Origin of the sequence: Nostoc sp. LEGE 12447 (genome assembly GCF_015206985.1) — a bacterium.
GTDB lineage: Bacteria > Cyanobacteriota > Cyanobacteriia > Cyanobacteriales > Nostocaceae > Nostoc.
On the sequence record NZ_JADEXT010000029.1, the window covers coordinates 1 to 57,671 of the forward strand.

Below are 57,671 nucleotides of genomic sequence, written 5' to 3' on the forward strand. Positions count from 1 at the left end.
CGACCACATTCCACACAAATGTAGTTTTGTTTACCTCTTTGTTTACCATTTTTGCGAATGTGGCTTGACGCACACCTTGGACATTTCATAGTGATCGCACTAATTCATATTTCTATTCTGCAACGCCATAATTTTGGATAATTTATTTTTTGTCAGTCTCTGAAAAGCGGGTATTAAAAAATTTATTAATCTAGAAGTTCTACTTAAGATCTGGGTGCAAACATGATAATGAGAACACTCACTAAAGCTAAACATGCTCCTATGAGGTCGTAGCGGTCTGGAATTACACCGTCTACCTTCCAACCCCAAAACATTGCTATTGCGATAAACACACCACCGTAAGCAGCATACACTCTGCCAAAATTTGCCGATTGAAGAGTTGCAATAATCCCATAGAAAGCTAAAGCAATTCCCCCCAATATGCCCCACCAGAACGGCTTACCTTCTCGCAACCACAACCAGATTAGGTAGCCTCCTCCAATTTCAAATAAACCAGCCCACAAAAAATACAGTAGAGACTTAATCATTTGACAAATTTATGCATCAGCTAGAACTCAGTGAAATTACGCTAACGCTTTTAACTAAACTATTGTCATTAATTGAAGTAAGTTTATTGACCTGGGCATTGGCATTGGATATTAGGTATTAAGTATCGGGGATGGTGGGCAATCTCCTTGTCTCCCCTTTAATCTCCCTCATTTCCCTGCTTCTTCCCCAGCCCCCAGAATGTAGATAAGGCTTAAGGATGAAAGCACCATTACCTAATAACGAAATACAGAGAATCGAGACACTTTTGGAGTATAAAATTCTCGACACACCATCTGAACCTGCCTTTGATGACCTCACCCGTTTAGCCTCGTATATTTGTCAGACTCCTATTGCCTTAATTAGCTTAATTGATACAAATCGCCAGTGGTTCAAATCAAAAGTCGGTTTAGATCCCCTAGAAACACATCGAGATTTTGCATTCTGTAGCCATGCTATTTTACAGCCTGACGTTTTTGTTGTGCCTGATGCAAGAGATGACGAAAGGTTTGCCACCAACCCACTGGTTACATCTGACCCAAATATTAGATTTTATGCTGGTGTACCTCTGACTAACCCTGAAGGATATGCTCTAGGAACTCTGTGTGTGATTGATTACGTACAACGAGAACTTACTCCAGATCAGATAGAGGCATTACGAGCATTAGGCCGTCAAGTCATCAAGCAACTGGAATTGCGCCGAAATTTAGCAAGTTTGGTACTTGTTACCAAGAAAAACAAACAGACACAGAAGGTAAGCAAACAATTTTTTAAAAAGATTGCAGCAGGTTTTGGTGTCGCATCGGTAATTTTAGTTTTGATTGGTGTAGTTTCCTATCAAAATACAACAGTATCTACTAATAATCGCAGTATATTAAAAAATACTTCTCAAAAAATCAACAGTTTAAAAGAACTACTGTCTCAAATAAAGGATGCGGAGACTAGGCAACGTAGTTACATTATTACTGGAAAACCAATTTATCTAAAACCCTATCAAAAATCACTTACCAATGTCGAGCAAGAAATTGCCAAACTCAAGAATTTAAGCACAGATCAACCAAACCAGATTGCAACACTTGAAGTTCTAATTGCAGATAAACTTACTGAACTAAAGCAGACTATCAACTTACGCCAAAAAAATGGAGCAGAGGCGGCATTGCAGGTAGTACTGACAAATAAAAGTCAAAATCTCATGGATGATATCGGCAAGGAGATCAATGAGATAGAGAACGAGGAAAGGGAGCGGCATCAGCAACTTTCACAAACAGCAAAAGCTTGGACTCGTAAAACAACTGTGACAATTGCGATCGCTATTTGCCTAAGTTTTATCGTTCTTGCTGTAGTCTACTACTTCATATATCGTGAGGTAACAGAGCGCAAAAGGACAGAAGAAACCTTAAATCAAGAACGCAATTTTATCTCAGCAGTTCTTGATACAGCCAGTGCATTAGTAATAGTTCTCGATTCTCAAGGGCAAATCATTCGTTTCAATCAAGCTTGTGAGCAAATAACAGGTTACTCCTTCGATGAGGTGAGGGGTAGGTATTTTTGGAACTTATTCTTACTTCCTGAAGAAGTAGAGTCAGTCAAAGCAGTTTTTGAGCAATTGCTAACTGGTAGAGGCTTTTTGGAGCATGAGAACCATTGGGTAATGAAGGATGGTAGTCGCCGACTGATTGCCTGGTCGAATACCTTCTTAAAAGACTATGAAGGATTGGTGGAATACATTGTTGGCACTGGCACTGACATCACCGATGTCTCCGACGAGCTTCGCTTACGCAAACGAGTACAACAGCATTTAACTGCACAATATGCTGCAACCCGCGTTTTAGCAGAGTCTACCACAATCAACGAGGCTAACCCCCGAATCTTACAAGGAATCTGCGAGAGTTTAGGATGGGATTTAGGTGAAATTTGGATGGTCGATCAGCAAGCAAATGTGCTGCGTTTTCTTTCCATCTGGCATAAAGCATCCCTTGAAGTGCAAGAATTTGAAGCACTGAAGCGGCAAACCACATTTATAGAAGGAATTGGACTACCTGGACGTGTTTGGGCTAGTTCTGAAGCTGTTTGGCTTACTGATGTCGTCACGGATCTGAATTTTCCTTATTTTAAAATCGCGGCTCAAGTAGGGTTACACGCAGCTTTCGGTTTTCCAATTCGGACTGGTAACAAAATTTTGGGCGTGATTACCTGCTTCAATCGTAAAATCAAACCTCATGACCAAGATTTAGTCAACACGATGAATTCTATTGGTGAGCAAGTGGGGCAATTTATTCAGCGTAAGCGGGCTGAAGAGGAATTACAACGCCAAAACTTGCGATCGCAACTTTTTACCGAAATCACCCTCAAAATTCGCCAGTCTTTGCAAATCGAAGAAATTCTCGAAATCACTGTCAAGGAAGTGCAAAAGATTCTCCAAACTGACCGAGTTTTAATCTATCAGCTTTTACCAGATGAGTCTGCAACCTCCGTTGTTGAAGCAGTAATTTCTGGCTTACCAGAAATCAAAGAGCAAAATATCACCGCCCCTTACTTACGAGCAGAATACCTGCAACAGTACTATCTACAAAAGTACCGTCAAGGAGAGATTTTAGGACTGGCTGAGTTAGATTTACTCGAAGTCCAACAAAGTGACCTGAAATTAATCCAACAGTTTGGGGTCAAAGTCAACTTTGTTGTACCTATTTTGGTCAAAGAAGAACTTCGCGGTTTGCTCATAGTCCATCAGTGTGATGATTCTCACCAATGGTCTAGTTTTGAAACTCATCTCTTGCGGCAAATAGCCGACCAAGTAGGCATTGCTTTAGCCCAAGCTCAACTTTTAAAAGCAGAAACTCGTCAGCGAGAAGAACTTGAAATTGCCCGTCACCAAGCGGAATTAGCTTCTCAGACTAAAAGTGCTTTTTTGGCAAATATGAGTCATGAAATTCGCACTCCCATGAATGCTGTCTTGGGGATGACCAGTTTGGTTTTAGATACTCCCTTAAATCCAGAACAACGAGATTTTATTGAAACAATTCGGATTAGTGGAGATGCCCTTTTAAGTTTAATCAATGAGATTTTGGATCTTTCCAAACTTGAGGCTGGAGAAATGGCTCTCGAAACTCTAGATTTTAACCTATCCACTTGTGTTGAAGAAGTGGTAGAGTTATTGGCTCCATCAGCCCATAGTAAGGGATTAGAAATTGCTGCACTACTTTATAGCAACGTCCCTACCCACCTCAAAGGCGATGTTAGTAGGTTACGGCAAATTCTGATGAACCTAATTAGTAACGCTATCAAGTTCACTAACGTTGGTGAAGTCGTAGTGCAAATAGAATTGCGATCGCCTTTGACAAAGCCATCCCTTTCCTCCACAACAGCCACCATCTATTTTGCCATTACAGATACAGGTCTTGGCATTAGCCCTGAAGACCAACACAAAATCTTTACGCCATTTACCCAAGTGGATGCTTCTACCACTCGCAAGTATGGTGGTACCGGTTTAGGATTAGCCATCTGCAAACAACTGGTGACTTTGATGGGAGGAGTCATTGGTGTGGAAAGTCAGAGAGGGAAAGGATCTAAGTTTTGGTTTGAGGTGCCTTTTGTCAAACAACTTGAACCTGTTTTGCCAAACTCCGATAGCTTCTTGCCTGCGACACGTTACACGAAGGTCAAGAGCGAAGGCAGATTTTTGAACAATCGCCGCTTGTTAGTGGTAGATAGTAATGCTACTAATTGCAAAATTATCTATCATCAAGCTACCAGTTGGGGAATGCAGGTAGATCAAGCTGACAGTATTGCTGCTGCACTCATTGCTATTCAGGAAGCTTGTGAGCGTGGTAATTCTTATGATGTCGTCTTGGTTGATATGCAAATGGCTCAAACTTCTGGCATAACTTTAGAAGAACAAATTAAAGCTAATTCTGCAATTGCTAAGATACCTTTGATTATACTCACCTCTATTAATCAACGCACCCAATTGCAACGAGCGCTCAAAATAAGATTTGCTGCTTATTTAATCAAACCTGTTAAGCCGTCTCGACTCCTTGATACCATTATGACTATTCTAAAAACTCAGCCTCAACCAGAAGAAGGGTCTAAAGGAAGAAGGCTAGAGGCTACCAAAAAAATCTCAAGTACAGAAACTTCCAGCATTCTTACTTCCTCTGCCCATAACTCCTCTACTCAATTCCAGTTAAGAATTCTCTTAGCTGAAGATAATTTGGTGAATCAAAAAGTTGCCCTGAAGCAACTTCAGAGTTTAGGCTACAAAGCCGATGTTGCTGCCAATGGAGAGGAAGTTTTGCAGCTATTAGAAAAAATTCCTTATGATTTGATTCTAATGGATTGCCAAATGCCAATTCTTGACGGTTTAGAAACCACAAAAGAAATTCATCGTTGGCAAGAAAACGCTTTTATTCTGCGTCGTCGTCCTGTGGTGATTGCGATGACGGCTAATGCCATGAAAGAAGACCAACAAATGTGTCTCAATGCAGGAATGGATGACTATCTGAGTAAGCCAGTGTTTAAAGAAAAATTGGCTGCCACTCTAGAGCATTGGACAGGCGTTATCCTCTCAAAACAAGAGCCAGTTGTTGAAGAACAGACAGTTTCCACCACAAACAACGACACAATTAACCTAGCAATTGATTGGGAACACTTGCATCGGATATCGGAAAATGATGGAGAATTTGAATTAAATCTATTGCAAATATACCTTAAAGATGTTGAACCCCGTTTAGAGACCATCATTGCAGCGATTGCATCTGATGACTTTAGGCAAATTGCGCGAGAAGCTCATCACCTTAAAGGTGCTAGTGCCAATGTTGGAGCCACAGCTATGTATCTAGCAGCTGACAAACTAGAAAAGTTAGCTTACGAGCAAGAGCTTAGAGATGCTACTAATTTAGTTTTAGAGTTAAAAGAATTTGTCAACTCTATGCAAGACTTTTTAACAAGAAAGAGTTCAGTCTGAATTCTGTACGAGTAGCCGATAAATATGTGAGTTTAAGTCCCACACTAATTAATTTTTAATTCTACATTCTTTTTAATTATAAATAAAGTAACAAATAACACTTAACTTACTTATCAAAAATAATGAGGTATCAATTCCAAATTAATATAGAAAAACAGCCTTAATACAACCGTACCAATAAAAAATTGTATAAAAAACTTTAGCATTTACAGAGAGAAAGCTAGCATAGAATCTTCCTACACCTCCAGCAACTTTAGCTGATATAGTAGCTGATACCGTCATTACTTGGCGACTTATCATTATTCAAGAGGTCTTATGAAACGCTTAATCTACATCATCCCTGTTACTGCAATTAGCTTACTGACATTGGTAGGATGCAACAGCGATCAAAAATCCACCACCCAAACTCCTACTACCACAGAAACCACTAAGGCAACAACAGGATCTAAAACCCCTAGTGCTACGCAGGGAGGTTTTAATACTTTGACCGGTGTCGTTACAAATACAAAAACTGCGGTGCAAGCCGGAAACTTTGAGAAAGCTCAACAGGAATTTAATAAGTTTGAAAATTCTTGGTCTAAAGTTGAGGATGGTGTCAAAACTAAATCTTCAAAAACCTATAATGTCATCGAAGATGCTGCGACCCAGGTGAAGGGTTCGCTAAAAGCAAAAGATAAAGCGAAATCTCTTAAAGGATTACAAACACTTGAGACAAACATCGCCACTGTTTCTAAGTGAGGTAAAACTAACATAGAGCAGGATTTAAAAGACAAGAGACACCAAAAAAAGTCTTTATATCTGGCTTTGAGACAAATAGTTCTGTAGCTTATCAAGTTGCGAACTGCTATAGTTTCCACTGGAGATTTTGGATAATGCGTTCATTTCGCAAATATCACCGGACTCTGGCGATTATTTTGGCTTTACCGCTTGCTGTAACATTGTTAACCGGTATTGCAGCTACCCTGGTAGGTGAGTGGTCAGCTAACATTGGAGTTCCACGTAGTTTACTACTTTCGATTCATCGTGGTGAAATCTTGGGTTTACAGGGAATTTACCCGATTTTGAACGGACTAGGGCTATTAGGGTTGTTGGTTACTGGATTAAGTATGACTAGTTTGTTTGGTAGAAAAAGGTCAAAATCTGAGTAAGGATTAATCAAAAGCGATCGCAGTCTTTTAAGATATCAAGTCAGTTACCCTGCGATCGCAAAAGTGAAATCAAGCCATAATCCATTGTCTCCAGTGTTGCAAAAGTCATTGTAGAAGCAGTTCCTAGAGGTATTGCTCTGCTTTAAAATGGACTAGAATTTGGACAGACATAACTTTTTCAATTCTTTGACAAGCTCCTGTAACATCAAGCTATTAACTTAAAAAATATTGCTTTTAACAAAATAACGACCCGTAGCAACAACTAAAAAATATTTCAAATTTCTTGACTTTTAAGTTACTCAGTACTGAGTGCTGAGTAAAAAGTAAAATTAGGACAAAAGCGAAGCAAGTAGCCTGGATTTAAGGGAATACAAAACGTTTTGCTACTGCCAAGAGGATTTTTAAAACATCCTCTAAACCAACAAATATTTTTGAAGGTTCAAATAACTATGAATAATCTATCTTACAAGTATCTAGAAGAAAGTAATAAACAGGAGAAACTTTTATATACTGCTGATACAGTGCGTACTTATCTTCGCGAGATTGGACGGATACCTTTATTAACTCATGAGCAAGAGATTAATTTCGCCAAGCAAGTTCAAAAAATGATGGCTTTACTAGCTACGAAAGAAAAATTAGCTATCCAATTAAAACGTCAACCAACACAAAAAGAGTGGGTTGACAATATAAATATGGGTGAAAATTCACTGCTACAACAGCTACATCAAGGGCAACAAGCCAAGCAGAAAATGATTCAGGCTAACCTGCGACTTGTAGTATCTATTGCTAAGAAGTATCAAAGACATAACCTAGATTTTCTTGATTTAATTCAAGAAGGAAGTTTAGGCTTAGAGCGAGGAGTTGAGAAATTTGACCCAACTAAAGGGTACAAGTTTTCAACTTATGGCTATTGGTGGATTCGCCAGGCAATTACACGAGCGATCGCCGAACAAGGACGTACTATCCGCTTGCCTATTCATATTACAGAAAAGCTGAACAAAATCAAGCGGATTCAACGTGAACTAACTCAAAAACTAGGTCGTACTCCTACCGCAGTTGATATCGCCGAAGAACTATCTTTAGATCCAAAACAAATTCGAGATTATTTACTTTTAGCACGTCAACCTGTCTCTCTAGAATTACGAGTTGGCTCAGACAAAGATATAGAATTACAAGATATGTTAGAGGATAATGGACTCTCCCCAGAATTATATGCTGAACAGAAGTTTCTTCAACAAAATATTCAAAATTTATTGTTAAAATTAAATCCCCAGCAACGAGAAATATTAACTTTACGTTTTGGTTTAACAGATGGAAATGAACTTTCTTTAGCAGAGATTGGTCAACGTATGGGTATTAGTCGAGAGCGAGTGCGACAGATAGAGCAACAAGCTTTGGGTAGTCTAAGAAGACATAAGAATAAGATACACAGCTATCTAGCTAGTTAATTCGTAATTCATGATGGGCTACCCTCCGCTAGGCTGACATAATTAAGGAGATTTATACCCTGCTACGAAACTTACTGCGACTTGACTGAGCGATCGCCGAACGTTTTATTAGTTGGTATGCAACTTAAATCCGCAGAGTTTGGTAAATCGTGATGGGCGATACCTGCGACAAGCGGCTAAGAGCGTCTAAGCAATCTACAAAAACAGAGATTGAACAGTCAGATCCTTCTGGGTGATGCTGAAGTTATGTTGTTCTGCTGTCGCAATGAATGAAACGATCGCTTCACACACCACTGCAACGGTTAACATCACCAGGTTTCGTGCCAACGGATAATCACAGACATCATCATTAACCTCAGAAGGAACGCGATAAACGTCATTCCAAATCACTTCTGCATAATCAGCCGATAGCCCAGCATGAAGACAAGGAATTTTTAATTGTTCAGCATAATTTTTCACTGCTTGACGTGCCACGCTGTTATCAAAAACATCGACAATTAGCTGGCTGTCTTTGAGTAGTTGGGTTGTATTTGCTGATGTCAACTCCTTTGTCTTCGCATCAACTTTAGTACCAATTGCTCGATATAAATTGTTCGCCAAAATCTTAGCCTTGAATGCTCCAACATCAGAACGGTAGTAAGGCTGAGTTGAAAGGTTACGCTCCTCAATGCGATCGCGATCAATCACTGTAAGTTTATCAAAACCAGAGCGTGCTAAGTTTTCCGCAATGTTAGCTCCTAATGCTCCAGCGCCACAAATAGTTACAGGATAGTTTTTCAACTTTGCCATCACAGCATTGGTGCGGTAAAGCTGTTCGTGAAAAAAGATACTCATAATAATTCGTAATTCGTAATTCGTAATTAATACTCTTGGTGTTCCATTACACCTACTAAGGATTGCAAGTCAAAATCGCGATCACGTCCACTCAGACAAATGCCAGAACTGACAACAGTCAAATCAGTTTTAGCGATCGCACTACTATGGCGAACACCATCAGCAGTTGTCCAATCGACTGTCCAATAATCGCTGCGATCGTGGAATTGATTTAAGGTACCGCCACCCATTTGCAATGCCTTTCTCAATCGCTTTTCATCCTGTTGGGGTTGAGTAAATCCCTCAATGCGCCGAGTTGCCAATTCATACACTGTGCGGATTTCTGGAGTGATGCCCTTAAACTGTAATTCCTCAGCAGGAGTGAGTTGCTTGACGGCAGATTGCAGAGTTTCAGAAATTGCCGGATCGGTACGGCGATCGACTTCCTCGAACCAGCAAGAATATCCATTCCATCGGGTAATGATTTGCTCAAAGGCGATACCCTCGGTTACTAAGTGGACTGTGATCGGCTTAACTACCTTCAATCGTTGACGCATATCTACTTCATTCACAGGGTATGCTAACCAAGTTTGTTTTTGCAGTTGGTGTGCTAATCGCAGCCGTATTTGGGGAAAGTGTTGTAGGTATTCCGCAATTTGGGGTAAGTCTGCTTCTTCTATAACCGTTGCTGTTTTTTCATCCACAGGCTGAAAGATGCCCCAACCTTCAAATTTACTAGGCTTTGGCGTGAAGGTGTAAACCATCCCGGCTACCCTTGTACGAACTCGTCCACCTTTGACACAGGGCGCAAGGAATGGGGTGGTATGTAATTGCGCTTCTGCGATCGCAATTTGGTTGATTAACTTACGAATATCAGACATAATTCTCACTATTTAAGCATAATTACCCAAGATTATTGTCAGTAAATAAGTATATAAAAAAACATACGTTTTTAGTCAAACCGCAATTAGACAACTATTTTCATTAGGTGAAACAATGTTTTTGCATTTTGCATATATTGGAATGTGCTTATTATCGATTGTGATATCTTTCTATGTGAAAGCTAAATTTGAGAATTTTATAGAAAAAAATACAACAATTGCAAATGAAAAATCATTAGAAGATTATAAAAACATTGTGCGTCTTAATATGTATGGAGCGCTGGCTCAAATAGTTTTATTTGTTGGTGCATTTATTAGTGGCATCGTTTATATTCTTAATCAAGGCTTTGCAGGGGTATTTTCATTCTTTCTATTATGGTTCGCTGCTAGTGTTATGAAACAGTTAGGTCAGGTTGAGGAAAAAGTACGTACACTCACTTGTGCAACTGCTGAACTAGAGCGTCAATACACAAAAATTTCCCATACTTGGAAGAAAAAAGCTTTTCCCGATTTCTAAATTTATGACTAGATAAATCCAGTAAGGACAGTAGGCTTGTATTTATTAAGTAAAAATTCAATTGACAAAATAAATTTTAAAATCATGACTAGCCAAACACAATAAATATCAGAGTACCGAAAAAAGTTGTCATCTGCCTACCGTGCAATTTATGCAGTTGGAGTTTTGAGTACTTTTATAGGAATCATAGTATTGATAGCTGTAAATCGAGTTCCTGAAGGTGTAATATTGGGAATTTCCTGTTTAGCTTCTGGTTTACTCTATCTAGTTCTAGGTTTTTTTGTACAACGTAAATCCCAAATTGCGTTGGGTATTGCAGTGGGATTTATGCTGCTAAATTTTTTAACTGGCATTTACAATATGTTTCAAACTGGTAAACCAGTCGGCTTAATTATTCCTATCGTATTCTTCAGTCAGACAATAGAAGGATTTAAAGCCATACAAGTATTAAAGTCTAAAACTTGACGTATTAGCTAAGTTCTCAGTTATACATCAGGATGCGTTACAAGTAATTATGACGCACCCTGATACACTCTACTTATCCTCTCTTACAGGCAACGGCATATCCAGAATCTCCATCAGCAAATCCAGACGAGAGGGGCGTGTTAAAAGTGGGACAAGATTCGGCAAACTGTAGTAGTCACCTGCAAAAGTGAACGTATCTACAGGTGCTTGCTGCTGCTTTAGTTGACTCTCCACCCAGTCGTAATGACCACCCACACGGACAATCACCACATTGGGCATTATCGCCAACTCCCGGCAGTAGTTCTTGTAGACTTCACCGAAGTAAGGAGCAGCATTTTCGCCCTCATCCGTCACCAAGATAATCTGGTCAACTACCTGCTTTTTCCGCCGCATTGCTTCCAATGCACAGCCGATGCTAGTACCACCGCCTGCATTGATGTGCTGGAAGGCACGCTCCCAGTCGCTCAACTCCTTGCCTTTTGCCGTAACAGCGTAAGGAATGGTATCGAAAGCGTAGACAAACAGTTCTGCCTGAGTGATACCAGAGATCAAGGCAGCGAGTTGTTTACCGATCGCGATCGCATTTTCCATTGAACCAGACTTGTCCACCAATAAAGCAGTTGGACGAGCGATCGCACCACGCCGCTTTACCTGTTCGTTTGTCACCTTTTCCAGTTGGGCAACGGTGTCTGCGTCAAAATCTCCTGCGTCTGCGGCAATCTGTGCTTTGAATGCTGAGACACGCCCACTCTTAGACGCTGCTTCTAGCTTGGAATCAATCAGCTTCTTAACTTGTGGGTGATCCATTGCACCTCTAGTCTGGAGAGACTTGAGGTTGTTGATCGCCTCTTGAGGAGTCATGCTGTTGATTAACGCTACCAAGACAACTGGTGTAAGTTGCTTGATTGCACCAATTGCGATCGTATATGGAATTTTGAACTCCACAATCAGCCGTGCCTGTTCTACGGCATTTGTTGCCTTAGCCAGCTGCTTCAGCACATTTGCTAAGGAACCCTCTGGAGGAGTATCGCCAAACAGAATCGCATTTGCCCGTTCATTTGGCTTGATGTGCAGCGAAGCATATAAGTGCTTCATTGCCTTACGACCTCGCAAAGCGGCGCGATCAAACAGAGCCGGATTGCTCTCCCGTGTCTTCAAGTAACGCCGTACCGCAGTCCGAGCCGAACGAGGCAGTTTATTCTGCTGCTGCTTCATGAAGTCCACCACACGAGCTACCTGATAAGGTGGAAACTCTTGCAACATCATAAATCCAGCATCTCGGTGTTCAGTCAAATTGCTGGTTAGTAAATAAGCTAGGAATACTTCTTTATGGTCACGGACATCACCATGACGCTGATACCAGACTGCCAAATGTCCGTAGAAAATGGGATCGAGTTCAACAATTAACTGATGAATTTCTGCGACTTGCTCAAGCTTGCGGTGAGGAGTTGTGAGCAAACTGTTGAGCATTTCCAAACGCAGGTCACGTTCTGCGGTATTCATTATGAACCTCCTCTAGTTGTGATGAATGAGGAGGCAGATGTTGCACGCGGGGCGATCAAGTCACCGCGCAAGTTGTAGAAGCATCATGTATAACTTGTGCAGAGTTATGTAAGCTTCTGCGATCGGGGCGCGGCAACAACTGCCAAGTAAAAGGGACTGGGGACTGGGGATTAGGGACTGGGTAATGAGCTGATTAGTAAGTGAAATTCTCTGTCTTTTCTCTTCACCTTCGCGTCCTACCCTGCGGGAAGCCGCTCCGCGTCTATGCGGTTCGTTTAAAAAAAATAGTTTTCGCAACTCAAAGGCACTAGAACTTACGCAAAAAGGCACTGAAAGCAAAGAGAAATTATCATCAAATAAGATCACCTCGTGCAAGTCGAAAAAACTGTTGATTCACACACGGGATTTGAACCCGTAGTTGCTTGATATTCATTCAAGTGCCTTACCATTCGGCTAGTATGTAAGCTTTTTCAGTTAGGGCACGAAGTGAAAAATTTAGATTTTAGAAAGTTGATTTAAAATAAATCGAATTTCTTTCTTATTACACTGCTGTTTCCTAACAGCGTAAATCATTTGACCTGTATATGCCACAGAACGGTGAATTACACCTTTGACAGCATCCTTCACATAATGAGTAGGTGGCCATGGCAAATCTTCAAAAGTAATTAAATACCAAATCTCGTTTAGCCTCTGGTATTGATGATAATTATCAATGATGAGAATATCAGTTTGTTCCTGCTTTTGCTTCTGCTTTCGAGGTATTTTCTCAGATGCACAAAGAATTCCGGTTTCAGGATGGATATAGAAGCGATCGCGATAGCTTACATCTAGCTGATTTCGATACCCTTGATAAGGCTTGCTATAGAAACCACCATCAATTATTTCTACATACCGTTCAACGTAGTCCCACACATGACCGATAACATGCTGTCCTGCCATTGTACTAGGATCTAATCGTTGACACAGTTGGCTGTAAACGTCATTCCAAGGCTGTCCAACTTGCGATCGCAAAAACCGACGCAGAGGGCCGAGATGGTCTGAAAGATACTTAGATTTATTTATTGGTTTAATCAGGTAGGGATTCAACAATCCATCCTGAATAGCATCCTGGGTGATTTTGTATAATTGCTTCTTAAAGCCAGTCACCTTTTTGAGGCTAATTCTCCTCCCACCGCGAGGACGCTCAATCACAATCTCGCTCAAACGATGTTCGCTCATATCTCACGTTGTTTAAATGCAGTTGTACTAATTGAGTTGTTATTAAACATGAGTTAGCTAACATCATTGAACTCACCTCCGTATTGAGTAAAGGTTATAGATAAATACAATTCAAATAATTAGAATTCCGCACAAGTTAGCAAAGCAGTTTTCACAATTGCCTATACCAATTTGGCTACGCTCCCATTAAAGGGAGCGACAGGAATCGAACCTGCATTCCGTTGCCGGAGTGTGTGTAGGCTTTACAAGTTAGGGCGCGGAATTAAGTCTTAATTCATTCCGTGCAAGTTCAAGAAGCTTTTTACAGCTACGGCCGCTCTTACCAAATATTGGCAGTGGGCACGCACGCTAAATCTGCGAGAGACTTAGAAATCATGCTTCGCTTAATCCGATCGCTCGAACTTTACTACCTTAGGGTCGTTATGAATGTGTATGTATGCTTCTTCTGTTAGGGCACGGATGACTAGGAAATTTAACCATAGACAGCTTCAGGGCGAATGATCAAATCGCCACTAGGACGGCGATCGATTACGTAAGCAGAAAGGCGATCGCTATTCACATCTAAATGCCGAGCAACGCGCTCCTTCACTGCCACATCATTCATCCCTGCTGCAATTCCCAATTGGGTTTTTGGCACATCAACAGAACGTCCTTCAAATCGAATATGAACCATTGCAATCACCTCTTGTTTTAATTACAAATTGATATTAGTGGATCTGATCGGGATTGAACCGATACCCTCCCTGTGAGAGTTACACTCACACCTCATGCGAGTTGAAAAAGCTGTGGTAACACCGCAGGAATTGAACCTGCACTTATCGTTTTAGAGACGATCGCTCTACCATTGAGCAAGTATGTAAGCTTTTTCTGTCAGGGCACAAGTGACATCCGGGATCTCTACCGTTAGAGCTACAGACCCAAGTTTCCATGATTGCGATGCTCTAATTGAGGTTATTGCAACCTTCAATAGAAGTCAAAGCAAATGGAGCCGTCGGGAATCGAACCCGAATCCTGCAACCGTCCGTTTGTTGGTTTCGGAGCAGTCGAACCCCAATCGCGGCCCCAAACAGTGGCATTTATGCAATTGCCAAGCTTCTGAGAGCTTTTAGTTTTGCCTTTGTTGTCGGCTTTCTTTTCATACTACAAATGTAATACAAGCTCTACATGATGTCAAGGGGATACTACAAATTTTGCAGTCCAATGCGTGTTATTTAGATTCTCTTTTCTAAAAGGCTTACTCCCCTTCCTTTGTAGGGAAGGGGCTGGGGGTTAGGTCTTTTTTAAAAGTCTACTCAACTGAAAATGGCTGTATTGCGAAATTAACTGCGGTTATCTATCTGAGCGCGTTGTAAACTTCCAGAAAAATCAACATAAACACTTTTCCATTCTGTGAAAACATCCATTGCGGTAGTTCCAGCTTCGCGGTGTCCGTTACCGGTTTGTTTCACACCACCAAAAGGCAAATGTACTTCTGCGCCGATAGTAGGGCCATTAATATAGGTGATACCAGCTTCGATGTCGCGCATGGCAGTAAAAGCCCGGTTGATGTCGCGGGTGTAAACTGAAGAAGAAAGACCGTAATTGCTATCGTTGAGAATTGCGATCGCTTCCTCAAAGGAACTAACCTCAATTAATGCCACCACTGGCCCAAATATCTCTTCACGGGCAACTCTCATATCAGGAGTTACATCATCCAAAATAGTTGGTTGAAAGAAGTAACCGTTTTTCAATGAGCCTTCATTGGCAATTTCTCCACCAATTAAAACCTTTGCTCCTTCCTCACGGGCGATATCTAAATACTTGCTTACCTGTTGGAGTTGCTTTTCATTGATAATCGGGCCAATATCTGTATTGGAGTCAGTGCCAGCACCCAAGCGTAACTTACTAGTACGCTCGTAAAGCATGGCGGTAAATTTTTCTTTGATATCACGATGCAAAATCAGGCGACTAGTAGCCGTACATCGTTGACCGGTTGTCCCAAATGCTCCCCACACTGCTCCATCAAGAGCAAGTTCTAAATCGGCATCTTCCATCACTATTTGGGCATTTTTACCACCCATTTCCAGACAGACACGCTTGTGAGTGCGTCCGCAAGTAGCGCCAACATAGGCACCCGTTTCTGAAGAACCAGTAAACGATACCAAATCTACATTGGGATGCTCAACTAAAGCTTTCCCGGCTTCTTCTCCTACACCATGCACCAAGTTAATTACTCCTGGTGGTAAACCTGCTTGTTGGAAAATTTCAATCAATTTAGTTGCACAGGCTGAGGTATCTTCGGCAGGTTTGAGAATAACTGTGTTGCCACACACCAAAGCTGGCATAGCTTTCCAGCAAGGAATTGCTACAGGAAAATTCCAGGGAGTGATTAAGGCACAAACTCCGATAGGCATTCGCACAGTCATAGCGAATTTATTAGACATTTCCGACGGTGTAGTTTGCCCAAATAGTCGCCGTCCTTCGCCAGCACTGTAAAAAGCACAGTCAATACCTTCTTGCACATCTCCCCTAGCTTCTGTCAGAGGTTTACCCATTTCCCGACTGATTAACTGGGCAAGTTCTTCTTTATGCTGGAGTAATATTTCCCCGACGCGAAAGATGTATTCTGCCCTCGCTGGGGCCGGGACTGTGCGCCAACTGCGGTAGGCTTTACGGGCTGCGGCTACTGCTGTATCTACATCATTAACTTGCGATCGCACAAATGTGGCAACGATTTCGGTTTTGTCCGCAGGGTTGCGACTTTCTAAAGTTCCTTCCCTTATAGCATTCAACCATTGACCGTCGATGTAATTGCGGCAAGATAGCGGAGTTGTCATCTTAAAAATCCCCGGCTGATGATCGAGTGAAACTTGTGTACTGATAACCACTTCTATATGAGAAACGAACCGCAAAGGACGCAAAGGACGCAAAGAAAGAAACAATAAGCCAAGAAAATTTGGCAAGACTCTGCGTACCTTTGCGTTGACTTTGCGTTCCTCTGCGTTAAAAAACGCTAAGATTTAGACACAAAGCTGTACTAAGTTTGCTTGCTTTCTAGGTTATCCTCAAGTTTAAAAAATTGGTGTGAGAAGCAAATATCGATATAAAAATTAAGGCACTAATGCCAAGACACCCACAGGAGAGCCAGAACCACCACGCAATCGAAGAATCCCGATCGCTAGAGTAGTACCTTTGGGTGGTAACTGATCCAAATTGGTGAGATTTTCCAAAACAATACGCGGTTTTTCCAATACCAAACGATTAGTAGCAAAAGTGTTATCCTGTCCTGGGTCTACACCATGAGTATCAATCCCTACCCCAGCAATTTGCCGTTCCTTCAGTAAGAATTGAGTTGCATCGCTACCAAACCCTGGAAAATGAGCAATACCTTGAGCATCATGATTTAGAAATGCACTTTTATCAAACCACTTTTTTTGCCAACCAGTATTCAGTATAACTACGCAGCCTTGAGAAATCTCACCGTATTCTTCTTCCCAAGCCACAACATCAGCAATAGTCAGGGCATAATCAGAATTCACGGCTGTGGCTTGACGAATATCTATGACCACCGCAGGTACAACCAGAGATTGGGCGGGATATTGGTCAATTCCCATACTATAGCTATGGAAGCTGTTAGGAGCGTTGATATGGGTAGCACTATGTTCCCCCAAGGCTAAACGTCGGAGGTAATAGCCATCATTATTTAGTTCAGCCACAGTTTCAAATTCTACTGTGGGATCTCCAGGCCACTGGGGAATATCTATGTCAATCACGTGACTTAGATGAATAACGCGTGTGTAGGTGATACTATTTTGACCTTGGGGTTGTATCATCCCAGCCTTCTACTTTACTTGTATTCAGGGATTTTTTTAAAGGTGCTATCGCCTGGGTTGGGCTATGCCGACGCAAAGATAGTACTACCATTACAGAGTAATTAAAGTGTAATATTTCTAGTCCTAACCCCCCATAATAGTACAAATAATCCCCCCAATTCCTGTAAATTTTAGGTTTTTTGGGGGGTCAAATGTTGCAGCAAAAAGTGAATTAATCTTAGTTAACAACCAATAGGTTAACTTTTTGGTTAAGAAAAGATTAAAGTTATATTTATGTTGAAGGTTGCTCATGTAGTGGAATCATGATAATAAACTCCGCACCTTCTCCTGGTGCTGAAATACACTGGATTTGTCCGCCGTGTTTTTGAACGACAATTTGGTAGCTAATTGACAAACCCATACCTGTGCCTTTACCCACGGGTTTTGTAGTAAAGAAGGGGTCAAATAAGCGTTTGCGTACTTCTTCAGTCATGCCTGGGCCATTGTCGGCAAAGCCAATGATTACACGGTCTTCTTTGATAAGGGTACGAATGCGAATCTGAGGAGAAGTCATTTGTCCTTGGTCGTTTGTCCTTTGTTTAGAGTTATTTACTAATGACAAATGACTAGTGACAAATGACTCTTCTAAAACATCGATCGCATTTGCCAGCAAATTCATAAATACCTGATTCATCTGTCCAGCGTGACAGACTACTGGTGGTAGGTTGCCATAGTCTCGGATTACTTGAATTTCGGGATATCCTGGTTTGGCTTTCAGACGATTTTGCAACAGCAGTAAGGTGCTATCAATACCTTCATGAAGATTTACTGCTTTCGTGCCGTCTTCATCAAGGCGAGAAAAATTGCGTAAAGATAGGACTATCTGCCGAATGCGTTCGGCTCCCATGTTCATGGAATCCAGAATTTTCGGCAAATCTTGCTTGAGAAAGTCTAAATCTATGTTGTAGATTTGTTCGTGAATTTCTGGTGTTGGTGGGCAGTAACTCTGTTGATAAAGTTCTACCAAGTGCAATAAATCTTTGGTATATTCACGGGCGTGGCTAATATTGCCGTAGATAAAATTGACGGGATTATTGATTTCGTGGGCAATACCTGCAACCAATTGTCCCAAACTGGACATTTTTTCGGTTTGAATGAGTTGCGCTTGAGTGTGTTGAAGTTCTAGTAATGCTGCTTCTAGTTGCTGGGCTTTGTCTTGGGCTGTTTGAGCAGCAATGCGACTTTGGGTGTAGAGTTTAGCTTGGTCAATAGCGATCGCTATTTGCACTGTAACTGCCTGTAGTAATTCTACTTCGTTGTCTAGCCAAGGCCGGAAGCCACCACAAGAACCACAGCTAAATGTGCCTATTTCGCCAGATTTGGTGTGTACAGGTAGCGACATAAAGGCAGTGAAACCAAAATCCCGCAAAAATAGCTGTGTAGTGAAATCGCCCACAGTCTCTACATCATTAATGCGAATAATTTCCCTATTCAATGTTTTGGCTGCAATGAGTTTGATTTCTGCACTAGTTGCTTCTTGCTCGTTAAGCAGACAGGGTAAAAAGGAACTTTTCGCTTCGTATACTTTCTCCCAGTAGGGAACCTCAGCGTCTTGCCGATACCAAAAGAAGGCGCAGCGATCGATCTGGAATAAGTCACGAATCTCCCGCACTGCGGTTTCCACAATGTAATTGAGATCCAAGGAAGCTCGAATCTGGTTAGAAAGACGATTGAGTAATGCTTCCCGTTGGGCACATTCTCTCAGTGCAACTTCTGCTTGTTTGCGATCGGTGGTGTCATAGCAAATACCAACGAAGTTTAAAATATTACCATTGGCATCTCTAATAGCAGATGAGTTGCTTGTATGCCATCGCCAACTGCCATTTTTGTGTTTTACCCGATATTCAATTGCGTCTTGCTTTTGGGTTGTTGTCGCAATTCTTTGGAAATAATCTGCACAAATAGACACATCGTCAGGATGCACAAAGGGAACAAAAGATTGACCTTCAACCTCTGCAATCTCATGCCCAAAAATTTCAGTCCAGTTTGGAGAAACGTAAGAAAATATCCCCTCAAGGGTCAGGGCAAAAATAACGTTATTGGCATTTTCAATAATGGTGCGAAACTTGGCATCGCTTTCTATTAATGCTGTTTGTGCTTTTTCGCTGGTGTCACGCACAAGAACTATGATTTGCTGGTCTGGTAATGGTAATAATCTAGCTTCAAAATTATTATTCCCTTGTGGGAGCGGCAAGGTATATTCAAAACTGACTGAAGATTGAGTTTCGAGTACTTGAGTTATTGCTTGCTGGAAGCGATCGCAGATAGCAGTCGGTAGGCATTCTCGCAAACTCTTGCCCTGAAAATCTCCTGTTAAAATATACGGGTTCTCCATCTTTCCTGGCTTGTAATCCAAAATACTTCCATCAGCATGGATACGAAAGTACAAATCAGGAAGCACTTGTAAAATCGCTGTAAATTCTGATATTTTTTGGCGTAACTGTGATTCAACTACTTGGCGTTTTGCAGTTTCGGTTTGTAGTTGCTTTTGTACTTTTTTTAATTCTGCCGCCTGTTTTTGTTCTGTTAGTTTACGGAGACGACGAGATGAATTTGTCGATGCCGAGCAGCCTTCTCTCAGGGTAGCTCGCACTTCTGTTACATCCACACAATAACCGATGTAACCCGCAAAGCTGCCATCTGCTGAAAATCGTGGCGCAGCTGTATCTAAAATCCAGCGATATTTGCCATCAGACCGACGCAGGCGATATTGCCTTTGGAAAGAATTATACGTTGCAAACGCTTTTAAGTATATATTTTTACATCGCTGTCGATCTTCTGGATGGACGCTACCAGCCCAGATATTGCTTATCTCTTCTCGTCGAGCAGATGCAGGCCCGCCTTTTCTTAGATGGGTTCCAGTAAATTCCAGCCAATTTGAATTTAAGTAGCAATAAAGTGCATTGCATCCAGCCATCCAAATCATCAAAGGAGCAGTGTCTACCTGCTGGTAAAATACTTTTTCATCCTGTTGTATTACTTCCTCTTGAACCATGATTTGGTTAATGTAGCTCTGCACCTTTTTAGAAAACACTTTTGCCTACCTGCTCTGCCTAAATTATTAAGGTAATATGTCTGATAATAGAATTTGTTAATAAAGGGATATCATCTTGATTGCGGTCTGTTATTTTATCTTAATACTTTATTTATTTTTATATCTGCGACAATTGCTTTTCTCTTGTAAATAAATTAAAAAAATGCTGAAGTTATCATTAAGATTAACTTCATGATTTTTGGTAAAGTTTAAATTATTCATCTATCAGGAAAATTATTTGACCATGTTTATTCTTAAAATCACCTTTAAGTTCATCTGAGCTATGTAATCACATCGCTCAAAACCTTATTTAACTTCACAAAAACTATATGAGTCGCTATGAAGCGATTACATCTTTATCAGAAATTCATAATAATCGGTAATTTCATATCAAATAAATATTGATTTTTTATCAAGAAGAATTCAGCATGAATTAAAGTCCTGGCGACTATAAGTCACGACTATACAGACTTGTGTTGAGCGAAGTCGAAATACAAAACCAACCTCAGTGGGTTTGAAATTTTTGATTTTTTATGTCTTCCGTGTAAGTAAACTTTGCTTGTGTAGTAACGAATTATATTCACCTAATGTTTTCCAGAAAATCTCTTAAAATCAATGCTCTAAAAGGATTTAATGCCCACATCTATACTAAGCATTTATAGTCGTATTGTGTATAAGTATTTACTTTATTTATTCTGAGTTTCTGAATTCTGACTTCTGAATTCCTTTTCAACTTTCCTTGAAAAACCCGATTTTTCAAAATTGTCTTGACTGTTCAAAATGCTTCATTCCAAAATCGCAAATTAAATGAGAGAGATGCTAAATGTGATATCAACACGTTATAACAATGGCTAGCGATCCTATTTTATATGTTATAAAGCTCACAGAAATTCATGTTAGGCGGGAACTACTTTATGGAACCAGATAAGCTGGGCCGTTTTAAGGAGTACGGCGAATTCATCCTCCGAAAGATAGATTCTGTGCCCCAGCACCCTTCAAAACAAGAAGATTGGGTTCCAGCTAGTCTTGATGACTGTCTCCTACGTTTACGGTCAGCGGCCCAGAAAACTGTAGACCTGGCAACTTCACCTGTCAAAATTGGGGTGATGGGGGAATTCAGTAGTGGGAAAACTTTACTTTTAGGCAGTCTAATTGGATATGCAGATGCTTTACCAGTCAGTGAAAACCCCACTACAGGTAATGTTACCGCAATACATATCATCCCGCAAGATGACTTTGCAACTACCCAATTAAGTAATTTTACTGTAGAGTATCTTTCTCACGAAGGGGTACATGAGTGTCTACGCTTCATGCTAGGGGAAGCCCATAAACGCACGACAGCAGCAGGACTTCCTCCGATACCAGTATCAAAACTCAACTCTGGCAAAGATATTATTAGCTGGTGTGAGGAGGCTTGGAATAGTAGCAACAATTTAGAGCTACGTTATTTACTCCGGGAGTTGGTATTATTCCTGCGGGCTTATCAAGCTTATGGAGAAGTGATGTGTGGTGGGCACTACCAGATTGATGCTACCACCGCCCGTGAGGGGCTACAACTGATCGAACAGCCAATGGCAATCCAAAATCTGAAATTTGAGGATTTACCGCCAGCGCATATCCGATTACCAAGTCCACCCCAGAGGCTACCAACAAAGTTATTGCAGAATAGCTTTCCACTCATCCGTCGCGTAGATATCGATGTGAAAATCTCACGGGAAATTTGGGATTTTACAGGTGCAGCTAAATTTATTCTCATCGACTTTCCAGGATTGGGGGCTGCTAATTCGGGGGCTAGGGATACCTTTTTGTCACTGCGGGAACTGGCAGAAGTACAAACAATTTTGGTATTGCTAAATGGTAAATCTCCCGGTAGCGATCGCGCCAATAAAATCTTTACCATGATGCAGCAGCAGCGACCAGGACAAGACCTAAAAGATTTAATTCTCGTAGGTGTGGGTCGCTTCGATCAACTCCCCCTAGACAGTGAAGGTGGCGAAAGAGAACTTGACCACCTAATTGAAGATAGCCATTTAAAAGAGGAAACCGTTTTCCAAAAACTCAAAGTTTTGCAAACTACCATCGATGGTGCAGAGGCATTTACAACCCAAAAAGACCGGATCGTTTTACTGTCGCCACTGTTGGGACTGGCTGAATTAGCAAAACGTTCTAGTACAGTCAAAGCAGGCTCACCAGATTTTTTGGCTAACTTGGACTATCCTGATTACCTAGATCGCTCTAAACGGCTACAAGATAAATGGGAGCTATTAAGTGAACGGCTGTTAGAGACCGATCCCCGCAGTAATTTAGGCAAACAGCTAGGTTACTTTGGTCAAGATGGGGGACTTAGTAAACTGCGGGAATTGATTCAAACCCACGTAGCGACTCATGGTTTGAAACAACTGTATGAAGATACTCGGAGATCGGCTGATGTTGTGAGCCAGCAACAAGATCACTTGAAGGACATCATAGATGAAATTCACGAGCAAGGAATCCCTACAGGAGACAGTCCCGCCTTTATCGAGTTGCGCTTTGTCGTCGAAAGCTTAGATAAAATCTACAGGAATTTTCAAAAAGATTTAGGGACAGAACCACTTAAAGATCGGCGCGGTGTTGTCGTCAGCGATGTAGTTAAAGACGAACTCACTTTTAGAATCCTCAATTGGAACCAGTGGACTTTACTCTTCAACAAAGCCAACAATGGAGCGATCGCTCTGGCAGAATCTAAAGGTGCAGCCGGGAAATTATTTGATCGAGGAAACCGTGTAAATACTTCCCTTCCAACTAAAAGCGATGATTTTTATCCAGTATTTGAGAAAACCGTTAAAGAAGTAGAAGATTTTGCCCGCGATCGCATTCATCAAGCCGTGGTAGATTTGTTGAACCAATTATCAAATTATGTCGCCCTAGAACGCGAACAATTGCAGGTATTTTTCCATCCAGATATGGAACAACAAATTGAAGAAAAATTTGGTTTTGAAGATGCCGATCTCTTTTACAAGTTATTACTAGGATGCGATCCTAACGAATGGAAAGAAGCAATTATTTCGGAAATTAGTAGTAAAGATAAAACAGTTGCACCTGAAACCATCTTTCCTCTAGCGCGTCAAGACGAGAAACACAACGTTGGTCAAATCTTTGACTGGGCACCAGAAAAAAGCCAAGGTTTATCTAGATCGAGCAATCACCAACTTTTAGTATTGCGGCTGCGAGATGAAATCACTGCTAGCGCTAGTCTCCATCTTGTACAGTATGTTAGCGAAGTTAATCAGCAAATTAATTCGGAAATAGCAGGCATTTTGGATCAAATTATTCCTAGTTTGCAAAACCTTTCAAAAAAAGAAACTTTGCTGAGATATTTGGCGGCTGGGGACTTACCAACTGAGATAGCAATTCCTACTTGGTTGCAGATTATTTCAGAACTTGCTGCTGTTTCTTACTTAGATGATTTGAGATAAGCTAACTCAGAAAGCGACTGATTGCGATCGGCTACGGTTATGAGGATGTATTTGTGAGACGTGATGCAATTTTTTATGCAATTTTTAAGCGTGTCCCAGGATTGTTTTTCGAGTTAGTAGAACAGCCACCAGCCGAAGCTAGTAGCTATCGCTTTGAATCAGTTGAAGTTAAAGAACCAACATTTCGGATTGATGGGGTATTTTTACCTCCACCTGATGCAACATCTCAAATGATCTTTTTTGCTGAGGTGCAATTCCAAAAGGATGAGTTACTGTACCATCGGTTTTTTTCAGAATCCATGCTGTATATGTATCGTAACCCATCGCTTTACGATGACTGGTACGGGGTAATTATTTTACAGTCTCGCAGCTTGGAACCGGAAAACACTACTATTCACAGATCGCTACTGAACAGTTCCCAAGTACAACGGATTTATTTAGATGAGTTAGGTAGCTCTGATGAGCAAAAAGTAGGTATCAGTTTGATGCAGTTGACTATTGCCTCAGATACTCAAATGGTGCAAGATGCGAAACGTTTAATAGAGCGGGTGCAACAAGAACAGATAACTGTTTTAGCTAAGGAGGAGATAATAGATGTAATCACAACGATTGCAGTTTATAAATTTGCCAACTTAAGTCGTGAAGAGGTAGAGGCTATGTTAGGAGTTAAGTTAGAAGAAACTAGAGTTTATCAAGAAGCGAAACAAGAGGGGATAGAACTAGGAGTACAACGAGGACGAGAACAAGTAAAACTTGAACTTGTACCTCAGTTTTTAGCTCTTGGTATGTCGATGGAAGAGGTTGCCCAATTACTTAATTTAACTATCGAACAAGTAAGACTTGCAACTGAGCAAGAATCTTCAACATCAACTTAATAACTGCCGTAATTTTCATAGCAATGCCTACTTTGGGCTACGCCTACGCCCTTTCATATAAAAGCGTAGCCCACATAGATATCGCGCCAAATAAAAAGCCAGTGCTAAAGAGAATTAGTGGTACAAGACCAAAGATTCTCTAAATTTGTAATTTTATGATACAACATTACAGTTTTTAGCCAGGTATAAAACAAACAACAGAAAGTGATACTATAATGAACCCTTTTCAACTCAATAAATATAGCGATCGCGAACCAAGCGAGAAACAACAAAAAAGATTTCCCGGATGGTTTGCTTTAGATTTTGGCACATCGAACTCTACAGTTACACTGTTCGATCCGATTGAAGTACCGATCGCAGAAATTCTACCAAAAGAACAAGAAATGCGGTTGCGCGATCGCTTATCACAATGGCTGAGTTCTCCCGCCTCAGTCGCTTTACCAGATGTCAGTGATGATGATTGGGCAAAGTTCATCACAGAAATTAGCAAAAACTTAGAGATAGATCCAAGAAAGTTGAGCGAAGTTTTTGAAAGTGACAATAAAGAGCGATTTTTGGAAGCAATTCGCCAAATTGAGCTTTCTTTAGGAAACAGCGAGAGGTTTCGCCGTGCTGTCAGCAAAAAACTTTACCAAATCTATCATGAGGTGTTCCGCGTCCCTACTCTAGAGTCGCAAAATCTGATCCCAGTTGTGCTGGATATCGATCGCCGCGATACGGAAATTCCCAGCGAGTTGGAAATTTCGCAGTTAGGGGACTTAAAACTGCGGATGGGTAGGGAAGCTAGAGATAACCGCAAAAAAGCGATCGCTCAAGGTACAAGCGGTTCTTTAAAGGAAATTATCAGCAGGTTTCACCATTCGCCCAAACGCTATTTTGGTCAGGAGCGATCGTTTTCAGTTATTTTGGATGGTGAAGAAAAAATAATTACTGCAAATCAACTGATTCAATCTGCTTGGGCACATTTAATCGAGTTAACTGAAGATTATCGCCAACGCGCCCAACGCAGATTTTCAGAAGGAACTTTTTTGACAGCAGTTGTCACCTACCCCACTGTCGCCCCACCAGTTGTTCGCAAAGAAGTTAAGGAATTTGTTGAGCAATTGGGGATCGATGATGTCCAAACTGCTTATGATGAAGCCGTTTCTGTGGCAATATTCTTTTTATGGCGAGAATTTGGCGGTAATCTGAATATTGGCATCGAGTCATTCAAAACTCGTTGCCGTCAAGTAGGAAATAAATGGTCACAAAATGTCCTCGTTTTGGATATCGGCGGCGGAACCACAGACTTAGCTTTAATTGAACTGACTTTAGAAGATAAAACCCCAACTTTTGCTGATTATGAAGACCGGGGTTTAGGAGGACGTTACTATAAACTCACCCCCAAATTATTAGGTTCATCTGGTCATTTACAGTTAGGTGGTGAGTTAATTACGCTGCGGATTTTTAGATTATTAAAAGTTGCGATCGCAGACTTCTTATTGACAGCAGTAACAACAGGTGATATCGAAAGCGAAAAGCTAGAAGATTTAATTAGCTCTGAATTAAACGAGCGATTTTTAGAACAAGGTAAATTCAAAAGTGGTAGTCTTTTAAAATGTCTAGATAAAGAAAATCCAGAAGGTGATATTGCTTACAAAGATGCCCTAGATACTGCCGAGAAAGTATTACCCACTCGTTGGCAACAAACACCCCAACGCCTGCAATCCTTTTATATCCTGTGGGATCATGCAGAAGCAGCTAAACTTAAACTTGGGCAAAAACCACCAGCAGATAATTCTCTATTAACTTTCACACTTTCTGAGCAGCAAATTTCCGAACTGCTCACTCAAAGCGCCGTTAAATTGCAAGTCAAAGATCCAAATAGCATCTGTGTCACCCTAGATAACCATCAATTTGAACGAGCCGCCGTTGCAGGAATTAAAGAAGCGATCGGTATTGCTAAAGGATTGATGGAAAGTCGCTTACGTCCCGATGAGATCGCCAAAGATTCTTGGAATTCCCAAAAAGTTGATTGGTTAATTCTGTCTGGAAAAACTTGTAATTTAGATATAGTGCAGCGCCAAATCTACCAAGAATTTAGTAAGTCTCCATATTTTGTTTGGAATCCAGAACGAATTACCTTTGTCTTGGAATTTACCAAATTAGCAACCTCTGCTGGTGCTTGCTATGCTGAGAAGTTACGAAGATTAAGATTCGATCCAGAAGAGTCCAAAAGCTTGCTGCGTAAGGGAGCTAACCAGCTAGAAATTGATGTTAAAAATCTGTTTTATTATTTGCCTTGTAACTTCAAACGCAAAACTCAAAGTAACGATTTACTCACCATATTTAAAGCTGGACAAGAACTCTATCAACTCGCACCTTGGGAAACTGTCGCCAAAGTTCGGACTGCATGGCAAGGGATACAATTAACTAATATTATTTACCGTCAAGACTACGAGGATGGAGATTTACGACTATGGGGTAGCTTCGACGGCAAAAACCTCATGAATAAACTGGGAATGCAAGAAGCAGAGTTTCTGAAAAAAATTAAAGTCCAGTTTGAAATTGACCAAACCCTTGAATTTAATGTGTTGCTTTGTCAGGGAAACCCCCATTATTTAATTGATATCCCTGGCATTGATTTGGAATCGGTTGTTTCAGAAACATCACCGCTATTTGCTGATGGTAAATTAAACTGGAATATTGCCGTTGAGCGTTTAAATAAAGATTTAAATGATGGTGATATTGCCGTCAATGTTATTGAGTCGGCAACTGTCGATCAACCAGATGCCTATCATCTTGTCTTTGAAGTAGGAAATGATGGTAATAAATTGTTCCAAAAATTTCACTATCTGCGCGATGGTGTGACAGAACCAGGAATTGGGTTAATTAGTAATCCTTTACCTCCCTTCCCACAAACAGGCCAACACACCTTCTATATTTATCAAACAGATTCAGAAACCAACAGCAAAAAATGGATACGAATTGGCGCACTCAGCAAACCAGATGTGACAACAGATTACCCTTGCCAATATCGTGTAACTCTAGACGATCAAGGTATCCTACGGATGCACGCCGGTGAAGTACCTTACTGGACATCAAACAGTCAGGAATGCCTAAAAGAAGAGGGATGTATTTATATTGCTGAATTAGAATTGCAGCCCAATGAAGTTGATAAAGAACGCGATCCATTTTGCGGTATACATTAACTCTTGCATTAAACCTTTGCGTTCCTCTGTGCTAACCTTCTCTGCGAGACGCTTCTCTTTCAGAGACGCTAAAGCGAACGCGTTCCTCTGCATTGAAAAAATTAAGATTTTTAAACGCAGAGGGGTGCGGAGGAAACGCTAAGGGGCGCAGAGGTTAGCCAAGTTTAACTCGCTATAGAAAATATTTGGAGGTGAGATTCATGCAGCACTTGCGTCAATTATTAGAGATAGAAAACTCAGAGTTAGCCCAGTTACTGCGGTTTAGTTTGTATGGACTAGAGGCTACTTTAAATCAGGCTCGCACAGAATTACCACTAGATCCAGGATCTAAAATATGCGATGAGGTGCTGCAAGAACTTCATAACCTGTTGGAACCTTCACCTCCACAGCAAAATACTGGTTGGGAAGATGCGCCAGATGATTTAAAACTAAGTCACCTGCGGGAAGCTTTTGATTCTGACTCCGAACTTAATTATTATCTGGGTAATTCCCAACTGCAAAGCACAACGGACTCAGATTTGTGGAATGAGATTCAACGCAAACTGCTGCGAGTACCAGAAGATTTAGCTGCAACTTGGCGATCGCGCACTTTAGATTTAGCTCAAGAAGTTGGTGCGATCGCAGATAATTCTAACCTCTATCAACTTCCCTTTATCCGCGACGAAATTATCTACCCCGGACTTAGTGGTACTGTTCAAGCTCAGGGACTGACCTTGTATCAACAGGCACTTTCAACATCTAAAATCCCCCAAGGTAATGTATCCGATTTACCAGCAGCATTCCTATTTTTATATATGAATTTTATCGAAATAGACCCAGATTTACATCATGCTTTAAAGAGCGTTTTTAGCTTCGATGTCATTTCCTTACACTCCAAAGCTGAACAGCGCGATCAATATATTGATGCTTTAAGCGATCGCTTCCAACGCACCCAAAAAGCAGAGAAAAACACTGATCCCCTGTCAATTCTCCGTGCTTGGATTGACATGGATGAAGCAATACATTCCTTAGTATTCGTACCACCAGCCGAACGCTATTCTTGGTGGGGAAAGCTACAACATGAATCACGGCGCATTTTGAAGAAAGTCGCTGACGAAGCTATTAATGCAGGTAATGAAGTGCGAATTCGCCAATTGTCGGGACTTTATGCGGATATCTGTGCTTCATCCAAAGATGATTTACAACTAGACTGTGGTGGTATTCCTGGCGAAGTATTAACTTGTCTGCGAGTATATGCGCGAATTAATCAGGAAGAATCCCCAGGCCGTGTAATATTTCGCTCATCACGGTAAGAGAATTTCCCCATAAAGGAAAGGCAGACGATTTTACGAATCGCTGCCTTACCCGATCATCTAATGAAGCTATAAAAACGTTTAAATCTATAGAATGCCCCAGAAGTGTAAAATCCCTTGACCAGAAAAGACTTCAAGCGCAACAGCAGATAAAAAACCAATCATTGCAAAACGACCGTTCCAGTTTTCGCTCTGAGGAGTGAAGCCCCAGCGCAAAGCATTGGGATCTTGTGAAACTGAAGGCGTAGTCTTTTTAACGTCTGCCATAAATAATACTCCGAGCTTTTATGTTGTAACAGTTATAACTGCCTGTAAAGTAATGTAACAGGTTTTTAAGAGAATGCAACATAAACTCTAAATAAAATTTATTAGCAAATATTACGGGTACGTAATTTTATCTTGGACGGTTTGCGATCACTTAACTTATTTCTCACCAATTTTCTGGGAATAATGTTTAAAAGGGCTAAAATTCAATTTCTGTAAAATTTTAGATAAATAAAAATGGCAATACCTGATTATCAAAAGATAATGCTTCCGTTGCTTCAATATGCACTTGATGGTCAAGAACACTCTATGAGAGAGGTCATTGGAGCTTTAGCCGACCAGTTTAATTTAAGTGAAGACGAACGAAGAGAATTATTACCTAGCGGTCAACAACCATTATTTGATAATCGGGTAGGATGGGCAAGAACATATTTAAAAAAAGCAGGTTTATTAGCAACCCCAAAAAGAGGATATTTTGAGATTACCGAAGAAGGTATAAACGTAGCTGGGCAATCTAAAAAAGATATAAATATTCAGTTTCTTAGCCAATTCCCTGATTTTGTTAACTTTAAGAATTCCAAAAAGCAAGATGACAAAGTTAGTTCTGAACTTGACGAAATCTCAGAAAAAACTCCACAAGAATCTATAGAATTAGGGTATCAAAAAATCCGTAAGGAATTGGAAATAGATTTGATTAACCGAATTAAAAATATTTCGCCAGATTTTTTTGAAAGACTTGTTATCGATTTACTTATCAAAATGGGATATGGAGGCTCAAGGCGTGATGCTGGTAAAGCAATTGGAAAGAGTGGTGATGGTGGTATTGATGGTATAATTAAAGAAGATAAATTAGGATTAGATGTTGTTTATATCCAAGCGAAGAGATGGGATACTAATGTTATAGGTAGACCAGAAATCCAAAAATTTGTTGGTGCATTATATGGACAAAGGGCAAAAAAAGGAGTGTTTATTACAACTTCTAATTTTACTCAAGATGCAAAAAATTATGTGTTGGGAATAGATACAAAGGTTGTCTTGATAGATGGTCAAGAATTAGCACAATTGATGATTGACAATAATGTAGGAGTATCAGCAGTATCAGTTTATGAAATAAAAAAGATAGATTCAGACTATTTTACAGATACTTAAATATTATTTTTTATTAACTTAAATGTAACATTTATACGAATTATGTTCAAAAGTCCTCTGCGATATCCTGGTGGAAAGTCAAAAGCAATAAATCAGATAGTTGAATACTTGCCAGAGAGCTTTTCGGAATTTCGAGAGCCTTTTGTAGGTGGTGGTTCTGTATTTATTTATTTAAGACAAAAGTTTCCTCATATTAAGATTTGGATTAATGATTTAAACTGCGAGCTTTTCTTATTCTGGAAATTTGCCCAATCTGATATAGCTCAGTTAGTTAAAGAAATTCGGCATATTAAAGTCAAATATAAAGATGGTAAATTACTCTTTACAGAATTAGCTAGTGTAGATGTCAAGAGTTTATCTGATTTAGAAAGAGCAGTTCGGTTTTTCGTACTCAATAGAATTACTTTTTCAGGAACTGTAGAATCAGGTGGTTTTTCCCAAGAAGCTTTTCATAAAAGATTTACTGATTCTTCAATAGAACGATTAGAAAAATTAGAAAATCTTTTATCAAAAAATGTCCAAATTACTAATTTGGATTACAGCCACCTATTAAAGCCAGAAGGGGAAGATGTATTTTTATTTTTAGACCCACCATATTTTAGTGCTACAAAATCAAAGCTATATGGTAAAGACGGTAACTTACACACTTCTTTTGAACATCAGAGATTTGCTGAACTTTTGCAACAATGTCATCATCGCTGGCTAATTACCTATGACAACTCAACGCAAATTCTAGAAAATTTCCAATGGGCTAATATCTCAGAATGGGAATTACAGTATGGCATGAATAACTATAAGCAGAGTGGTGCAGCTAAAGGAAAAGAATTATTTATTACTAACTATGAAGTTAAACTTTATTTGGATAAAAAAGCAAAAAATCAGAAACTTGTTAATCCAGATTTGCAGTTGAGCCTTGATATTTCAACCTAACTTTAATAGCAACCAATTTTCCGGTAGTATAGCTCCCATACCCTTCAACCTAGCTACACCTACCAAACTACAAACCTTAGCTATGACAACTTTTCCAATCTCTGCTCAAGAATCGTCTGTTAGCTGGTATATGTTACTGCAACAATTAATAGATGGCCAATCCTTATCTCGTACTCAAGCTGCTGAATTGATGCAAGGTTGGCTCAGTGAAGCGGTTCCCCCAGAGTTATCAGGGGCTATTTTAACAGCGCTGAACTTTAGAGGCATTTCTGCCGATGAGTTAACCGGCATGGCTGAAGTATTACAATCTCAATCAAAACTAGGGACTGGGCAAGAATCTACCCAATCCCTAATCCCTAATCCCCAATCCCCAATCTCCCTAATAGATACCTGTGGAACTGGTGGAGATGGTTCATCAACCTTTAATATTTCTACAGCCGTTGCATTTGTAGCCGCAGCATCTGGTGTACCAGTCGCTAAACACGGCAATCGTTCAGCTTCAAGTCTTACGGGGAGCGCAGATGTTTTAGAAGCCTTGGGTGTAAACTTAGGTGCATCCAGTGACAAGGTGCAAGCCGCACTACAAGAGGTGGGGATCACTTTCTTGTTTGCACCTGGTTGGCATCCAGCACTTAAAGCAGTTGCCCAATTGCGGCGGACTCTCAGGGTACGAACGGTGTTTAATTTGCTGGGGCCATTAGTAAATCCTTTACGTCCCACTGGGCAAGTGGTGGGGTTATTTACTCCTAAGCTTTTGGCAACAGTTGCTCAAGCATTAAACAATTTGGGTAAGGAAAAGGCGATTGTTTTGCACGGGCGAGAAAAACTTGATGAGGCTGGGTTAGGAGATGAAACTGACTTAGCGGTTTTATCAGATGGAGAAGTGCAGGTAACTACCATTAATCCCCTAGATTTGGATCTAACACCTGCCCCCATAGGTATGCTTCGGGGTGGCGATGTCCAAGAAAATGCAGTAATTCTCAAGGCGGTACTCCAAGGTAAGGGGACTCAGGCACAACAAGATGCTGTTGCCTTAAATGCATCGTTGGCGCTGCAAGTAGCAGGTACGATCGCACTCCTCGACCACGCCCAAGGGATTAAAATCGCTAAGGATATCCTACAAAGCGGGGCAGCTTGGACGAAGTTGGAGCAGTTAGTTGAGTTTCTGGGGAATTGATTTGCGATCGCGATTGCGGGCGAAATTCTACGACATTACGTTTGATGGTGACATCATAGTTGCCAAAAAAGTCATGGCCTAAAAGTCCAGTTTCTAGTTCCGCACCTGCGATCGCTACTGGTACTTTATTCACTATTACCCCACCAAGTGCCATCGAATTAACATAGCCCACAGGGAATTCTACAGCCCTAGAACTTGCGGTATTTGCCTTAGCTCTCCCTACTGTCACGATTCCCAAAGCATTGGCCATCTGTTGGGTGATGACAGTGCCACTGGCTCCCGTATCCACAATCATCTCAAATTGTCGGTGTCCATTGAAAGTGACTTCGACAATCGGCGTTCCACCAATCCGCCTTTTAATCGGGGCTGTAAATACCTGCTGATCTGGAATTACTACTGCTGATGAGGGCAAAGCTGGCTCTGTTGGTAATGGCTTTATTTCTTGTGGAGGCGAGGTATACTTTGGTGTAATTGTTGTTTGGGGAACCACAACCACTATCCTCTTCGGTTCGGCAAGACGCACAGGCCGAGGAGTAGCTTGTTGTTGGGCATATTTAATTTGGCGGCGATATTCAGTGATTTTGGTTTGAGCGATCGCAAATTCTGGGCTTTGTCGCCGGACTCTTTGCATCAGCGCGATCGCATCCTGGTACTGATTCGCCACCAAAATCCAATCACCTGGAGATTGAGCAGAACGGCTGATACTCCAAGCGCCAACCGCTTTATCTAGACCCTGTTCAAAAAGGCTTGGTTCGCTTTCAGACGGCTCTAGCGGCTGTACTTCTGGGGTAACTGCTGGTGTTGGTGATTCAACGGCAGGTTCTACTGATGCCAAATCCCCAATTGGCGCGAGTTGCTCATTGCCACCAGTCACAGTGTTCCGTTTGTCTTCACTACAGGCAACACACAAAACCGCAAGAGCGCTTGATACTAAAATTAGGGTTGCACGGGATAAAAAAGACTGAAGCATAATTAATTTTAACCGCCCAAGCTTTGTCAAATCCACTCCCGCCACTTTAAATTCCCAATTTAATTTTAATTAACTATCCAAAAAACTCCTAATTGCTCAACTCATGGGATAATTAACAATCGCAGTATTGAAGAATGGGAAATGGGGAATAGCCAATGGGGAAGAGTTTAGTACCAGCCCAATCCCCAATTCCCAATTCCCAATTCCCAATTCCCAATTCCCCAATTTACTATGCCCCTGACTGACGCAATACCTGCTTTACTTGTCTTGGCAGATGGAACTACTTATCGCGGTTGGTCTTTCGGTGCGACGGGAACCGCGATCGGAGAAGTGGTGTTTAACACTGGCATGACCGGCTATCAAGAAGTTCTGACTGACCCTAGTTACTGCGGTCAGATTGTCATTTTTACCTATCCTGAATTAGGCAATACTGGTATTAATCTTGAAGATGAGGAATCAGATGGCCCCCAGGTGCGGGGTGCGATCGCCCGGAATATTTGTCAACGACCAAGTAACTGGCGATCGACACAATCCTTACCAGACTACCTGAAACAAAATCAAGTACCAGGGATCTACGGCATCGATACCCGCGCCCTCACCCGCAAAATTCGGATGTTTGGAGCCATGAACGGTGGCATTTCCACAACCATTCTCGATGAGGCGGAATTGCTAGAACAGGTACAGGCGGCTCCCAACATGGCGGGATTGAATCTGGTTCGCGAAGTCACCACATCAACGGCTTATGAATGGTCAGATCCCACAATTCCAGCTTGGGAATTCAACTGTGAAGCTGCGGAAAATCTTGGAGAAGCCTTTACCGTTGTTGCCCTTGACTTTGGCGTAAAACGCAACATTTTGCGTCGCTTAGTAAGTTACGGTTGTCGGGTAATTGTTGTGCCTGCTGATACGCCACCAGAAGAAATCCTCAATTACAATCCAGATGGTGTGTTTCTTTCTAATGGGCCGGGCGACCCGGCTGCCGTCACTGGAGGGATTGCAACTGCCAAAGCGCTTTTGTTAAGTCAAAAACCCATTTTTGGTATTTGCATGGGGCATCAAATTTTAGGTCATGCATTAGGGGCAGAAACCTATAAACTAAAATTTGGTCATCGTGGTTTAAATCAGCCTGCGGGTTTACAACAACGGGTAGAAATTACCAGCCAAAACCATAGTTTTGCTATTGACCCAGATTCTTTACCTACGGCAGTTGTGGAAATTAGCCATCTGAACTTAAACGATCGCACCATTGCCGGGGTACGTCACAAATCTCTACCTGTATTCTCTGTACAGTATCACCCAGAAGCCAGTCCTGGCCCACACGATGCCGATTACTTGTTTGAGCAATTTGTTCAAGCCATGCAAGCAGCACGTCAAGCCGCAACAGCCGAGGTTAAGTAAAAATGGGGAATGGGTACTAGCTAGGGACTAAGAAAAAGTTTTTCAATGCCCAATACCCAATGCCCCAAAAGATTGTAGACAACTTGCTCAAAAACCATCTATACTTGAGCGTTCACTTTAACTCATGAGGAGGGAATTATTGCTGAGCCACTGAATCTAACCGTTAGCCTGAGGGGTACTCGTGAAGTCCGGGATAACTGCCAGCTATTCCGCCTCACAGGTTTGTTAGATGCCTTTTCTGAACCCACATTTCGCAAAGTGCTTGGTAGCAAGATTGAAGAGGGCCCTAAGCACATTATTTTGGATCTCTCACAAATCGACTTTATTGATAGCTCTGGCTTGGGCGCTCTGGTGCAGCTAGCCAAGCAGGCTCAAACTGCTGAAGGCACTTTGCAAATTGTCACGAATGCCCGCGTAACTCAAACAGTCAAGCTTGTTCGTCTAGAGAAGTTTCTCTCCCTGCAAAAATCAGTTGAAGAAGCTCTAGAAAACGTCAAGTAGTCTTGGTTGCTTGAACCGAGAGACTAATTCAGCTATCCAGATTCAACATCGGGTAGCTTAATTTTTAAAACTTCTGGCAGAAAACCTCTCTCCTTGTGGGAGAGGCAATAAGCCAGTTGCGCTATTATTATATTTAAAGTAGAGCAATCAAAAAAATATATATACCAAGTGATTGCTGTGTAATCGCTTACTAGAACATTCGGATAAATAACCAAGTCTGAAAAAGTTGTAAAAAACACAAATTTAGCAGATTTGTCTATAGATAAACTTGACTTGATACTGTATAGTTAAAAATTGTCACTTACTAAGTAAGCATAGCAATGCTATCTAGTAACGGGGTTCTATTTGATGTTCAGATTTTACCCTATCTTAGACACAGGCTACAAGAAGTAGGCAAAATTTGGTTTACAAGGCGTTGACATCAGGGTGATTTTAAATGCCAACTCTCAATCAAAAAGATGAAATTAAAAAGTAACTTTGATAGTATTGATTATGCTAAGTATACTATCATGGCATACTTCAGAAAAATCAGTCTTTGCGAAGAATGCCTGCCAAATCTAGCCCGTCAAGGAATGATTTATTTGTGAAGTCACAGGAGGAAGAGCTATTAGATGGACAAGATCAAACTCCCAAGCAGAGTTTATCTTGGACTGAAGCACTCTTGGCAACCACAGGGCCATTCCAACAGATTTCCCTCTCACAAGTGCAACAAATTTCTCCTACTGCTTTAGCATATTTGGGGGATGCAATTTATGAGTTGTATGTTAGAATGTTCTATCTGCTGCCATTGCAGCGGTCAGGAATTTACCATAGTCTGGTAGTGGAGCAGGTAAGGGCAGAAACACAAGCGCTACATTTGCGATCGCTAACTCCTCATCTGAGGGACACCGAATTAGAAATTGTCCGACGGGGTAGAAACGCCGCGACAGGCCGCCCTAAGCGACTTAATCCCGAAATTTATCAACAGGCAACTAGTCTAGAAACCCTAATAGGCTATTTATATCTCACCGATTACCAGCGTCTAACCGAACTGTTGCAAATGCTTCATGTAGAAAAAGGGTGAAAACTCAATTTCACAACAATAGGTACAGCAGTAGATTAGGTTCCAGAAATTACGGTAATCGGTATGTTCAACCATAAGCTATATCCATAAATCAAATGCAGAATAAACCGAGGAAAATCATTAACACTAACACTTCTACTGGCGAATCCAATCGTAGTAAACCTATAAAAATTAAGGGTAAGCGTGTTGTTAGTAATCCCACTCGCAATCCCCGAAAAATAGATAACAACCCTATCTCTGTTGCTAATCCCACTCGTAATCCTCGGAAAATAGATAGTAACCCCATTTCTGTTGCTCCCGTTCGCAATCCCCGGAAAATAGATGACAGCAACCCTATTTCTGGCAACTCCCGACAACGAAATAGCAACTTCTCTCAGCCGCCTGTATCTACACAACCAATAGAAGAAGATAACGATCTCATCTACGGTCGTCATCCAGTATTGAGCGCATTGCAAAAACAGCGCAATCTTAACCGCATCTGGATTACTACCCGTCTGCGCTACGATCCCAGCTTCCACCATTTTCTGCTGCAAGCTAAGGAAAATGGCACCGTTATTGATGAGGTTGAACCCAAACGCTTAGACTACCTCACCAATGGCGCTAATCATCAAGGTGTGGCAGCACAAACTGCTCCCTACGGCTATATTGAATTAGCCGATCTCATTGAACAGTCTAAATCTGTAACCGATCCCGTTATTGTTGTAGCTGACGGAATTACTGATCCCCACAACTTAGGAGCAATTATTCGCACCGCCGAAGCAATAGGCGCTCAAGGATTGGTAATTCCCCAAAGAAGAGCATCTGGGATCACTTCCACTGTCATGAAGGTAGCAGCAGGCGCTTTAGAAAACTTTGCTGTATCTAGAGTTGTTAACCTTAGCCGCGCCTTAGAAGAATTAAAAGAAGCTGGCTTTTGGATTTATGGCACTGCTGCAAGTGGAAGCGAACCCGTGCATACTGTCAATTTTAAAGGCCCAATCGTTTTGGTAATCGGTTCAGAAGGCGAAGGTCTGGGTATGTTGACTCAACGTTCCTGTGATTTCTTGGTATCGATTCCTCTGCAAGGTAAGACTCCCAGCCTGAATGCTTCTGTAGCAGCAGGGATGGCGCTTTATGAAATTTATCGTCAGCGATCACTAAATACGCTGTACTTAGATAAGGTACAAAAAATTTCTTTGAAAAAATAACAGTAACAGAGTATAAAGAAATGTAAAAGATAATAAAGCACCATATCGTTTAACACCCTGTAGACGTTTATAAATCGGCGAAAAACATGAAAACCCTTTGGCATAACCTCAAGGAAGTGTTGATTAACACATTCGACTCCATCGGCCTGGCTTGGTGGGTAGAGATTGTGACGCAAAATCCCCGGTGTACTTACTACTTTGGGCCATTTCTGACTTCTTCTGATGCAAAATTTTCAAGCATTGGATATATAGAAGATTTAGAAGTCGAAGGAGCTACGGGAATTACTGTGCGTGTCAAACGTTGCAAACCTAATACCTTAACAATTGCTGAAGACTTGGGGGAAAGATTTGACCGCAAAGTACAGCCTGCCTTTGGCGGTCAGATTTAAGTTAGGCGAAAATCAAGATAATTCGTAATTCGTAATTCGTAATGGGTTTCTCTACGAGACCTAACGTAATTTCGAGTTCTAATTGCGAATTATGTGGTTCAGAGTTAAAAACTCTGGGACTATTGAATATCAATTACCTGCGGATGTTCTTCCAGCCAATGATCAATGTCATTCAGCACCTGCTGGGGAACTTCCCACGGGAAAAGATGGGCGGTGTTTGGATAGCACTGCCACTGAGAATTTTGGAGGTGTTGAGCAGTTTGTAAACTGGAATCAGATGTAATGTGGCGGTCTTGATCGCCAGCAAGTACCAAACTAGGACATTGTATTTGTGGCAGTTCTGGAATCCGATTGTATCCTGACTGAATGGCACTATAGAGGGCGCGAGTAGCAGCAGGAGAGGTTTGCAGATAAGCTGGTACTGCTTCTTTGGCGATATAGTTATAAGTTGTGGATGTATGTTGTTGAACTAAGTAGCGGAAAAGCGATCGCTTGCCAAAAGTTTCAATATTCCATCGCCAACTCGGTTTTATATAGTTTAATAGGGCAGCAATGCCAGTATATAAATTATCTTGCCAAGTGATGGTCGGATGACTACCACGGGGTTTTGCGGCTGTCGCCACCAAAATCAGCCCAGTAATACGCTCTGGTAAACGCAATGCCAGTTCCATTGCTAGAATGCCCCCAAGTGACCATCCCAATACTAGGCATTTTTCAATATTTAAGCGATCCAGCAGCGCTTCTAAGTCAGTTAAATGGTCATTCATATCAAAATTGCCATTCCAGCGACTTTTGCCATATCCGCGTAAATCAGGGGCAATAGTTTGATAGCGTTTTGATAAATGATTGGTGAAGACAGAAAGACTACGACCAGTACCTGGATGACCATGTAAGCCCAAAATAGGGAATCCTTGACCTTGGATGTAAACATTGAGACGTGCAGCAGTGGTAGGATGGCGATCACTCATTGCTTGCCATTCTCCTGTCTAGCGAACACAGCGATCGCTTCAGTCCTTTGTACTGTCAGCTGTATAATCACCTCAATCTGGCCTAACCTTTCTTGCATAGTAGTTCGTTATATTATTCTTCTTGACAAATGACAAATGACCAATGACCAATAACTAAGATATTAAGAAATTGGTTCAAAAACCATTTGAGGGATCAACACTTCATCTTGTAATTGCCCAATACCTAAAAAGCGAGTCTCTTCATCATAAACTCGCACTATTGTAGGAACATCAAAAGTTAGAGAAATTCGCTGACCTTGACACCACTTTTGAGCAGATGTTGCTGGTAAAGTAACAGATGACAGATGTTGTAAGGCTGCATCTGGGAAAACGGGTTGAAATGTTCCGGCTTGTAATTGTGCTTCTAAATCAGTCAATGTGAGACTATCGGTTAAATTGAAACCACTACTTTCAGTACGGATTAAAGCCGCAAGAGTGCCACCAGTTTCTAAGTTTGCACCTAAGTCACGAGCGATCGCTCTAATATATGTACCAGAACCGCAAGCGATCGCCACATCCAATTCTGGGAAATCTCCTTCTCTCCAGTCCAAAATATCTATCCGAAAAACTTCTACTGTTCGCACTGGAACTTCTACCGTTTTCCCTTGGCGTGCTAAATCGTAGAGACGTTTACCATCCACTTGGATTGCACTGTAAATAGGTGGTATTTGCTCAATCTTGCCTTCAAATTGTGCTAATGCACTTTTCACTTCTGCCAAACTCAATCCAGTACAAGGTTGAGAAGTGATGATTTCACCTTGCAAATCATCGGTTGTGGTACGCACACCCAGGCGAATAGTGGCTTTGTAAGCTTTGTTTTCTGGCAGATATTGCAATAATCTTGTGGCTTTACCAAGGGCAATTGGTAAAACCCCTGTGGCGGCTGGATCTAAGGTTCCCGCATGTCCGACACGTTTGAGGCGCAACAATTTTCGCACCCGCGCTACACAGTCGTGGGAAGTCCAGCCAAATGGCTTGTTTAAGTTGAGAAAACCTTGAAATAACACAAAATCAATACTTACAGCTTCTAAACTCTATTAAATACTTATTTAATGCTCAAAGCATTAATATTTGGTAATTAAAGCTTAATCAAGCATTAATTTATACACATTCACTACTTTTAAGACATCCTGTAAGCACTTTACCGAATAATACACACAAAATGCAGATAACGCCGAGTATGTACAGTAAATACCACATTGTCACTTATAAGTGACAACACATAAAATACTTTTACCAAAATAATCATCCATAGGGTTTTATAAACATAAATTAAATGAAAAAAGCAATTTTCACTACTATTACGTTAATTCTTTGTCCTATGTTGATTGCAAGTTGCAGTGATGGCAATAGTACTTCTCAACAAAATAAAGTTAATCAAGCAAATACTGCAACAACTACTCTAGCTAATTCTGCAAATAAAGAAAAGCTAAACAACATCGAAGTTGGTAAAAAAATTAGTAATCCAACATCAAATGAAAAAACACATATTAAAAATAACAAACCTAATGAAATTCCTCACAATAACCCGATATTGGGTACTATCAAAGATATGCAAAATGGAGACTTAAAATGCTATGTTACTGTTTTAGATGAGAATGGTAAGTTATATGAAGGTATCGGGGCAACATTTGAGGTTTGCGAACCAGAGAAATACGTCAACAAAAAAGTAAAGATGTCTTATGGGCTAGAGAATGTCAGTGATTGCCAAAGTTCTGAGCCTTGCGGTAAAACAATCAAAGAATGGCTGATTACCAACATAGAAATTCATAAGTAAGAATCACAATATTTGTTTTTAAAATTGTAAGTAATGCAGATAAGCTATAAGTGCTATATATTTCTACAAATCAAGTTGATGATGGGGAAAGTTGATCGATTGGGAATACCTTTGGTAAGCTGACTGTAACTTTAGTTCCTTGCCCCACTTCACTAAATAAGGTGATATGGCCACCATGTAATTCTACACAGCCTTTAGCGATCGCCAATCCTAAACCCGTACCAGGAATTGTATCAACGTTACTTCCGCGACAGAAGGATTGAAACAAATTTTCTTGATCTTTAATCGGGATACCAATTCCTCTATCTTGGATGTAAAAGATCACCTCTGATTCTTTACCGATCAGGTGAAACTCTACAGTCCCTCCATCTGGAGAGTACTTAATTGCATTAGACATTAAGTTAATAAAAATTTGCTGCAACAGTCCGCGATCGCCCCAAAAGCCTTGAGTATGGCCAGTAATTTGAAAAATTAATTCGTGGCGATCGCCTGTTGTTTCTCGCTCTTGTTCTATAAGATCGGAAAAGAATTGCAGTAAATCAAGCAGAATTGGCTTAAACTTAGGTTTTTCTAGTTCAAATTGGTTAACCAGAAGCATATTATCCACGAGTTTGGACATATACCTTGCTTTCTGTTCAATAATTCCTAGAAATCTTTGTTGTTTAGACTCATCCAGTTGTTGGTTATGTTTTGCCAAAGTTGATGCAGCCGCCAGAATTGAAGTTAGTGGCGTTCGATATTCATGAGAAACCGTTGCAATAATTTGGGATTTAAATACATTGAGTTGCTTTTCTTTGGCAAGGGCTGCTTGAGTTTGGGCTAGCAATTCAGCTTGTTGGATAGCGATCGCTAATTGTACCGAAACCTCATTGAGCATTTGGGCATCATCAGTTTGCCAATGCCGTTCTCCAGAATTTTGGTGAGCAATCAACAAACCCCAAAGCTTGGGAGTTGGGTTCCCATTGTTGCTCAAATTAATGGGAACTACTAGATTTGCATTAGTATTAAATTGCTCTTTCAGGCTGACACAATTACACAACCCAAGCTCATAAATATAAGGGATTGGGGATTGGGGATTAGTCAGGGGAGCAGGAGGAAGGGTGCAGAGGAGAGGAATTTTACCCTTTCTCCCTGCTTCCTGCTCCCCTGCTTCTTCCCCAGCCGCGACGCGATCGCACAATGCGACAGTGCGGAATGACTCAACTGATGAGGCAACTATTTTACCGTCAGTATCTGGGGTGAACTGATACACCATCACGCGATCGCACTTTAGAAGTTGCTGTACTTCTGCTACAGCTGTATTCAAAATTTGCTCTAGGTTAAGAGACTGGCGAATTCGTAAAGCAGTTGTAGCAATTAAACGCTGCCTTTCCTGAGTTTTGCTGAGTTGGGCTTGCAAGCATGATTGCTTAATAGCGTTTCGGACTGCTAGTTGCAGTATGTCCTGTGTCAGATTATGCTTAACCAAATAATCCAGCGCACCCCGTTTCATGACTTGCACAGCCACCTCTTCATCGCCCCGTCCTGTCAACATAATCACAGGGACAGAAGTCTTAAATATCTCCTGCTGCATCTGATCGAAGAGTTCTATCCCACTCATATCAGGTAGGCAAAAATCCAGCAGAATGGCATCGCATCGGATTTTTTGGCACAAAGCAAGTCCTTCTTCTGCACAGTCAGCCTCAAATATCTGGTAGGACTGGTGCGGATCTTTCAACAGATATCGGCGATAGATTTTCCGATCTGCTGCACAATCATCAATGATGAGTAGCGTCCTTATGTCCAACATATACAGGTATGAGGATCGGGAATGTAGATCCCTTTTATCCAGATTGGTTTTTATTGCATAATTCTAAAAATAATATAAAATAAGTATAAATAAAATCTAAATTCTTTAGTAATCCTAAAGAAACATCAAATACTCAAAAACAGAAAAATGGGGAAAAGGAATCTAGCAGAGACAAACAGACACAGTGACTCAAAGAAGAAAATGTCTCTGTGCCCTCTGAACCGTCTCCTTTATTATCCTTTTTTCCCTACTGCCTCATCAACAGGCAATAAAAAATTAATCCAAGACTGGCGGCATATTGGCTTCAAGCCAGTAATCCACAAATGCCTGGATCGTCTTTTTTAGTTCCTGAGCATCCATCGGCTTTACCAGATATCCATTTGCGCCCTTTTGGTAGCACAACTCAATATCCTTGGGATTTGATGATGTGGTAAAAACAACGATGGGGATTTCCTTGAAACTCTTGTCTTGCTTGAGCCGATCTAAAATGTCACGGCCATCAATACCTGGCAAATTCAGATCGAGCAAGATCACAGAGGGTCGTAATGCTACTTTAGAGTTGGGTAAGTTTTCGCCTTTGCTATGGGCATCGCTCCCCTGTTGATACAGGAACTCTAAAACCTCATCCCCATTAGTACAACGATGTATGGGGTTCTGAACGGACATGAGCCGCATCAGACGTTGTAGCATCCGAAAATCTTCATTGCTGTCCTCAACAACAAGCAGAGGTTCATGAAGTTTTTTTGTCATTCGTGGTCTTAAAAGAGCTTAACAAAAATACATATTTGGTTATTATCTTAAACTATTCCAGCGTGAAATAGAAAATAGAGCCAACACCTACGGTAGATTCAACCCAAATTTGACCGTTATGAAGCTCAACAATCTTCTTAACAATAGCTAATCCTGCACCTGCTCCTCCACCGTACTTTTCCTGAGAGTGCAGCCGCTTGAATAATCTAAAGATCGTTTCTAAGTGATGCTGTGGGATGCCAATACCGTTATCTCGGATATAAAAGATTGGGGATTGGGGATTGGGGATTGGGTATTCTCCTTGTCCCCAGTCCCTAGTCCCCAGCCCCTCATCTAAGTAACCGATCTCAACCCATTGCTCTGCTTTATCGTTGTATTTGAAGGCATTACTCAGGAGGTTACTGAAGACTTCATTAACTAGAACTCGATCGCACTGAATTGTTGGTAAAGGCCGGGGAATGCGAATATCCACAAGCGCAGAGTCTTGGCGGCTAGCATGAAAGACATTAATTACTTGGTTGAGCAATTCGTTGAGATCGGTTGCTTGCTCTCGGAGATGTGCTTGTCCTAACTGCGATAGTCGCAGCAAAGCATTAATCAGAGTTTCCATGCGTACAGATAAGGACACTACTGTTTGCAAGCACTCAATTCCATCATCATCTAATACTTGGGCATAGTCTTCTAGCAGCACCGTTGAGAAGTTATAAATGCCCCGCAAAGGTTCTTTGAGATCGTGAGAAGCAGCGTAGGCAAAGGATGCTAATTCTTGGTTGCTGCGTTCTAACTCCAGGTTGATTTTTGCTAATTCATCCGCTTTCGAGAGGACAATACCAACGATCGCATTACTCAGAGCGATCGCACTTTCAAGTTCACACCCTTTCCAAGGTAAAGAAGTTAATCTAACCGTTTCTTGCCATTGTTCAAAGGATTTTCGAGGAGACAGGGTATAGCTACCATCTCCCTCGGCTTTAATCGATTCTTGTGGATTTCCTGCCCAGTTTACTGTTTGGATAACTTCAGGGCGAAACCAAAGAATATAATAACGCCGGACTTTAGAAATTCGCAGCAGCAGCAAACCACTGGCAGTATCTTTAAATATGAGCGCTTCTGGATAAACCTTCGGCAGAGAATCGGTAGAAAAGAGATTGTCACTAACTTGAGTATCTGCCCATTCAATTAACGCCTGCACCTGATCAATATTTGGTGTGGTTCCCACAAGATTAATTTCATTATCCAGACAAACCGCCGCTCCAGAGGCACTGACAAAATCCAGCAAGCGGATTTCCGGTTTGATTAAGGCATCGATAAAGTTGTCTGCTTGGGAAATGGACTCAAGGAACTCAGACTGTAGCGATTTGAGCTTTACCTTATAGTCCCATTCCGAAGAACTAATTTTGTGCGCTAACTCTGAAGATACGATTTGTCCCAAAAATTCGCACATCTTGCGTACTTCATAAGAAATATGCTTTGTCGTTTGATGATGGCAAGATATTAATCCCCAAAGTTTCTGCTCTTGAATCAGTGAAATCACCAAAAGACCCTTCACTCCCATATTTTGATGATATTCAGCACAACACCAATCAAAACTCCGTAGCACAGAGTAGCTTAAATCAAGATGCTGATGTGTTGTCGGATTTTGCCTTGGAACTAGCTGGACAGGTTCGGCTGTCAAATCGGGAAGAAATCGGAGAAAGCAGCGCGTGTATAACTCTCTAGCCTGCGCTGGAATATCCGTAGCGGGATAATGAAGTCCTAAATAAGGTGATAAATCTTCCCGTTTTACTTCTGCAACAACAGAACCCGCTTCCGACTCATCAAATTGATAAACCATTACCCGATCAAAACCGATGATTTTTTGGACTTCTTCAGCTACTAAGTGCAAAAATTCTATCAGGTTTGATGTGCTTTGCATTTTTGCGATCGCTTCACCTGCCAAAGCATGAAAGCCTAAAAAACTCACCTCAGATTTTGAGTCAGTCGGTTCTAACTCCAGAATCACAGCCTCTTCTGTACGATGAGCGATCGCATCAAAATCTTGTTCTCCATACGAAGTATTTATTAAAACTTTAAAAGCATTCGTGCTACCAATTTTTTTTACCAAGCACTGCTTTACAGCTTCTACTTGTTGAGCTTCTAATAAATAGCTCAATGGTTTACCAAGCAAATCTTTTGGCTCTTTACCCAAATAAGCTTGGGTATTGTTGCTAACTTGCAGTATCTCTAACTGAGTACTTAGTGCTAGTAGTACACCATGAGGTTGAATAGAGCCAGGTATATGGATAGGTTTGCGATCGTGGTTAGTCAGAGCAGTCGCTTGGGTAGTAGTATTTTTAGGCTGGCTCATAAATCAACTTATGTAAAGCTGAATTTTACAATAGCGCAATTAAATGTCACATTTCTTTAAAGTATATGCCGATAAGGATGAATGCGATCGCATATCAATTGTATTGGTTACGGTTTTTACAGTAACCGAGGCATGGATAAGATTAGGAGGTGAAAAGGGAGATAAGGGAAGTAATAATTCAAAGTAAGAAACTTCAGTATAAAATTTCTTACTTTGCTGGTCATAGCAGAGTGACATGAAGCTAAAGGTGGTTAAGCAGTCATCTTTTTTGTCCTACTTACATCCCGATTTAGGCTTCGCTTGAGGCGTGAAGTTAGTTGTAAGTTTTGTCAGGCGCTCGATTTTTCTATTAGCATCCCTGGACAGAGGAATATAGAGTCCAGTAGAAATTAGCCCTGTTACGGCTGTCACATTAGCTTGTGTGGTTTTGCCTGAAAGAATGAGAAAACCTGCTAATAAAGTCATGCCAATAGCAGAGGCAATCGCCACACAAGATAAGATGTAGCTCAATCGAGTCTGATACAGATGTTCTTGATAGGTTTTCCGTTTCATTTCTTCGTAAGAATTAGTTTGGTGTGCCATGAGCTTGAATTCGTGGTGGTGTATCTCTAAAGATAGTTGGCTAAAAATATCACCCTAAAAATTATTAGGGTGATATTTTCACTTTACACTAAAATTTTCAACGCAACAAACAATGCCTAATTTTTTTTAGGCAAAAGTGCTAAGGTAGGAATTGTAAGGACAATAGGCAAGTATATGGAACGCATGAAGGCAGTCTCACGGATAGCGACACTCCGTGAGAAGGAAAAGCTAACTCAGCGCCAATTAGCTGATCTATTAGAGGTTACTGAGAATACAGTCGCCAATTGGGAAACGGGCAGGAGTAGCGTCGAATGGATTGATAGAGTAGTCAAATTGTGCAAAATCTTTGCTTGCTCGCCAGAGGATCTGATTGAATATGTCGTAAACACTGAACCAGCAGAAACATCTTTGGCATACCTACGCGCACGTTTAAATTCTGGTAAAGCAGGCGCACTAAACCAGCAAAATAGTGATGAATCTTCAGGGGTGAGGGCGCACCAATGATGCAACTAGTGGTTGATGCTGACTTGTTATTTGAGTATCTAATGTACCGACAGGAAGCTGAGAACTTAGTGGATATTATTGAAAAGCAACAGATTCAATTTATTATCACAGATATTGGGTTGAATAAAATTGGCTTATTAGCAAAGAATATGCCTTGCCCCGATGTTGCTGAAGAATTTGTATCTGCCATACAAGCAAAAATTTCAGTCTGTCCGATCTCTGATTTAATGGAGCAAGCAAATTCACTCAATCTTAAAGATCCTGAATCTGCGTTTGAGGTTGCCTGTGCAATCTTTATGGGGGTTAGCGCAATCATCACACGCAACCCCCAAAACTTTGATGGGGCTGATTTACTAATTCGGCCAGTGGAAGATTTAGAAAAGCTTTTAGAACTAGAAAAAAAACTAGAAAAACCCTATTTACCTCGTTTAGCAGTATTTCAACCTCTAACCCAAGAAGTTGCTAATCTCAGTGCTGGTAAACTGCGTGAAGCTGAACTATATGGTACTGATCTACATGGTGTTGACGTGCATGGTATGGATCTGAGTGGTGTTAACCTGAGTGGTGCTAATTTATATGGTGCTGACTTAAGTGGTGCTGACTTAAGTGGTGCTAACTTGCGTGATGCTGACTTGAGTGGTGCTGACTTGAGTGGTGCTAACTTGAGTGATGCTGACTTGAGTGGTGCTGACTTGCGTGGTGCTAACTTGAGTGGTGCTGACTTGAGTGGTGCTAATCTAAACATGACCCACAGAAGTTACGCCTAAACCTCCTAAAGCCAATCAGATCAAATCACTAGACTGGAAAGTTAGAAAAGTTTTGTTTGTAGAGAGAGTTCAAGAGGAGCTAATTGAAGAAGTGCAAGCAAGAATTGAACCTCTGATTTTATAAAGATGCAAATCAACTCTACAGACGTAATTAATTACGTCTGTATAAATCAAATAAAAATCATTACATGCAGCAATGCAACACCAATATCCAACATCCAAAATCCGAAGCTGACTATAGTGTTGGGAACTTTTTTTTTACGGTTTTGGCTCCTTGTATATCCAGCAATTGAGCTAATTCGGTTGTATTCAATGACTTGACAAGACTTAAACCAAGAGACTTACTAGAAATGCTTTGAGTGTAGGCGGCGTTCAGGTAAGGTGTGTATTGTGGCTTTCCTGCAACGTAGGTTTGGAAGAAAGGTAAACTCAAAACATTCATGTAACGACGCGCTTGAGAAGCATCACCAATCATATCAGTAGGTAATGCTACTTGTTGATTTGCAGGATTACCATTACCAATAGTGGAAAAGTGAGTACCACCTTCAAGCATGACAAGATACTTTTGTGAATTCGCAAACCAGGAGAAAGGTAAAATTTGCTCAGATAAAGCAGGTGCAACAGTATCATCACTACTGCTGACAATCATCACTGGAGTTTTGATTTGACTTAAGCCAGCTTTGCCAAAAATAGAACTAGTAATAGGATTAACTGCGATCGCAGCTTTGACTCTCTCATCCCGCAGGTTATAATCCTTGCCGGACTTGCTGATGCTCAATTCTAAAGCGCGACACTGGAGCAGTAAAGACATATTCCAGGTTTTTTGCAGTGCTGCTGGTTGACAGTCTTGTTTTAGCTGCTCAAAGTTGATTTTTGCGCCTGCCAGGGCCAAGGCTGTGTAGCCTCCCAAAGATTGACCAAATACTCCGACTTGTTGCAGATTTAAGCGACCTTTAAACCTTGAATCAGATTGATTACCTTTTTCCAATTGATTCAATATATATGTGACGTCCATTGGTCGGTCTTGAAATTCACCTGGTTCTGCTACTTCAATGGCGTGTCCCTTTAGCAGAGAACGTAATTGTTTAGCATCGCTACCAGGATGATTAGGAACGACAACGGCAAATCCATAAGAAGATAGGTGCGTAGCTAAATATTGAAAGTTGCTGCTATCTAAACCCAAGCCGTGAGAAATCACAATTACGGGTGCAGTCTTTTGAACATTGGGAATGTAAACATCAGTTAATAAAAGCCGATTGCGCTTTGAGTCAAAAAACTTTAGGGTGTATTTTTGCGACTTAAACTTGCCAGGAACCTTCAAATCAGGCAATTGCGAGAGATTTGGTTGTGGAGTGGTAGCAGCTTCTATTTTAGACTCTTGGGAAACTGCTGCGATCGCACTATGGGTTTGGTTAACAAGTTTCTCTAATTCCGTAGCTATTTCTAAAGTCTCTGCAACATCAAGACGAATGCTGCTGCTAGGATATTTACGCAAAACATTCAAAAGTGTCAAGCCTCCCGATTCAGCAGAGGCTGAAATTAATGCCGAACGCAAATGACCAAATCCTGGTTGACTGGTTTTAATGACTTGCGCCAATCGATGCAGCAAAAATTCTCCTTGCGGTGTGTAGAGAAGTTGCGAAAGTACTACCGGACTAACTTTCACACGATTAAGTAAAATCCGTCGCAATTCTGGAAGCTGTTGTAGAGGAAGATATTGCTGATACGCTGCCAAATCTTCGTTAATTACACCTGTTTTGGCATAGTTTTCTAAAGTGTTGACTGAAATGGAAAGCTCTAAGGCTGAATAAGATGCATAAATCCGCTCTGCTGCCAAGACAGAATTACTAATTCCAAACGTTGGCAGCAGTGTTGAAAGAACCAGCAATAGGGAACTTTTTCTGAGGCTGCTGGCCCAATTACCAAACAAACTATTCATCGCTCAACTGTTTCGGTGGTCTGGTTTTATCAGGTGTTGGCTTTGGTAGTTATTCGGACACCCTGCTTGGTTTACTTTAAGTTTTTAGCCTCAATTTTATCAAAACAGAATTTAGGAGTCAGCCGTTATAATTCAGTATGAATTTTGTATGACTTGCGAATGTAGAAAGCTTTATCTGACTCCTGAATTCTGATTTATGAATTCTTCTTCAAGAATTTTTTTCTTGGCTAGAAAGTCAAAAATCAGATCCTACAGTGTCACACAGATGGGTAAAGTATCCATCTTATAATGGGTGACTCCCGTAGTTCGCCTTCACTATCAAATCATAACAAATAAAAAATACTCTGCCTCAGTATTTATGTTGTAGCTTTGAATGTTGCACGGATTCTATAGATAAATAAAACAGTAAAAATCCTGAAAATCCTTACTACTAATCAGCTTTCCCTAATGCGATCGCTACTGAACCTGTAACTACTAAACCTGCTCCCAATATTGCTACTAAACTGAAGTGTTCTGATGGTATCCAATCAGGTGCAATAACTGATACAACTGCAACTGATATTAATGTCACAATGGGAGCTAAAGCTATTACGGCACTTACTCGTGATGCTTCCCAATGTTCTAATGATTCGGAAAAAGCACCGTAAGCGATTAAAGTATTAAAAGCACAAAAAAGCAACATTCCTAAATGGAAAGGATCGAGTATCAAAAGTGATTTTACTTTGGCTAGAGGAGTGAATAATAAAGCACATCCTCCATAAATAATCAGCATGATGCTGGCGGAAGATAAAGATTGTAATAACTGCTTTTGTGCTAAAGCATAAATAGCCCATGACGTTGAGCCTAGGGCTATAAAAACACTACCTAGTAGATATGTTCCATGTGCTGTAATTAGATTTGTTAGTTGTTCACGAAAGAATAAAACATAACCGCAAATCATGACACTGACACCAATCCATTGATACAGCCGATAACGTTCTTTAAAAATCACTAACCCTCCGAAACCTAATAAAAGGGTAGATAATTGAATCAGAACTTCAGCGTTAGCAGGTGATGTTAGTGATAAACCCTGGGTAAAAAAGAAGTAATTAATCCCTAAGAATAGTGTAGCGATCGCTAATAATTTCCAAGAAGCAGAACGCAGTTGTTCTAACTTTGGTAACTTGCCACGTATTCCTAAATACACGGCGAGTAGTAAAAATGATACCGAAAATCGAAACCAAACAACGGTATAGACATCAAGTACTTGCAGAATTACTGCCAGAGCAATAGGTAGAATTCCCCACAATAAAACCGTTAATAGCGATAATACTAGCCCTAAGCGCCAGCGACCAGAACTTTGATGTAGTGACATTCAAGTATCCTACTCAAAGTAGGGCTGATGATAAGTTAAAACATATCTAATTTGCATATCTAAATTTTACAATCTTTTATTGACAATCTATATTAATAGCTTAGTGAAAAAATTAAATGTAGAACGGCTTATCGACCCTACTCAATTTATTTTTAGTGCTAAATCGTGGCGTTTCTTGTTTATAGAAAATTTGTAAATTGCGTAGTTACTTTACATGAATATTAAAATTCAGGGTTCCACGTAAACGTATAATTTGTTTCAGTTTTATCTTAGTACGAAGCATTATGGGGTTTATACCCATCTTAAGCTTAGTAATTTCTATTACAAGCTTATCCATTTACTTACTACTTACCTCAAAAAGTCGATTTTTGCTCAAATCTATGGTGACAAAAATAAAGCGCCAAGAGTGGAGATTCAAATATGGCAAGCTTAACTACCTGAGATCAAGATTTTTAAAGACTATAACAATTGCTGTCATTATTATGGCAGCAATAATAGCTGGAAATACTGTCTCAGCCCAGGTTACGCCATCGCCTCTAGCTTCGCTCAAAAGCATATCGGTTCCGGAGCCGGACAATCTTGGAGACTTCGTAAAAGACAAAGTAGCCGCCATAAAGTTAGGAAAAACTCTTTTTTGGGATATGCAGGTTGGGAGCGACGGCATAACCGCCTGTGCTAGTTGTCACTTTCATGCTGGGGCCGACAATAGATCCAAAAATCAGATTGCTCCTGGACTTTTACGGATTAACCCTGATGGTACGGAAAATCCAGATGCGGTTTTTAATGTTGGTGGTTTACCAAACTACCAACTCAAACCAGAAGATTTTCCTTTCCACAGTAACGATGTCAGTTCTTCTCAGGGCATCTTCAATAGTAAGTTTGTTGATGTCACGCCTGGTAATGCACAAGACCAAGTAACAAACGAGCCAGATCCAGTGTTTAACGTGGGAGGCGTTAATGTGCGCCGCGTCGAGCCGCGTAATACTCCAACCGTGATTAATTCAGCATTCAACTTCCGTAACTTTTGGGACGGAAGGGCAGAAAATATCTTTAATGGGGTGAATCCCTTTGGTTTAAGAGATCCTAATGCTGCGATCGCCAAAGCAGCAAACCCAAATAAACTAGAATTTGTCAAAGTCAGTCTGAAGAATGCATCTTTGGCATCCCAAGCGGTTGGCCCGCCACTCAGTTCCTTTGAGTCGTCTGCTGATGGTCGAACTTTTCAAGAGATTGGTGATAAGTTCGGGCGAATTGACAAAAGATCCCTCAGCGCTGGTAAAGGTAAAAAACTTCCCCGAAAACTTGCGAAAAAGTTATTACCTCTCAGACCGCTAGGTAAGCAGGTAGTGCATCCACAAGACAGCGTTTTAGGTGCAGATAGTAGATCGCCCAAACCCGGACTCAAAGATAAAACTTATGGGCAGCTGATTCAAGATGCTTTCAAGCCGGAGTGGTGGAAGTCTAATCAACTCATCCAAGTTGATGATGAAGGTAGAAGGACTTTTGTCAAAAAGCCCGATCGCTCCTTGGAGACTAATGAGTACACATTAATGGAGTACAACTTCTCACTATTCTTTGGGCTGGCAGTTCAGTTGTACGAGTCTACACTCATTGCCAATGATACGCCCTTCGATCAGTTCTTAGAAGGAAAAACTAATGCCCTAACTTCTGAGCAGAAACTAGGTAAACAACTGTTTGAGGGCAAAGCTTTCTGTATTGCTTGTCACGTAGGCTCGGAATTGACAGCTGCTTCAACAAGCAATGTCGCTAAAGAAGGACGAATCAAACGTGCGCCCTTCCCGCCAAATTCCCCTGAAGACACTGGCTTCTTCAATATCGGTGTCACACCTACTACAGAAGATCCTAGTTTGGGTGGTAAGGACGCTTTCGGTAATCCGCTTTCAGAAGCACGATTGGCTCAGTTAGGGAAATTTCAGCTTCTCCTTGGCGAAAACCCTCCCACCTTAAATCCACCGTTGAATCCTAATGAATTTGTGTTTGCAGCCGGAGCCTTCAAAGCACCTGGACTTCGCAATGTGGAACTCACTGCTCCCTACTTCCACAATGGAGGTCACGCAACCTTAGAGCAAGTGATTGATTTTTACAACCGAGGTGGTGATTTAGGGCTTCTTCCCCCACTGCGTCTCTCACCGGAAGAAAAACAGCAATTGGTCGCCTTTTTAAAAGGTCTGACTGATGAGCGAGTTCGGTATGAGAAAGCGCCTTTTGACCATCCGCAACTGTTCGTTCCCAATGGACATCCATCAGGTAGCTCTACAACCGTTGTCAATGACGGTACTGGCAAAGCTACAGATAGTCTATTAGAAATTCCTGCTGTTGGTAAGAATGGTGGTAGTGGTACACCAAATTTCTTGAGCTAACTAGCCATTTTCCATTACCTTAATCAAAGAAAAATCACAAACTTTTATTTTTAATAGGTTTTGATCTATCTAGGTTTAGGTTGGATTAAGGAACAAAACTCAACAGCAAAAACTACTTTTAACAAGGGGTTTAAGACAAGGAGCTTAAGCCCCTTGTCTGTTTAAGTAAGTCAGGTAAAGGAGATGAGGAAGATGAGGAGATGAATTAATAACCAATGCCCAATGCCCAATGCCCCATTCCCAATTCCCAATTCTTTAAAAGAAATCAGCCATCCAAGGCGAAGCACCTGCAAATATTTGCGTAGCTGCTAAAATAGCCGTTTCTGTACCATTCAGTTTTCCTGCTATTTGCAAATGGTAGGGGGTAAACAAGCTTGTATACAATGGTGCTAATTCTCGGATATCTAGCTGCAACTCACCTTTTCCACCTTTTGTGACTTCGCCACGTCCGTTGGCAACAGAAAGAATGAATTTACCATTATTTCCAGTCAGCAAATTATCTTGAATTTCTAAGTGTAGTTCAGTTTGGATTCCCGTTGGATAACCACGCAATTCCAATGCCTTAACTATATCTACTAGCCGCAGCATCCAACGACTCGTATTCTTAATCTTGGCAGTTTGCTCTGGTAGCAGCAATGTCAGAGAATCAATTGCAGAACTTTTCCATCGAACTTGGTGAATTTGAGAGCGATGACTTGCTAGAAAAGACCAGAAAGTTTGTGCAGCAGCAACTGTATTTAGTACCCAATCTTTTACGAAGAGGATTTCACCATCATTTGTTCGCTCTTGAGTAAAGATAATGTAACCTTGCGGTTGGTCTTTAGTACCAATCAAATAGGTATAGAGTATTTCCTTCTCATTTGGTTGGATTATTTGCTCCCAGATTGCTGGATGTCGGTCTAAATATCCATGCGTTTGTCTTGCCTGCTGCTGATATAGCTCATGAAAGACTTCATGATTGATATTTTCTACTAGTTGTAAAGGTAGGGGTTGCTCGCGCACTTGGATACTCTGGGTAGCAATTTCCCAAATACACCAGCTACCCCCCTGCTCATAACCTACTTTCCGGTACAAGCTTTGAACGGCTGGATAAAGAGCGGAGATTGCTATACCTCTATCGTAAAGTTCTTTAAGGGTGTTTTGCATAAGAGCGATCGCAACTCCTGAACCGCGATACTCTGGAGCAATGCCCACTGCGGCAATTCCTGTCATTGGTACACGTTGACCACCCCACCACTGACCCATATTAAGAGTTGCTAATCCACCTGCTAATTGTTCCAATCTCCGAATAATGCGGAAATTTTCTATACCAATCTTCTTAATATAAGCTTCCTCGCCATTAAGGGCGCTGATGAAACACTGCTCAAGGATATGTTTCAGCTGCTTGATATCCTGTGGATCGGCGAGAGTGCTGTATTCAAATTGAGCCATCATCTCTTATACCACTAGTTTTACAAAACCAGAGCTATACTACAACGAATGTTTTTTAAGTGCTTCATCAACTTAGTACGCAATGGTGGAATTGAAGGAGGCAGGAGGCAGAAGGCAGAAGGAGTAAATCAGTAGTGGATTCGACCCCTACTAATTTAGAGCCACTGAGCTCTCGTACCCTGCGGGAAGCTAACGCAACAGTAGGGGTCTTAAACCCTTGCTCCCTATGGTCGCGGCAGGAAACAGATAGCGTAGCGTTAGCGAGTCCGCGAGCGTCGGGCAGTTTTCCTCCTGCCTTCCTCGATAAATATACTATGCGATCGCGCGGATTAGACAAGATAGAAATACCATATTGAAATTTAATTTGTATAGCTGGGCACTCTAGATTAAAGAAACATACTGGAGAGTTATTCTTATGTCTACGACCTCAATTAGTGCAACACTGGCACAAACACAGAGAGATGCTGTGTTCCAAGCGATCGCTACGATTAAAGAAAACTTACCATTTTTAGTTGATTTGAGTGCAGATAATCGCAAAGCTTTACCTAAGATGGGAGATAAAAGTCGGGCGTTTGTAAGCAAAGCATTAGAGGTGGCGACGCAAAATCCAGAGTTCTTACCGCGATCGTTTGACATAGATGAGATGCGGAAAGATGTGCAATTATTTGAAGCGTTGTATCCACTATTGCTCTCGTTGACACAATTGCAAGATTTGGTAGATGATACATCCTTGGCAGTAGGCAGCGAAGCTTATGCAGCCGCCTTGCAAGTATATAACTATGCTAAAGTCAGTGGTCAGGGGACAGGTTTAGACACGATGGTTGAAGAAATGGGGCAACGGTTTTCTCGTAAAAATCGGAAAGTCAAGTCTCAACAGGTAGCACCGTAGGAAATAATTCATCAATTGCACTGTTGAAGTGCAAGTTTAAAGCTCAAAGCTTGAACGTTCGAGCAAAAAGGTCGGAGTTCCGAGTTCAAACGCTCAACGTTCGAGCAAAAAGGTCGAAGTTCCGAGTTCAGAGGCTCAACGTTCGAGCAAAAAGGTCGGAGTTCCGAGTTCAGAGGCTCAACATTCGAGCAAAAAGGTCGGAGTTCCGGGTTCAGAGACTCAACGTTCGAGCAAAAAGGTCGAAGTTCCGAGTTCAGAGGCTCAACGTTGAGATTTTGAGAGCGATCGCACAAGCATTTAAAATGCAGTTAGGTTAAAATCACCGATGGATCTGATTTTTCAAATCATCTATACTTGATTTTTCCTATCAATGTATAAGTTTTATAGCAATCCTAAATGAGTTGTGAAAATGCGCGATGTCCAGAACCCCAACTTCTCGAAGAAGTCGAGGTTCTAATTTTAATTTAACTTGAAACTTGGACTTTAGAATCTGAAACTTCACCTTCTGAACTCACAGTTTAGATTTAAAAATTTGGCTAATATTTAAATTTCAATTATAATTCCAAATACTTATTTATAACTCAATCAAATACTCATGAATATTGTAATCAATTTATTGCTCTTTTTGCTGCCCATTCTCAGTAGCTTTTGGATTTCCCAAACTTTCAACCCTTTATCTTCTTATCAGCCTCTCCAGGCTATAGACGGAGCGGCTTTATATAAAAAAGAATTAACCAATGGTAACGAAGCCTATTTACAAGTTATCAATCTCCGCAAAATGCACATAGATCAAATTATCGGAGAAGTAGATAGTATGGGTATAAATGAGGGTAAATATTATCAAGGAGAAAGTAAATATTACAGTCCTTTTTTCAACAGAAAATTATTTTCTGAAGTTGCAGAAGAATATAAGAAATTTTACTCAAATAACGTTTTCTCAATAATTAATTGTTCTTTCTTTGAGCAATACGAGTCTAGTACTCAATTATCCTTTCCAATTAAATTAAATGGTGTAGTCATCAGTGGTGGCAATAGCCCTTATGGCCCAATCAAACAACCAAAAGATAAATACTATAGTAATATTCGCCTCAAAGCTTTAGTCTGGGATAATAAGCAGGCATACATTACTGATTACAACCAGGTTAGCGGCGCACCTCTCAACCAAAAAGCAGTGAAAAATGCGATCGTCACTTACCGATACAGCGATCATCCAGCAAAAGTCTTAGCTCAAAACCAAGCAAATAAGTATCAAGTCATCGGTACTTTAAACAAAGATAGTGTTAAGGGTGACGAGGTATTGTTGATTATGACGGTGAACAAAGCAACTCTGGATGAGGCAGCCGATTTATTACGTAAATTAGGAGTTAAAGGCGACATCATTACTGTTGACGGCGGCAGATCAACTTATTTGTTCAATTCCCAGAACGGAAATATTATTGTTCCTCAACTTTCTAATCCGCAAGAAAATCCTGCGTTCCGAAACCTTCCTCATTATTTGGGATTCCGTAAGACAACTAAAAATCAGGTTGCACCAAAAATCCTGATTGGCCAGCTAACTGCTAAAGTACTTCCCAAGAAGGATCAGCCCTATTTAATATTGTGGCAAGATAATTTTGATAGCGATGTCTCGATTAAGCTGTACGATGGAGACAAACTTATCCAAAATATTTCTTCCCGTACCGCTAGCGATGGTGTTTATGAGTGGATACCACGTATTTCTGTAAAAGAAGGCTATTTTATTCGTATTTCTAGCTGGAAAGACCGGAATATCTTCGGGGACTTGCAATTGTATTGAAGGAGGCAGGAGGCATAAGGCAGAAGGCAGGAGTAACCTACACGCAACTGTGTGGGATTGAAGCAAGGATGCTTTGTATGTATCGGCATTTTCTGCTAGATACAATTCTTCTTTTTAAACTATGGCTCTAGATCCAGAACTGAATTTTTGATTCA

Annotated in this window: 46 protein-coding genes and 1 tRNA gene; 25 read left to right on the forward strand and 22 right to left on the reverse strand. The window is 41.0% G+C overall.

Translation table 11 applies throughout. The features are described 5' to 3' along the window. Positions 1 to 89: transposase-like zinc-binding domain-containing protein (locus tag IQ274_RS24495; RefSeq protein ID WP_416209850.1), on the reverse strand; the 89-nt coding region annotated here is incomplete at its 3' end. 114 nt (positions 90 to 203) lie between these two features. After that, positions 204 to 527, reverse strand: a complete 324-nt coding sequence (locus IQ274_RS24500) for a YnfA family protein (RefSeq protein WP_163929583.1) — start codon at positions 525 to 527, stop codon at positions 204 to 206. Between the two features lie 218 nt (positions 528 to 745). Here IQ274_RS24500 and IQ274_RS24505 point away from each other — a divergent pair, with 218 nt between their 5' ends. The 4 genes from IQ274_RS24505 to IQ274_RS24520 all read left to right on the forward strand — a co-directional run bounded on the left by IQ274_RS24505 (position 746) and on the right by IQ274_RS24520 (position 8,084). Beyond that, the gene (locus tag IQ274_RS24505; protein WP_194143720.1) at positions 746 to 5,488 is read left to right on the forward strand and encodes a GAF domain-containing protein; all 4,743 of its coding nucleotides are present in this window, start codon (positions 746 to 748) and stop codon (positions 5,486 to 5,488) included. A gap of 315 nt (positions 5,489 to 5,803) precedes the next feature. Continuing rightward, positions 5,804 to 6,226, forward strand: coding sequence for a DUF4363 domain-containing protein (locus IQ274_RS24510; RefSeq protein ID WP_163929581.1), 423 nt, complete (start codon positions 5,804 to 5,806; stop codon positions 6,224 to 6,226). Positions 6,227 to 6,360: 134 nt separating this feature from the next. Then, positions 6,361 to 6,636: a peptidase gene (locus tag IQ274_RS24515; protein WP_190935103.1), complete on the forward strand. Its 276-nt coding sequence runs from the start codon at positions 6,361 to 6,363 to the stop codon at positions 6,634 to 6,636. A 449-nt stretch (positions 6,637 to 7,085) separates the two neighbouring features. Beyond that, the gene (locus IQ274_RS24520) at positions 7,086 to 8,084 is read left to right on the forward strand and encodes an RNA polymerase sigma factor, RpoD/SigA family (protein ID WP_194143721.1); all 999 of its coding nucleotides are present in this window, start codon (positions 7,086 to 7,088) and stop codon (positions 8,082 to 8,084) included. 195 nt (positions 8,085 to 8,279) lie between these two features. Here IQ274_RS24520 and IQ274_RS24525 read toward each other — a convergent pair whose 3' ends face one another. Both IQ274_RS24525 and IQ274_RS24530 read right to left on the reverse strand, forming a co-directional pair. Continuing rightward, on the reverse strand, positions 8,280 to 8,918 hold the full coding sequence (locus tag IQ274_RS24525) for a HesA/MoeB/ThiF family protein (protein ID WP_194143722.1): 639 nt from the start codon (positions 8,916 to 8,918) through the stop codon (positions 8,280 to 8,282). 26 nt (positions 8,919 to 8,944) lie between these two features. Then, a complete protein-coding gene (locus tag IQ274_RS24530) occupies positions 8,945 to 9,778 on the reverse strand; it encodes a hypothetical protein (RefSeq protein WP_194143723.1) in 834 nt (277 codons plus the stop codon). Between the two features lie 115 nt (positions 9,779 to 9,893). Between IQ274_RS24530 and IQ274_RS24535 the strand changes: the two genes are divergently transcribed. Further along, on the forward strand, positions 9,894 to 10,295 hold the full coding sequence (locus IQ274_RS24535; RefSeq protein ID WP_194143724.1) for a hypothetical protein: 402 nt from the start codon (positions 9,894 to 9,896) through the stop codon (positions 10,293 to 10,295). 192 nt (positions 10,296 to 10,487) lie between these two features. Continuing rightward, positions 10,488 to 10,760, forward strand: coding sequence for a hypothetical protein (locus IQ274_RS24540; RefSeq protein ID WP_228058339.1), 273 nt, complete (start codon positions 10,488 to 10,490; stop codon positions 10,758 to 10,760). A 69-nt stretch (positions 10,761 to 10,829) separates the two neighbouring features. Here the strand turns inward: IQ274_RS24540 and IQ274_RS24545 are convergent, their stop codons facing one another. From IQ274_RS24545 to IQ274_RS24560, 4 genes are all read right to left on the reverse strand, one after another. Continuing rightward, positions 10,830 to 12,263: a vWA domain-containing protein gene (locus IQ274_RS24545; RefSeq protein ID WP_194143725.1), complete on the reverse strand. Its 1,434-nt coding sequence runs from the start codon at positions 12,261 to 12,263 to the stop codon at positions 10,830 to 10,832. 394 nt (positions 12,264 to 12,657) lie between these two features. Beyond that, positions 12,658 to 12,726, reverse strand: a tRNA-Phe gene (locus tag IQ274_RS24550). Between the two features lie 32 nt (positions 12,727 to 12,758). Next, positions 12,759 to 13,481, reverse strand: coding sequence for a hypothetical protein (locus IQ274_RS24555; RefSeq protein ID WP_194143726.1), 723 nt, complete (start codon positions 13,479 to 13,481; stop codon positions 12,759 to 12,761). A gap of 472 nt (positions 13,482 to 13,953) precedes the next feature. Then, positions 13,954 to 14,154, reverse strand: coding sequence for a hypothetical protein (locus tag IQ274_RS24560; protein ID WP_015132106.1), 201 nt, complete (start codon positions 14,152 to 14,154; stop codon positions 13,954 to 13,956). 208 nt (positions 14,155 to 14,362) lie between these two features. On the opposite strand from IQ274_RS24560, the gene IQ274_RS24565 reads away from it, so the two are divergent. After that, positions 14,363 to 14,590 carry a hypothetical protein gene (locus IQ274_RS24565; RefSeq protein ID WP_163929572.1) on the forward strand — a complete coding sequence of 76 codons (228 nt, stop codon included), beginning with the start codon at positions 14,363 to 14,365 and terminating at the stop codon, positions 14,588 to 14,590. Positions 14,591 to 14,800: 210 nt separating this feature from the next. Here IQ274_RS24565 and IQ274_RS24570 read toward each other — a convergent pair whose 3' ends face one another. The 3 genes from IQ274_RS24570 to IQ274_RS24580 form a co-directional block, all read right to left on the reverse strand. After that, the gene (locus IQ274_RS24570) at positions 14,801 to 16,297 is read right to left on the reverse strand and encodes an aldehyde dehydrogenase family protein (RefSeq protein WP_163929595.1); all 1,497 of its coding nucleotides are present in this window, start codon (positions 16,295 to 16,297) and stop codon (positions 14,801 to 14,803) included. A gap of 273 nt (positions 16,298 to 16,570) precedes the next feature. Continuing rightward, entirely contained in the window at positions 16,571 to 17,293 is a 723-nt protein-coding gene (locus IQ274_RS24575; protein WP_194143727.1) for a cyclase family protein, read from the reverse strand. Positions 17,294 to 17,564: 271 nt separating this feature from the next. Then, positions 17,565 to 20,327 carry a PAS domain S-box protein gene (locus IQ274_RS24580; RefSeq protein WP_194143761.1) on the reverse strand — a complete coding sequence of 921 codons (2,763 nt, stop codon included), beginning with the start codon at positions 20,325 to 20,327 and terminating at the stop codon, positions 17,565 to 17,567. Between the two features lie 953 nt (positions 20,328 to 21,280). Here IQ274_RS24580 and IQ274_RS24585 point away from each other — a divergent pair. The 4 genes from IQ274_RS24585 to IQ274_RS24600 all read left to right on the forward strand — a co-directional run bounded on the left by IQ274_RS24585 (position 21,281) and on the right by IQ274_RS24600 (position 29,179). After that, entirely contained in the window at positions 21,281 to 23,821 is a 2,541-nt protein-coding gene (locus tag IQ274_RS24585) for a proteasome protein (RefSeq protein ID WP_194143728.1), read from the forward strand. 53 nt (positions 23,822 to 23,874) lie between these two features. Continuing rightward, entirely contained in the window at positions 23,875 to 24,696 is an 822-nt protein-coding gene (locus IQ274_RS24590; RefSeq protein WP_163927612.1) for an Rpn family recombination-promoting nuclease/putative transposase, read from the forward strand. Positions 24,697 to 24,911: 215 nt separating this feature from the next. Next, positions 24,912 to 27,887: a molecular chaperone gene (locus IQ274_RS24595; protein WP_228058340.1), complete on the forward strand. Its 2,976-nt coding sequence runs from the start codon at positions 24,912 to 24,914 to the stop codon at positions 27,885 to 27,887. Positions 27,888 to 28,087: 200 nt separating this feature from the next. Further along, positions 28,088 to 29,179, forward strand: a complete 1,092-nt coding sequence (locus IQ274_RS24600; protein ID WP_194143729.1) for a hypothetical protein — start codon at positions 28,088 to 28,090, stop codon at positions 29,177 to 29,179. A gap of 87 nt (positions 29,180 to 29,266) precedes the next feature. Here the strand turns inward: IQ274_RS24600 and IQ274_RS24605 are convergent, their stop codons facing one another. Next, complete coding sequence (locus tag IQ274_RS24605; protein ID WP_114083171.1) at positions 29,267 to 29,446, reverse strand: high light inducible protein; 180 nt, start codon at positions 29,444 to 29,446, stop codon at positions 29,267 to 29,269. Between the two features lie 234 nt (positions 29,447 to 29,680). Here IQ274_RS24605 and IQ274_RS24610 point away from each other — a divergent pair, with 234 nt between their 5' ends. The 3 genes from IQ274_RS24610 (at position 29,681) to trpD (ending at position 32,699) form a co-directional block, all read left to right on the forward strand. Next, a complete protein-coding gene (locus tag IQ274_RS24610) occupies positions 29,681 to 30,592 on the forward strand; it encodes a restriction endonuclease (RefSeq protein ID WP_194143730.1) in 912 nt (303 codons plus the stop codon). Between the two features lie 42 nt (positions 30,593 to 30,634). After that, the gene (locus tag IQ274_RS24615) at positions 30,635 to 31,522 is read left to right on the forward strand and encodes a DNA adenine methylase (protein WP_194143731.1); all 888 of its coding nucleotides are present in this window, start codon (positions 30,635 to 30,637) and stop codon (positions 31,520 to 31,522) included. 82 nt (positions 31,523 to 31,604) lie between these two features. Continuing rightward, entirely contained in the window at positions 31,605 to 32,699 is a 1,095-nt protein-coding gene (trpD, locus tag IQ274_RS24620; RefSeq protein ID WP_194143732.1) for an anthranilate phosphoribosyltransferase, read from the forward strand. On the opposite strand, the gene IQ274_RS24625 is transcribed toward trpD, so the two are convergent. Continuing rightward, positions 32,629 to 33,669 (reverse strand): retropepsin-like aspartic protease family protein, encoded by a 1,041-nt coding sequence (locus IQ274_RS24625; protein WP_194143733.1) that lies wholly within the window; start codon positions 33,667 to 33,669, stop codon positions 32,629 to 32,631. The two genes, trpD and IQ274_RS24625, sit on opposite strands and share 71 nt — an antisense overlap. A 231-nt stretch (positions 33,670 to 33,900) precedes the next feature. Here IQ274_RS24625 and carA point away from each other — a divergent pair, with 231 nt between their 5' ends. From carA to IQ274_RS24650, 5 genes are all read left to right on the forward strand, one after another. Continuing rightward, positions 33,901 to 35,067, forward strand: coding sequence for a glutamine-hydrolyzing carbamoyl-phosphate synthase small subunit (gene carA, locus IQ274_RS24630; RefSeq protein ID WP_012407939.1), 1,167 nt, complete (start codon positions 33,901 to 33,903; stop codon positions 35,065 to 35,067). A 135-nt stretch (positions 35,068 to 35,202) separates the two neighbouring features. Next, positions 35,203 to 35,568, forward strand: coding sequence for an STAS domain-containing protein (locus IQ274_RS24635; protein ID WP_083782327.1), 366 nt, complete (start codon positions 35,203 to 35,205; stop codon positions 35,566 to 35,568). A gap of 583 nt (positions 35,569 to 36,151) precedes the next feature. Beyond that, positions 36,152 to 36,631 carry a Mini-ribonuclease 3 gene (locus tag IQ274_RS24640; RefSeq protein ID WP_179075199.1) on the forward strand — a complete coding sequence of 160 codons (480 nt, stop codon included), beginning with the start codon at positions 36,152 to 36,154 and terminating at the stop codon, positions 36,629 to 36,631. Between the two features lie 95 nt (positions 36,632 to 36,726). Further along, positions 36,727 to 37,818: a 23S rRNA (guanosine(2251)-2'-O)-methyltransferase RlmB gene (rlmB, locus tag IQ274_RS24645; protein ID WP_163927606.1), complete on the forward strand. Its 1,092-nt coding sequence runs from the start codon at positions 36,727 to 36,729 to the stop codon at positions 37,816 to 37,818. Between the two features lie 86 nt (positions 37,819 to 37,904). Beyond that, entirely contained in the window at positions 37,905 to 38,207 is a 303-nt protein-coding gene (locus tag IQ274_RS24650; protein WP_114083179.1) for a DUF1816 domain-containing protein, read from the forward strand. A gap of 119 nt (positions 38,208 to 38,326) precedes the next feature. Here the strand turns inward: IQ274_RS24650 and IQ274_RS24655 are convergent, their stop codons facing one another. Both IQ274_RS24655 and truB read right to left on the reverse strand, forming a co-directional pair. Then, a complete protein-coding gene (locus IQ274_RS24655; protein WP_194143734.1) occupies positions 38,327 to 39,175 on the reverse strand; it encodes an alpha/beta fold hydrolase in 849 nt (282 codons plus the stop codon). Positions 39,176 to 39,336: 161 nt separating this feature from the next. Beyond that, entirely contained in the window at positions 39,337 to 40,221 is an 885-nt protein-coding gene (truB, locus tag IQ274_RS24660; protein ID WP_194143735.1) for a tRNA pseudouridine(55) synthase TruB, read from the reverse strand. Between the two features lie 269 nt (positions 40,222 to 40,490). On the opposite strand from truB, the gene IQ274_RS24665 reads away from it, so the two are divergent. Beyond that, complete coding sequence (locus IQ274_RS24665) at positions 40,491 to 40,991, forward strand: hypothetical protein (protein ID WP_194143736.1); 501 nt, start codon at positions 40,491 to 40,493, stop codon at positions 40,989 to 40,991. A gap of 70 nt (positions 40,992 to 41,061) precedes the next feature. On the opposite strand, the gene IQ274_RS24670 is transcribed toward IQ274_RS24665, so the two are convergent. The 4 genes from IQ274_RS24670 to IQ274_RS24685 all read right to left on the reverse strand — a co-directional run bounded on the left by IQ274_RS24670 (position 41,062) and on the right by IQ274_RS24685 (position 46,456). Further along, positions 41,062 to 42,780 (reverse strand): ATP-binding protein, encoded by a 1,719-nt coding sequence (locus IQ274_RS24670; RefSeq protein WP_163927602.1) that lies wholly within the window; start codon positions 42,778 to 42,780, stop codon positions 41,062 to 41,064. Between the two features lie 276 nt (positions 42,781 to 43,056). Continuing rightward, positions 43,057 to 43,530, reverse strand: coding sequence for a response regulator (locus IQ274_RS24675; RefSeq protein WP_163927601.1), 474 nt, complete (start codon positions 43,528 to 43,530; stop codon positions 43,057 to 43,059). 52 nt (positions 43,531 to 43,582) lie between these two features. Then, positions 43,583 to 45,874 carry an ATP-binding protein gene (locus tag IQ274_RS24680; RefSeq protein ID WP_194143737.1) on the reverse strand — a complete coding sequence of 764 codons (2,292 nt, stop codon included), beginning with the start codon at positions 45,872 to 45,874 and terminating at the stop codon, positions 43,583 to 43,585. Positions 45,875 to 46,147: 273 nt separating this feature from the next. Then, on the reverse strand, positions 46,148 to 46,456 hold the full coding sequence (locus IQ274_RS24685) for a TRADD-N-associated membrane domain-containing protein (RefSeq protein ID WP_194143738.1): 309 nt from the start codon (positions 46,454 to 46,456) through the stop codon (positions 46,148 to 46,150). 174 nt (positions 46,457 to 46,630) lie between these two features. Here IQ274_RS24685 and IQ274_RS24690 point away from each other — a divergent pair, with 174 nt between their 5' ends. Beyond that, positions 46,631 to 46,960 (forward strand): helix-turn-helix transcriptional regulator, encoded by a 330-nt coding sequence (locus IQ274_RS24690; RefSeq protein WP_228058341.1) that lies wholly within the window; start codon positions 46,631 to 46,633, stop codon positions 46,958 to 46,960. Then, a complete protein-coding gene (locus tag IQ274_RS24695) occupies positions 46,957 to 47,727 on the forward strand; it encodes a pentapeptide repeat-containing protein (protein ID WP_228058342.1) in 771 nt (256 codons plus the stop codon). Before IQ274_RS24690 ends, IQ274_RS24695 begins: the two co-directional genes overlap by 4 nt. 235 nt (positions 47,728 to 47,962) lie before the next feature. Here the strand turns inward: IQ274_RS24695 and IQ274_RS24700 are convergent, their stop codons facing one another. Both IQ274_RS24700 and IQ274_RS24705 read right to left on the reverse strand, forming a co-directional pair. Next, positions 47,963 to 49,666 carry an alpha/beta hydrolase gene (locus tag IQ274_RS24700; RefSeq protein WP_194143739.1) on the reverse strand — a complete coding sequence of 568 codons (1,704 nt, stop codon included), beginning with the start codon at positions 49,664 to 49,666 and terminating at the stop codon, positions 47,963 to 47,965. 430 nt (positions 49,667 to 50,096) lie between these two features. Continuing rightward, the gene (locus tag IQ274_RS24705; RefSeq protein WP_163927599.1) at positions 50,097 to 51,020 is read right to left on the reverse strand and encodes a DMT family transporter; all 924 of its coding nucleotides are present in this window, start codon (positions 51,018 to 51,020) and stop codon (positions 50,097 to 50,099) included. 284 nt (positions 51,021 to 51,304) lie between these two features. Between IQ274_RS24705 and IQ274_RS24710 the strand changes: the two genes are divergently transcribed. Then, positions 51,305 to 53,401: a cytochrome-c peroxidase gene (locus IQ274_RS24710; RefSeq protein WP_194143740.1), complete on the forward strand. Its 2,097-nt coding sequence runs from the start codon at positions 51,305 to 51,307 to the stop codon at positions 53,399 to 53,401. A gap of 255 nt (positions 53,402 to 53,656) precedes the next feature. On the opposite strand, the gene eis is transcribed toward IQ274_RS24710, so the two are convergent. After that, positions 53,657 to 54,835 (reverse strand): GNAT family N-acetyltransferase, encoded by a 1,179-nt coding sequence (gene eis / locus IQ274_RS24715; RefSeq protein WP_194143741.1) that lies wholly within the window; start codon positions 54,833 to 54,835, stop codon positions 53,657 to 53,659. A gap of 412 nt (positions 54,836 to 55,247) precedes the next feature. On the opposite strand from eis, the gene IQ274_RS24720 reads away from it, so the two are divergent. Beyond that, positions 55,248 to 55,721, forward strand: coding sequence for a hypothetical protein (locus IQ274_RS24720; RefSeq protein WP_163927596.1), 474 nt, complete (start codon positions 55,248 to 55,250; stop codon positions 55,719 to 55,721). 595 nt (positions 55,722 to 56,316) lie between these two features. Continuing rightward, entirely contained in the window at positions 56,317 to 57,516 is a 1,200-nt protein-coding gene (locus IQ274_RS24725; protein WP_194143742.1) for a phosphodiester glycosidase family protein, read from the forward strand. Positions 57,517 to 57,671 lie beyond the last annotated feature (155 nt).

What these genes read in the sequence shown, in the direction of transcription:
- IQ274_RS24500 (WP_163929583.1), bottom strand. Translation starts at nt 527, where the DNA reads ATGATTAAGTCTCTACTGTATTTTTTGTGGGCTGGTTTATTTGAAATT.
- IQ274_RS24505 (WP_194143720.1), top strand. Translation starts at nt 746, where the DNA reads ATGAAAGCACCATTACCTAATAACGAAATACAGAGAATCGAGACACTT.
- IQ274_RS24510 (WP_163929581.1), top strand. Translation starts at nt 5,804, where the DNA reads ATGAAACGCTTAATCTACATCATCCCTGTTACTGCAATTAGCTTACTG.
- IQ274_RS24515 (WP_190935103.1), top strand. Translation starts at nt 6,361, where the DNA reads ATGCGTTCATTTCGCAAATATCACCGGACTCTGGCGATTATTTTGGCT.
- IQ274_RS24520 (WP_194143721.1), top strand. Translation starts at nt 7,086, where the DNA reads ATGAATAATCTATCTTACAAGTATCTAGAAGAAAGTAATAAACAGGAG.
- IQ274_RS24525 (WP_194143722.1), bottom strand. Translation starts at nt 8,918, where the DNA reads ATGAGTATCTTTTTTCACGAACAGCTTTACCGCACCAATGCTGTGATG.
- IQ274_RS24530 (WP_194143723.1), bottom strand. Translation starts at nt 9,778, where the DNA reads ATGTCTGATATTCGTAAGTTAATCAACCAAATTGCGATCGCAGAAGCG.
- IQ274_RS24535 (WP_194143724.1), top strand. Translation starts at nt 9,894, where the DNA reads ATGTTTTTGCATTTTGCATATATTGGAATGTGCTTATTATCGATTGTG.
- IQ274_RS24545 (WP_194143725.1), bottom strand. Translation starts at nt 12,263, where the DNA reads ATGAATACCGCAGAACGTGACCTGCGTTTGGAAATGCTCAACAGTTTG.
- IQ274_RS24555 (WP_194143726.1), bottom strand. Translation starts at nt 13,481, where the DNA reads ATGAGCGAACATCGTTTGAGCGAGATTGTGATTGAGCGTCCTCGCGGT.
- IQ274_RS24560 (WP_015132106.1), bottom strand. Translation starts at nt 14,154, where the DNA reads ATGGTTCATATTCGATTTGAAGGACGTTCTGTTGATGTGCCAAAAACC.
- IQ274_RS24570 (WP_163929595.1), bottom strand. Translation starts at nt 16,297, where the DNA reads ATGACAACTCCGCTATCTTGCCGCAATTACATCGACGGTCAATGGTTG.
- IQ274_RS24575 (WP_194143727.1), bottom strand. Translation starts at nt 17,293, where the DNA reads ATGATACAACCCCAAGGTCAAAATAGTATCACCTACACACGCGTTATT.
- IQ274_RS24580 (WP_194143761.1), bottom strand. Translation starts at nt 20,327, where the DNA reads ATGGTTCAAGAGGAAGTAATACAACAGGATGAAAAAGTATTTTACCAG.
- IQ274_RS24585 (WP_194143728.1), top strand. Translation starts at nt 21,281, where the DNA reads ATGGAACCAGATAAGCTGGGCCGTTTTAAGGAGTACGGCGAATTCATC.
- IQ274_RS24595 (WP_228058340.1), top strand. Translation starts at nt 24,912, where the DNA reads ATGAACCCTTTTCAACTCAATAAATATAGCGATCGCGAACCAAGCGAG.
- IQ274_RS24600 (WP_194143729.1), top strand. Translation starts at nt 28,088, where the DNA reads ATGCAGCACTTGCGTCAATTATTAGAGATAGAAAACTCAGAGTTAGCC.
- IQ274_RS24605 (WP_114083171.1), bottom strand. Translation starts at nt 29,446, where the DNA reads ATGGCAGACGTTAAAAAGACTACGCCTTCAGTTTCACAAGATCCCAAT.
- IQ274_RS24610 (WP_194143730.1), top strand. Translation starts at nt 29,681, where the DNA reads ATGGCAATACCTGATTATCAAAAGATAATGCTTCCGTTGCTTCAATAT.
- IQ274_RS24615 (WP_194143731.1), top strand. Translation starts at nt 30,635, where the DNA reads ATGTTCAAAAGTCCTCTGCGATATCCTGGTGGAAAGTCAAAAGCAATA.
- trpD (WP_194143732.1), top strand. Translation starts at nt 31,605, where the DNA reads ATGACAACTTTTCCAATCTCTGCTCAAGAATCGTCTGTTAGCTGGTAT.
- IQ274_RS24625 (WP_194143733.1), bottom strand. Translation starts at nt 33,669, where the DNA reads ATGCTTCAGTCTTTTTTATCCCGTGCAACCCTAATTTTAGTATCAAGC.
- carA (WP_012407939.1), top strand. Translation starts at nt 33,901, where the DNA reads ATGCCCCTGACTGACGCAATACCTGCTTTACTTGTCTTGGCAGATGGA.
- rlmB (WP_163927606.1), top strand. Translation starts at nt 36,727, where the DNA reads ATGCAGAATAAACCGAGGAAAATCATTAACACTAACACTTCTACTGGC.
- IQ274_RS24650 (WP_114083179.1), top strand. Translation starts at nt 37,905, where the DNA reads ATGAAAACCCTTTGGCATAACCTCAAGGAAGTGTTGATTAACACATTC.
- IQ274_RS24655 (WP_194143734.1), bottom strand. Translation starts at nt 39,175, where the DNA reads ATGAGTGATCGCCATCCTACCACTGCTGCACGTCTCAATGTTTACATC.
- IQ274_RS24665 (WP_194143736.1), top strand. Translation starts at nt 40,491, where the DNA reads ATGAAAAAAGCAATTTTCACTACTATTACGTTAATTCTTTGTCCTATG.
- IQ274_RS24670 (WP_163927602.1), bottom strand. Translation starts at nt 42,780, where the DNA reads ATGTTGGACATAAGGACGCTACTCATCATTGATGATTGTGCAGCAGAT.
- IQ274_RS24675 (WP_163927601.1), bottom strand. Translation starts at nt 43,530, where the DNA reads ATGACAAAAAAACTTCATGAACCTCTGCTTGTTGTTGAGGACAGCAAT.
- IQ274_RS24680 (WP_194143737.1), bottom strand. Translation starts at nt 45,874, where the DNA reads ATGAGCCAGCCTAAAAATACTACTACCCAAGCGACTGCTCTGACTAAC.
- IQ274_RS24685 (WP_194143738.1), bottom strand. Translation starts at nt 46,456, where the DNA reads ATGGCACACCAAACTAATTCTTACGAAGAAATGAAACGGAAAACCTAT.
- IQ274_RS24690 (WP_228058341.1), top strand. Translation starts at nt 46,631, where the DNA reads ATGGAACGCATGAAGGCAGTCTCACGGATAGCGACACTCCGTGAGAAG.
- IQ274_RS24695 (WP_228058342.1), top strand. Translation starts at nt 46,957, where the DNA reads ATGATGCAACTAGTGGTTGATGCTGACTTGTTATTTGAGTATCTAATG.
- IQ274_RS24700 (WP_194143739.1), bottom strand. Translation starts at nt 49,666, where the DNA reads ATGAATAGTTTGTTTGGTAATTGGGCCAGCAGCCTCAGAAAAAGTTCC.
- IQ274_RS24705 (WP_163927599.1), bottom strand. Translation starts at nt 51,020, where the DNA reads ATGTCACTACATCAAAGTTCTGGTCGCTGGCGCTTAGGGCTAGTATTA.
- IQ274_RS24710 (WP_194143740.1), top strand. Translation starts at nt 51,305, where the DNA reads ATGGGGTTTATACCCATCTTAAGCTTAGTAATTTCTATTACAAGCTTA.
- eis (WP_194143741.1), bottom strand. Translation starts at nt 54,835, where the DNA reads ATGATGGCTCAATTTGAATACAGCACTCTCGCCGATCCACAGGATATC.
- IQ274_RS24720 (WP_163927596.1), top strand. Translation starts at nt 55,248, where the DNA reads ATGTCTACGACCTCAATTAGTGCAACACTGGCACAAACACAGAGAGAT.
- IQ274_RS24725 (WP_194143742.1), top strand. Translation starts at nt 56,317, where the DNA reads ATGAATATTGTAATCAATTTATTGCTCTTTTTGCTGCCCATTCTCAGT.